Genomic DNA, 51404 nt, shown 5'->3' on the forward strand with positions numbered 1-51404 from the left:
CAGCGCCTCGTAGAAGGCCGCCGAACGCGCAAGGTCGGAAACACCGAGCGTAACGAGGGAAACGCGGGCATCGATCATTCCGCCGCCTCCTGGCTGGTGACGCCGGCCATGAGAAGGCCGAGCTCGTTCTCGCTCGTCTCCGGGCCACGCTCGCCGACGATGCGCCCGGCGAACATCACCAGGATGCGGTCGGAGAGGGAGCGGATTTCATCGAGCTCCACCGAGACGAGAAGGATCGCCTTGCCGGCATCGCGCATGGCGACAATCCGCCGGTGGATGAACTCGATGGCCCCGACGTCGACACCACGCGTCGGCTGGCCGATGAGCAGTACCTCCGGATCGCGCTCCATCTCGCGGGCGAGAACGATCTTCTGCTGATTGCCGCCGGAAAAGTTCGACGTCTTGAGGCGGCAGTCGGGTGGGCGGATATCGAAATCCTCGATCTCCCGCGCCGCGCGCCGGCGCACGGCGGCAGGATCGAGAAAGACGCCACGGCCGAGATCGGCGTCGCGATGATAGCCGAGGATGGCGTTCTCGCTCTCCGAAAACGGCAGCACGAGGCCCATATGGTGCCGATCCTCCGGCACGTGCGCCAGCCCCATGGCGCGAAGGGCGCCCGGGTCCGCACCCTTGATGGGATCGATCTCTCGGTCGAGCAGGCGAACGCTGCCGGCCTCCGCCCGGCGGATGCCGGACAATGCCTCGAGCAGCTCCGATTGGCCGTTGCCGGCGACGCCCGCGATGCCGACGATCTCGCCGGCCCTCACCTCGAAGGACACGTCGTCCACCATCTTGACGCGCCGCGCATCCCGCACGGACAGATGTTCGACCTTGAGCTTAACCGCGCCGGGCTCGGCCGGTCCTTTGTCGACATGCAGCAGCACACGGCGGCCGACCATCAGCTCGGCGAGCGCGCCGGCATTGGTTTCCGCCGTTTTCACCGTGGCGACGATCTCGCCACGCCGCATCACCGACACCGCGTCGGTGATCGCCATGATCTCCCGCAGCTTATGGGTGATGAGAATGATGGTTTTGCCCTCGGCGCGAAGCTGCTTCAACACCTCGAAGAGATGATCGGCCTCGGCCGGCGTCAAGACGCCGGTTGGCTCGTCGAGGATCAGGATGTCGGCCCCACGATACAGCGCCTTCAGGATCTCGACGCGCTGCTGAAGCCCGACAGGCAGCTCCTCGACCACCGCATCGGGATCGACCTCGAGATTGTGTTCGCGCTCCAGGCGCTTCAATTCGTCGCGCACCCGCTGGATGCCGGCGGCTAGCAGGGGCGACTGCTCGGCGCCCAGCATGACATTCTCAATGACGGTGAAGTTGTCCACCAGCATGAAATGCTGATGGACCATTCCGATGCCCGAGGAGATTGCAACGTTGGGGTCGGAAATGGAGACTTTCCTGCCCCCCACCCGGATTTCGCCGGCATCAGCCTGGTAGAAACCGTAGATGATCGACATCAGCGTCGATTTGCCAGCGCCGTTTTCGCCGACAATGCCGTGGATCGTGCCCTTGTCGACCCTGAGGTTGATGGACTTGTTGGCCCGAACGGCGCCGAAGCTCTTGTCGATGTTGATCAGTTCGATCGCCGGGTCCGCCATGGCACGCTCTGGACAAAGAGGAATGGTTTTTCGAAGACTGACCGCCCCACACCGACCCGGAGAGCGACGACCATGAGTGAAACGCCGATCGAACGCCTCGAAATGCAGATAGCCCACCAGGGCCGGACGATCGACGAACTGTCGGAGCAGCTGCTCAAGCAGTGGGCGGAGATCGACCGGCTGTCGAAGACCGTCGCGGCCCTCGTCGGCCGCCTGGTCGAGCTGGAAGACATGGCGGCACCTCGGCCCGAGGTCACCAAACCTCCCCATTGGTAGGCCGCCGCGAGACGATCCGCAAAGGCCCTCGCCGCATGGCGCGTCTCGCGGCGGTCATCGCGTAATCCGGGCCGCCAGAAGCAGCCCGGTCACGCTCAGTGCCTGCTCAGTAGGGGCACTTCGAATCGGTGGAGTAGTCGTGGACCTCCACCTTGCCGGCGATGATGTCCTGCTTGGCCTTTTCGGCCGCCGCCTTCATCTCGTCGGTGATCAGGTCCTTGTTGTTCTCGTCCAGGGCATAATCGACGCCGTTCTCCTTGAGGCCGAGATCCACCGTCCCGCCCTTCAGCTCGCCAGCAGCCGCCTCCTTGAAGACGTTGTAGACGGCCACGTCGACGCCCTTGACCATGGAGGTCAGGACATGGCCGGGGAAAAGGCCGTTCTGGTTGGAATCGACGCCGATGCCGTACTTGCCAGCATCCGCCGCAGCCTGAAGAACGCCGATGCCGGTGCCGCCGGCCGCGTGGAAGACGACGTCGGCGCCCTGGTCGATCTGGCTCTTGGTGAGTTCGCCGCCGCGAACCGGATCGTTCCAGGCCGCGCCCGTGGTGCCGGTCATGTTCTCCAGTACCTTCATGTCGGGCTTCACCGACTTCACGCCGCCGATATAGCCGCAAGAGAACTTATGGATCAGCGGGATATCCATTCCGCCGACGAAGCCGACAGTGCCCGTCTCGGACTTCATCGCCGCCAGAATGCCGACGAGATAGGAGCCCTCCTGCTCCTTGAAGACGATGGAGCGCACGTTCGGCGCATCGACCACCGCGTCGATGATGGCGAACTTGATATCGGGGAATTCCTTGGCGACCTTCTCCATCGCGGCGGCGGCCGAGAAGCCGGTTGCCACGATCGGGCTGTTGCCGCGCTGGGCGAAACGGCGCATCGCCTGTTCGCGCTGGGCTTCGTTCTGAATTTCGAACTCGCGATAGGACTGGCCGGTTTCCTTCTTGAACTTCTCGGCGCCGTGATAGGCGGCCTCGTTGAAGGATTTGTCGAACTTTCCGCCAAGATCGAAGATCAGCGCAGGCTCGGCCGCGCTCGCGCCCGATACCGAAAGAAGCGTTGCCGCGGCGAGCCCCACCAGGATTCGTTTCATGTTCATTCGTTCCCTGTTGACCAAAACCGCCGCCCTCGCCCACCGGACGGAGCGGCGGAACATGCATGCGAAACAGCACGTCCCAAGGACCTTGCATCCTTCGGCAGACTGGCACGACGGGAGCAGGAAATCACCCTGATTCTTCGTCTCATGCCGCCGAAATGCCCACCGGGCAGGAGACTCCGGTGCCGCCGAGGCCGCAATAGCCGTTCGGATTCTTGGCGAGATACTGCTGGTGATAGTCCTCGGCGAAGTAGAAGGTCGGGGCCGGAGCGATCTCGGTGGTGATCGCGGCTGGGTGGCCGGCGGCCGTCAGCGCCTCCTGATAGCGCGCCTTCGCCTCCTCGGCAGCGCGGCGCTGCGCCTCATCGAAGGCATAGATCGCCGAGCGGTATTGGGTCCCGACGTCGTTGCCCTGGCGCATCCCTTGCGTCGGATCATGGCTCTCGAAGAAGAGCTTGAGCAGGTCCTCGTAGGAGACGACGCGAGGATCGAACACCACGAGCACCACTTCGGCATGGCCTGTTCGGCCGGAGCAGACTTCCTCATAGGTGGGATTGGGCGTTTGCCCGCCGGCGTAGCCGACTGCCGTCACATACACCCCCTCGCGCTTCCAGAAGACGCGCTCTGCGCCCCAGAAGCAGCCGAGGCCGAACATCGCGCTTTCCATCCCCCCCGGATAAGGCCCCTTGAGAGCGTGGCCGGATACGAAATGGTTCGCGGCGGTCGGCAAGGGAGTGTCGCGCCCCGGCAGCGCCTCGCCGGCCTCCGGCATTTCGCTTTTCTTGGAAAAGAGATCGAAGAGGGTCATGTCGTCGGTCCTTCGGATGGGTCGGCGGCCAAGTCGCGACCTAGATCAGGAAAGTGCCCGTTCCGGTGGGCGGCGCCCAAGGCCGGCGAGCAACAGAAGCAGCAGGGAGAGGCCGAGAAAGACGCCCGAGGCCGGCCATGGCCCGACCACGGCGAGGAGGCTGGCTAGGCTCTCGGCGAATGCATCATCCGCCCCCGAGACCGGAGGAGCGGCCACCCCCACCAGCGCCAGAGCGTCGGACAAGGACATAAGGCGCGCGCTATTTTCGGCGATCGAGCGCGCGATGTCGCCGACCGCGAAGACGGCGGCGATCGCAAGGAAAATGAGACCTATCAAGCGCGCAAGAAATCTCAGCATCGCTTTCTCCCCATCCCGCCGAGGGCGGCCACCCGCGCCATTTCAGAACGAATCGCGAATACGCCGTCCGCTTTCGGTATGTGGGACGAGCAGGGGCAACAAGCAATCCCACGCACGTGCTGATCAGACCTCCAGGGTCCGCGATTAGGCGCGGAAGCGCCACCCTCCGCCCGCCAACAGTGCCTGGACGAGTGGTTGAGACCGACAGAAGGGCTTTCTCGCGATTCGACGCTTGAACGTCGCGCGGTTCTGGCTTAAGTGCGCGCCAGTCGGTTCGCGGTCGGCTGCTTCGCTTGACGAGCATCGCCACGGACCTGTCGGGGAAACCCGACCCGGAGAGATGGCCGAGCGGTCGAAGGCGCACGCCTGGAACGCGTGTATACGGGCAACCGTATCGAGGGTTCGAATCCCTCTCTCTCCGCCATGCCTAAGTCATTGATTTCCTGCGATCCGAACGCCTGATTCCCAGATCATCCTGTCACAGCGCCCTGTCACACTGTTTCGGGCGTTTGTTTCTTGCATGCTCTGCTCGCACCCTTCGTCACGAGGCGCGGACTCCTCTTCTGGTTCCGCAGGCCGGTTCCGGTGGACCTGGTCTCCTGCCTCGGCAAGTCGGATATCCGGCGTTCGCTGCGCACCAGCGACGCTCGGGCCGCCAGACGAAGGGCATGGACGCTGTTGCGCGCGGTCGAGGAAGCATTCGAGACGTTGAGGAGGGCCGGACTCAGTTCCGACGCCCGCTCGGCGTTCGGTGCGATCCTCGATCACGTCATCGACGAGTTCGATGGCGGCCAATCTCGCTGGGCTGAGAGGGCCAAATACCGATACCTGATCGAGCGACTGGTCGCCGACGAGCCGTTGATGCCCGCCTTCGATAGGGAAGCAGCGGAAGCGCCTCGGTCGACATATCCGAACATTCGCCCTCACCCGGAAGCGGGGCCGCGCGTCACCGCCGATGTCGCGATGCGAACGGCCGCCTCCCGCGGCGGCGCCATGGCCACAGTCCCATCTGCCGCGCAGCCCACCGCCGGGGCTTCGATGTCCGCGGCGGACATCGCGGCCATGATCGACAAGGGGATTGGTGCCGCTATCAAGCGCGCCATGGCCCGTCCGGGCTCGGACGATCTTCTCTCATCGCGTGTGCCCGCCTTCCTCCAAAGGAAGACCGAAGAGTTGGGCCCCAAGGCGAAGCACCTGGCGGACTATTCGGGCCGCATCGCGGTCTTCATTGCGATCGTTGGCGACAAGCCCATCGGCGCCTACACCATCGAGGACATGCACCGGTTCCGCGACATCCTCGACCAGATCCCCGTCAAAGGCCGGCAGCGCTTCAAGACGGCTGATCCGTTACTACAGATCAGGATGAATCGGGAACTTGCCATCCCCTTCCCCCCGATCGACCCGGTCACGGTCGATGCCAAATACCTCAGCCCGATCAAGACACTGTTCAGCCATCTCGAAGGCCTTGGCGTCATCGAGAAGAGTCCGCTCGACGGCATCACGTCGAAGCGCATGAAAGGCGAGGACGGCATCGCGATCGGCCCCTCCGAGGAACGTCTGCCCTTTGAACCGGACCATCTAGCGAAGCTTCGGAAGATTGCCGACCAAAAGCCACAGTCCTCACCCGATCGCTGGTGGATACGGGTGTTGCCGCGAACCGGCTTGCGTCTCGACGAGTTCGCGGTCTTGTCCGTGTTTGACATCCGTCAGATTCATGGACGCTGGTGCGTCGATCTCCTCCATCTCGACAATGGCGACCCCGCTCACCGGGAACGCCGCAAGGAGCTCGACGTCAAAACCTCCAACTCCCGCCGCGTTGTTCCAATCCACCGCGCACTGATCGAGGACGGGTTCCTCGACCTCGTCGAAGCGCGGAGGAAGCGGAGCGGCGAAAGGGCACCCCTATTTCCGCAGTGCAAGCCCGACCGATATGGTTGCTACTCCTCCGCGCTGTCGAAGCGCCTGACCCGACAGATCGACGAGGTGACACCTGACCGCCGACACGTCACCCACTCGACCCGGCATAACTTCGCGGCGGCATGTGACGCCGCCGGGGTGCCGGATTCGGTGAGAGAGCGCTTCCTGGGCCACGCCGTCGATGAGACTGCCGTCCAGGATGGCCGTGCTCGACCGCGAGGATCGCGCGCCAAGCTGAGACGCCGATACGGCTCGCCAATACCGTCGCGCGAGGAGATGGACTGGATTGATCGGTTGCAGGTCTAGCGGGCGAAGGATTAAGCGCCGCGGCTGGAGGTTTTAGCCGCAAGCATGTTCGCAACCGAGCCTGGTCTACAGAGAAGTTATTGGTCGAATTGCTTTGCTGCGGATTGAGCTTGAGCATCCGAAGGCTAATCGTTAACCAAAGAGACGGAGTTCCTGCCCGTTCAGCTGGATTCGACAGTCCTTCAGCTCCATGTTGTCCTTGCGAGCCCAGCTCGTGTTTCACCCGGTCGGGTGGTCCAATCGGCGTCTGTCTTGCAGGGCGGCCGCCGACGGAGTTGCAGCTCCGCGACGGCCTGACCATGACAGAGCTCTGGATTGGAGAGTCCATCATGGCTGACGCCATCTACGCCGCACATCTGTGCGGGTTCAAGCCCGTTTCCCATTCCACCATTCCGACGCCTCCCGTCACGATGGATGATTCCGTCGATCGCGTTGCCGTCACCCGCGAAGCCGACATCGCCGCCACCGCGGCCTCGATCCTCGCCGCGCTGCCCGAGGATGGGTCCCGCATGACGCTGGACGAGGTGGCGCAAAGTTTCTCGCTCGACGCGCCGGTGCTGTCGGCGATGATGTTGCTGGTCGACCGTGGGCTGATCGCAGCCGACTGCACCCTTCCCTTCTCGCGCGACCTTCCGCTTCGCCGACTCTGACAGACGGCAGGCCCTTGAATCCTCGCCCCTGTGCGCTGCAGGGGGACTTTATTCCATCGCGATGAAAAGGCGGTGCGCACGGTTTGCGCGACCGAGGGTGAACTATGTCCAAATTCAGTGAGAGACTGTTCGACCAGAAACAGCCCGCAGACGAGGCCGACAGTCGGCTCGACGCGGCCTTCACGCAACTCGCAGCTCGCGTGATCCGCGAAGCGGACGACCTTGCTCGGGGTCAGGACCCGGTGCTTCAGGAGTTTGCCGGGCTGACCAGCCTCGCTCACTCCATCGTGCTGCGACACGGGCAGGCCGCGGCAACCGCACTCGCCCGGATCATCGAGGTGTCGGGACCGCATTTCCAAGTGTTGACAGAGGAGAAGATCCCGCTGACGGCAGCGGCCGAAGCCGCCGTTATCGCTAATGCACCCCACCGACTGCACCAGGTTGATCTCCCACACGACCAGGGTGTCCGTGGTAGCTATCGATGCGATATCGTCCTGCTCTGCGAGAAGGTCGGCTATGGGGTGCTGATCGAAGTGAAACGCGGCGCCTCGAGCCGGTCGCACAAGGCAATGCTGCGCCGTCTCGAGATCGCCCGTCTCGCCGCCCGTTTTCATCTGCAGCAGAAGAGCCGGATCTCGCGCGTCGAGGCGGTCATCATCGATCTCCACGGCACGGAATCTGCGCCCGGCGTGATCCTGCGCGACCAGATCGACGATTTCTTTGGGCTGCCGATCACTCGTCAGCTCGACAGGTTCGACGCGATCTATCGAGCTCGGGCTCGCTCCGCCTTGGTCCGCCGGTACGAAAACCTCTCCCAGGCGCTCACCCCCGCCAGCGTGAACATCTCTGGGGACGGGCAGAGTCAGGCAGCGGCTTCAGCCGTCGGCGATGAAGACGCTGGCGACAACCCCATTGGGCCGGCGCGCATCCTCGCCGCCCGGCAAAGGCAATCCGGAGGTCTGCACGTCGTCGGAGGTGCCCAATGAGCCGGGATAGAACGTGCACGCGAGCGGATGGCAAGATGGATGACGGGAACCCCGATAACACCAATGCTCCCACGGTCGTCAAACTTCCGTCGTTCATCGCGATCGGCGCGCTGCTGCGGCTTCATCGAGCCGGAGCTGCCGCGCCACACGTCGAGGCGGAGGTTCGCCATCGGGCAGTTCAGGGCGATCCGGCGGCCCAACTCGTCGTGAGCTGGCTGGATCGACTCGTGGCGAAGCCGGTTGATCGGGCGGGCGTCGACAGGGGAGGCTGCGATGGCGCTCGCTGACCTACCGAAGACAGTCGATAGGGACTTCGACCTTGCTCTCGACGAGTTCGACGCTGCAGTCGGCGACGACGCCCCGCAATCTGCTGACCATCGGCACCGTCGGTTTGCCCGTCTCTTGCCTGCGGAGCGCCTGCTTGCCGACCGGATACGATGCGAGGTCTTTCCACTGCGCCGCAGGGTTGCGCGCGGCAGCAATCTGCTGATTCTGCTCCGGGTTCCATCCGCCGATTGGCTCCTATCGGCGGTCCCGGCCGCAGAAGCGGCAATGGCAGATCTTGCCGCGCGAGCAGGATGCGAGGAGAGACGATGCGGGCGGGTAATCTTCGAGCCCTCTTCTCGCCGGAAGTCGATCGACGTCGACGAGGTTCGAGGGCACCTTCTATCGGGGCATTGCATTCTCTCGATGCCGCAGGGGTGCAAGATGCCACCGGTGCTCGCCGCCTTGGCCGATCTCGACATGACGATCTCCCCGTTCGCGGTCGACGAGGTCACCAGGGCACTTCGTCGCAGCTATGCGGGATCTCGCATTCGCCTTGGGCACGAGGCAGGTCTCTCTGCCTTGACCCCAGTCGATCTCAACCTGGCTTGCAGAAAGTCCGGCAGGCCGCGCGAAGCCATCGGCCTTTTGGCCAAGCTCGCCGGTTCCTCAGCCACAAGCGGTGACAGTTCGGTTCCGGCGTTCGAGAAGCTGGAAGGCTATGGGGACGCCAAAGCCTGGGGCTTGCAGATGATCGCCGACAACGCCGCATACAGACGCGGTGAGATTGCGGGCAGCGACATCGGTCCGGGAGCGCTGCTGGTTGGTCCGCCTGGGACCGGCAAGACGCTGTTCGCAAATTCCCTCGCGAAAGCAGCCGGAACGGCCTTCTTTCCGGCCTCGTATTCGGCGTGGCAGGGCCAGCGGGAAGGGCATTTGGGCGATGTAACCAAATCAATCCAGCGCACGTTTTCTGATGCACGCGCGGCGTCTCCGGCAATTGTCTTCCTCGATGAACTCGATGCGATTCCGGCTCGGAATGCCGGAGCACGGCATGACGACTGGTGGGGTGCCATTGTGGCGACCCTGCTCGAAGAATTGGACGGTACGGACCGGCGCCAAGGAGTCGTCGTGGTCGGCGCTTGCAACGACGATCGCGGACTGGATCGAGCGCTCGTCCGCGCTGGTCGGCTTGACCGAATCATTCGGATAGACTTGCCGGACGAAGCCGCCCTAACGAAGATCCTGGCACATCATCTTCCCAACCTGCCACTCGATCAACTCGAGCCAATCGCCATTACCCACGCCGGGACGATGTCCGGCGCCGACGTAGCTCGCCTCGCGCGTGATGCCCGCGCAAGAGCGAGAAGTCGGGGAAGAGCAATGGAGCCCAGCGACGTGCTCGCCACAGCGTTGCCCGTCGATGAGCGTCCCGAATCCCTCCGCCGGCGGATCGCCATTCATGAAGCGGGGCACGCCGTTGTCGGTATGGTTCAAGGCGCCGTGCCTCGGTCAGTATCGATCGTCGGTGACCATAGCAGTGGCGGTCGAGTCATCACGCCGGCAGTGGGCGGCGAAGGCGTCCTTCCCGACATTGAAAAAACGGTCATCCGGACCTTGGCCGGGCGGGCGGCCGAGGAGATCATCCTCGGCAATGTCTCTGCCGGCGCCTCCAATGACCTTGAGCGAGCGACGACGCTCGTCGCCCAGGTCGAGGCCTATCTGGGGCTGGGGTCGCATCTCGCTGCCGTGACAGGTGCCGAGCACGCTCCGACGGAACGGCGTCTGCGACGGCTTTACGGCGAAGCGGCGATCCTCATCCTCACCCACAAGAGCGACGTGGTCGCCTTGGCCGATCGTCTCATGAAAGAGCGGGTCATGGGCCAGCAAGCACTGAAGGATTTTGCATGTGAAAGGTGTTGGCAGACTCTCACGATTCAGCCGGTCGAGAGACCGCCGGACTGACTGGCTGCGGCAAATTGCCGGGCGGCCCGGCGTGGTGCCGGGCCAGAAAGAATCGCTTCTCTCATGCTGCGAATCACTTTTTATTGTCGAGTAACGAAGGGAGTCGGGGCCGAGATTTATGATCGACTGTACAAGGACCGAGGTGACCAGGACGCCCGAGACACAACACCGCTATCGAAAGCGATGCCTTGATCTGAAGGACCAGGCATATCGGGAGACCAACCGCCCAATGCCAATCATGGACCTCATCCGGTGGTTCACAGGACAAGATCGGCGGTGGGCGCCATCAACCGTCAGGCAGTATCGGGCGGCGCTGACGTGCATGATCGAGGCGGCAGCGGCCGCACGTAGGATCTCCGCGGAGGGGCAGGAGACCTTGATCGCACATCTAAAATCCGGCCCTGCCCCGCGTGATCGTCATGAGGAGCCGCGACGGACCTCTGCCAAGAAGAGGAAATCCGTTCCCATCAAGGAATGGGGGCGCCTGATCGGAGCACTCATCAATGGTGACGAACGCGACAAGCTGGCCGCATCCTTCATTTCATGCAACCTGCCGCTCGGGCTGAGGCCCGTCGAGTATCAGGACGCCTGCTCGGACGGGCGGACGTTGAAAGTCATCAATGCGAAAGCGACAAACGGCCGAAGCTTCGGTATGACCCGAGACATCGATCTTGCTCCGGTAACAGATCAAAATCCGTCATTTCCGGCGTTTCTTCTCCGGTTCCTGCAACGCTTGCGAGAAGCTGCTGCGGAAGCCGGCGGTTGGGCGCGCCTCTGGAGCCGAATCGCCGCGCGAATAGCACGTGCGTGTAAACGATGCGCGATCCGCCGAGTCTCGCTCTACTCGACCCGCCATGCGGCGCTTGCGACTGCGAAACAGCTGCTTTCGATGGAAGAGGTCGCGGCGCTGGCGGGGCACAAGACGACGCGCACGGCGACGGTGCATTACGCCAAGCGTCGTTCTGGCCTCTCTGCTAGGCTTCGATGCGGGGCGCCAACGCCAGAAACGACTTCGCAAGTCAAACCATCTCGGAAGGCCGAACGACAGACAAACATCGAATACCATGAGGCTGCCGCAAGAACTCCGTCATCGATTAGAGCATTTCCGGCTTAATCCGGCTCATAGCCAGCGGCGGCGAAGTAGTTGGCGCACTCGTCAGGCTTGAAGAGTGGGAGGACCGCGCCGACGGCGTCCCAGAGGCCATCGACCGATCGCTCGGCTCTCGCCCGCAGCAGCGACTTGAGCTTGGAGAAGGCCATCTCGATCGGGTTGAAATCGGGACTGTAGGGCGGGAGGTAGTGCAACTCCGCGCCAGCCCCCTCGATCGCCGAGCGAACGCCTTCGGTCTTGTGCGCCGGTAGATTGTCCATGACCACGATGTCGCCTGGCGCGAGCGTCGGGACGAGCACCTGCTCGACATAGGCTCGGAAGGCGATGGCGTTCATCGCCCCGTCCAGCACCATTGGCGCGGTCATCCCCGTCAGTCGTAACGCGCCGGTGAAGGTTGTCGTCTTCCAGTGACCGTGAGGGACCCCTGAACCGCACCGGATTTGCCGGAGGCTCCCACTCCTGAGAGGATGGAGCCACGATGAGCAAGACGACGAACAAATTCTCGCCGGAAGTGCGCGAGCGAGCGGTGCGGATGGTGCTGGACCATGAAGGCGAGCACGTCTCGCGCTGGGCCGCCATTCTTTCGATTGCCCCGAAGATCGGCTGCGCGGCGCAGACGCTGAACGAATGGGTCAAGAAGGCCGAGGTCGACAGCGGCAAGCGGGCGGGCATCACCACCGAGATGGCCGAGAAGATGAAGGCGCTGGAGCGGGAGAACCGGGAGCTTCGTCAGGCCAATGAGATCCTGCGCAAGGCCTCGGCGTATTTTGCGATGGCGGAGCTCGACCGCCGGTCGAAGTCATGATCGCCTTCATCGACGATCATCGCGGGGAACACGGGGTCGAGCCGATCTGCCAGGTGCTGCCGATCGCCCCGTCGACCTATTACGACCATGTGGCCAAGCGCGCCGATCCCTCTCGCCTTCCACCTCGCACCAAACGCGATGCGGAACTGCGGCCCGAGATTGAGCGTGTCTTCGACGACAATTTCGGCGTCTATGGCGTGCGCAAGGTCTGGCGGCAGATGCGCCGGGAAGGGTTCGACATCGCCCGATGTACGGTGGCTCGCCTGATGAAGACAATGGGCATCAAAGGCGCGGTGCGCGGCAAGCGCGTGAAGACGACGATCAGCGACAAGGCAGTGCCGTGCCCGCTGGACCGGGTGAACCGCCAGTTCCAGGCCCCGGCGCCGAATGTCTTATGGGTGAGCGATTTCACCTATGTTGCGACCTGGCAGGGGTTCGTCTACGTCGCCTTCGTCATCGACGCCTATGCCCGCCGCATCGTCGGTTGGCGTGTCAGCCGCACGGCCCGTGCCGGGTTTGTTCTCGATGCCTTGGAGCAGGCAGTTCATCAACGCCGCCCCGCCAAAGGCATCGGGCTCGTGCACCATAGCGATCGAGGATCCCAATATCTGTCGATCAAATATACCGAGCGACTCGCCGAAGCGGGGATCGAGCCGTCCGTCGGCAGTGTCGGTGACAGCTATGAGAATGCCCTCGCCGAGACGATCAACGGGCTGTTCAAAGCCGAGGTCATTCATCGCCGAGGGCCATGGCGCCACGTCGAAGCCGTCGAATTCGCGACACTCGAATGGGTGGATTGGTTCAACAACCGCCGTCTGCTCGAGCCGATCAGCAACATTCCGCCCGCGGAAGCTGAAGCCAACTATTACGCCGCCCTGGACCAAACCGACATGGCCGCATAGCTAAGATCAATCAGCCTCCGGCAAATCCGGCGCGGTTCAAAGCCCTGTTTTGAAGCTATCAGAACAGAGTCGATTCCATATCTTAGCATACTGAATGGCTTGCTATGCGGCCCTCCGAGGAGCGGTCGTGCCCTAGCCAGAATGGGCAATTGATGCAGATATGTGAGGCGCCCGCCTTGCCAGATGTCGGATGTTCTTCATGCCGAAGAAGTACTCAGCAAACGTTGGAAGCAGTGGCAAGTTGACATGATCCCGAGGAAATCTGACGCAGATGTTGCAGCAGCCAGGCTCGACGCATTCCAGCGCCGCTTCGTCGAGGCGGAAGATACGAACGTGCGGCTGTTGGCGCCGGCAGGCAGTGGCAAGACGCACTCGCTGCTCTGGCGCTGCGCTGAGATCCTTCATCGGAGCGAAGGCCAAGCGCGTTTTCTCATCGTGACCTTCACCCGCGCCGCCCGCGACGAATTGCGGGCACGGCTGTTCACACCACAGTTCGGATCGCTGTCCACCAACGCTGACGTCGTCACTCTGAACGGCTGGGGACACCGCATCATTCGCGGCAACTTTCTCAATCCCCGGCTGATGACCAGCGAGAACGACCGGAACCTTCTGATCAGGAACACGCTGCAGGCGTCCTGGGCGGAGGAACCGGCGATTGCGGAAGCAATGAGGGACCATCCCTATCAGCTGCCCAAGATCCTCGCGGAGGTCCTCGACATCCTGAAGGCGCTGGGATTCGACCATGAAGACGGCTCCATGCGCCATGCCAACGCCCGGCTCGATGCGCTGGAGGATCTCGGCCTTTCGCGCCATATCGATCAGCTGATCGAGAAGCTCCAGGAGCACGGCGTGCTGGCCAACCGAAGGCTCGAGACCTTTGTCGAGACAGTGATGCCGTTCTGGGTCAAAGCGTGCGATCTCCAGGTGGCCCAGTCGACGTTCACGCTGGAAGACCAGAAATATGTCGCCTTTCTCGACACGCGCCGACGCGTCAGGGAGGGCAGCCGCCCCACCGCGGATGCTCGGACCACCCACATCCTCGTTGACGAGTTCCAGGACATCAATCCGCTCGATCTTGCCTTGGTGCGCGAGATCGCGGTGCTGAACGACGCCAAGATCACCATTGTCGGCGACGACGACCAGGCGATCTTCGAGTGGCGGGGCGCGACACCCGACTACATTCTGGAACCCCAGGCGCATTTCGGCCAGCCATTCGCCACTCATATCCTGGAACGCAACTACCGTTGTCCGCGAAACCTGGTCGAAAAGTCGGCCCGACTCATCGAACACAATCAGCACCGCGAGGCGAAGACGATGTCGCCGGTTCTGGAGCGGGATGCCGAAATCGAGCGGCTGGAGCATGCGAGCTTCGTCGCCGCGACCGACGCGGTGATGAAAGAGGTTCGCGCCTTCCTCGCCCGGGATGTTCCCGGCGAAAAGCTCGCGGTGCTGTCGCGGAAGCGGGCACAGTTGATCCCCTATCAGATCATCATGGCACGCGAGGGCCTCTCTTTTTGCGCGGCCGAGGATCTGCACGTCTTCCTATCGGAGACGTTCGACCGTCTGCTGCATGCGATTCGCACACGGGCAATGGCGACGCTCGGCGTGCGCCTGCCGACCATGGTCGAGGATGTCGTGACCCTCTGCAACTCGGTGCGACGTTTCCCGCTGAAACGGGCCGAGGCCGACGCGCTTGCCAGGCATCTGCGCAACGGCCGGCCCAAAAGCTACGATGAGGTGATCGATGCCCTTGAGGCCTATCGTGGACCGCTGAAGGGCAAGAACGAGGACGGCAAGATCAGCGCCGCCTTCGCCCAGGCGCTCCGCAAGCTCGTTCATGCGCCGACCGTGCGAGCGGCGATTGAGGCGATGCAGGACCTCTTCGGCGGCTTCCAGCAGGACTATGGCCGCGCTCAGGAAGACATCTTCCTGGTCGATCCTCCCTTCCTCTACCTGACCGAATTCGCCGAAGCCTACGGCGACGACTTTCAGCGCTTCCTCGACGATCTCGAGACGGCCAAGGACACGCTGGTGCGGCTGCCAGGAGAGGACAAGGAGGACGATGCCAACAGCCTTTGGCGCCGGCCGGTCCACTTGATGACCGCACTGCGGGCGAAGGGCAAGGAGTTCGACACCGTGGTCATGCTCGACGTCGTCGACGGAATCTGGCCGTTGCGCCGTGCCAAAAGCGAACGTGAGATCGAGGCTGAACGACGGTTGTTCTACGTGGCGATGACCCGAGCCAAGCGCCGCCTGATCCTGACGCTGTCTGGCCGGATCGGCGACCAAGTGGCGAGTGCATCGCCGTTCCTGGAGGAGGCCAAGCTGACATAGGCGCCATTCACGCGGCCAGCGGCTGCCCATCCACTGCGCTGCCGAACAGCGCGTCGATATCGCCATCCTCGACCGGCGGCATCAGCATGTGTTGCGAGAGGCGACGCTTCTTCTCCAGAAGCTTGTCGAGCGTGACATCGAACGTTGCCTCACGGAACGTGGGGTGCACCGCGATCGGCACGTGGATCGTCACCGGCTTGTCCTGCCCGATGCGATAGACGCGGTCGTTGCATTGATCCTCGACGGCAGGGTTCCACCAGCGCGACAGGTGGATGACGTGGTTGGCCGCGGTGATGGTCAGTCCGACGCCTGCCGCCTTGGGTGACAGGACGAGGATATCGAAGCCCGGTCCTCTCGCTTGAAAGCGGTCGACGATCTCCAGCCGCCTGTCGCCGGGGACAGAGCCATTGATGATCTCCGGCTCCGACGAAAGCCCAAGATGCGTTGCAATCGCGCTGGCGAAGGCCGATTGGACGGATCGATCCTCAAGGAAGACAAGGGCCTTTTCCTTGGCTGCGGCAATCGCCTCGAGGCAGCCGACGGCGTGCGTCATCCGTGCGGAGCGGGCGATCCAGGCAGCGACCGAACGCGGATTCAACGGGTCGAGCCCCTCCGATCCGTCAGGATGCAACGAAATGCCCCGAAAGGCATGGATCGCCCGCAGCATGTCGCTCTGTCGCCGCTGGCCGAGACGCGCGGCGGCCACGGCCTTGTCATAGGCCTCGGCCTGGGCCGGTGGCATCACGATGCGTTCGGTTTTGACCTCCTTCTTTGGCAGGCCCGTCAAGATATCCGCCTTCATCCGTCGCAGAAGAACGGCAGGAGTTTGCAGATCGGGTCGATCGAGACGTGCCTTGAGTTCCTCGAGTTCGGCCGGCCCGCCTTCCTCGTACATCTTGGCGAAAACCTTGAGCTCGCCGAGATAGCCCGGAACCACGCGATCCATGATGCACCAGAGATCGGTCAGTCGGTTCTCGATCGGCGTGCCCGTGAGCGCCAACACGAAGTCGGCGTTCATCGCCTTGGCCGACTGGGTGTTGATCGCACCGGGCGCCTTGATCTTCTGCGCCTCGTCGAAGACTGCGACCGAAAAGGCCACGCGGGCGAAGACGCGGTGATAGTTCGCCAGCGTTTCATAGGTGGTCAGCACCCAATCAGCCTCATGGATGCGCCTGATATCGAGGGCATCCTCGGGTGTGACGTCCACTCCCTTTTCGGCCTTCAAGCTGCGCAAACCGGAGCCGAAAGCATCGACGCGCGTTCCGAGCGCGCCCGGCAGGAGATGCCGCTCGCTCTCCTCCACCCAGTTGCGCAGCAGCGCGGTCGGCGCGACGATCAGGATCGGCTCTCGCGCAGCCCCCTGGTTTCGCCCGAGCCGCGCCCGGTTCTTGCGCACCCAGGTGAGGAAGGCGAGTGCCTGGAACGTCTTGCCGAGACCCATGTCGTCGGCAAGAAGAACGCCCGGCCAGCCAGCCTTCCATGCGTCGACCAGCCAGCCGAAGCCCTCTTCCTGATGCGGCTTCGGCTCCGTTCGCGCCAGTTCGCCGCGCGGAAACGTCTCGGCGATCGTTGCCGTGCGCTTCGGCCATGCGACCTCGTAGTCGACGCCTTCGAAGTTCTGCGCGATCAGCAGGACCTCGCGGTCGCTCGGTCGATCTGGCGCGGCTGGCTCGGCGGCGCCGTCGTCAGGGCCCGATTGCTCAACTGGGCCGTTTTCTGACGCCGCTTCGGGCTGGACAGGCTCGCCGCCCGGCAGCTGAAATTCGGCGAACGCTTCTTCGACGTGCAAGACTGGCGTCGGGACATTCTCGATCAGGATCTCGTCGCGATCCGCTGCCTTCGCCTCTGCAAGTTTCCTCGTAATCTCGTCGTAGCGGTCGCTGTTCATCTCGACGAGACGATCGCCGATCTTCAAGGGGAAGCTCTCCGGCAGCCACTGCCCGGCCTTGTTCTTCAGCCAAGGAAGCACGGGCGGCCGCCAGATTCCGAGGCCGAGGACCCGTTCGGAATACTGCGCCGTTTCGACGAACAGGACGGCCGCGGCAGCATCGCGCCCCTCGCCCAGAGCCTCGGCGATCGCCGGCCGCGGATTGCGGATGAAGGCGCGCCGCTCGGCCGTCGGCGCGCGGCGTTTCTCGCGCACCACATCCAGTGCCGTCTTCAGATCCTTGTCGACGACAAGAAAAGTGTTGCGAGCCAGAACATAGCCGTCGCGCGTCTGCGCTTCCCGCGAGAAGACGTCGGCGACGAAATGCGTCTGCAGGTCCGGCGGCAACAGCGCGTCCTCGACCTGATCCCGATGAACGCCGGGCACGGCATCATCGTCGCCCTCGCCGATCGGAGCATCGTCCGCCTCGAGAACCGCCTTTTCACGCCCCATGACGATCGGCACGAAATCCGGGCCGTCTGCGGTTTCGCGAATGTCCAAGGCGAACGATCCCGCCTGGTAGACCGTGAGGCTCTTCAAGTAGCCGTCGTCGGAACTGATCGTCTGGCCGGTGGTGCGCTTGAGCGCGTCCTGCACCGGTCCCCAGGCCGCAATCCGTGCCTCCGATGAGCTCCCGGCAGAGGCGTTATAGGCGTCGATCGCCTCCAGCAGTTCAAAGACGCTAGCGACGAGCCGAGCGCTGTTCTCACCCCAGGTCACGAAGCACCCGTGCCGCGCGACCCTGATCGTGGAGAAATTGTCGTCGTACCAGCGCACCCGGATGCGAGCATCACTATCCGTCATCTTGCCTTCGAAGGAGAGCGTCGCCGACAGGTTCGTCAGCGCAGGCAGTCCCAGCGCGTCGGCCACTGACGCCGCGAGCTGTGAAGCGACCGGAAAGGGCAACAGGATGCCATCGCCCTCAATCGCCGCCTCTCCCTCCGCGATCAGCCGGTGAAGCGTCTTGGCCGCATTGCCAAGCGGTGCGGGCAGAGCCATCCACTGGCCTGGCGGAACGAACCTACGGCTGAGCAAGCGCCGCTCTTTGGCCTGGAGATAGGCGCCGTCTGGTCGGAGGTCGTGGGAAAACTTGACCATCGGTCAGCGCGCACTGAGATGATATTCGGGCGGCTGAATACGCGCCCCCGTCATCCGATAGATCTTCTCGGCAACCACTCCTTGCCAAGAATAAGTCTCAGCGTGGTTGTGCGACTTCGTCAATTCGGGAGCATAGCCTTTGCCATCTTTCAGTTCGTAAGCATCATAGAATTGCTTGTACAGAGCTGGCGCTCCCGTTCGATCCCATTCGTTCCAGATACGGCAAGAACCGTTGTGGCTCCATTCTGCGACCACGCCCCTACCAACTCGCAGGAGCAAAACGGACTGTCCCGACTGGACGCCGCCGCCCTTGTGGAAGCGGCCGAACGAGACCTTGCTTCCAAAGCGCCGCTGAGCGGCTCTGACCCCGGCAGGATCGAAGACCACCCATGCCGTCTGAATGAGCTTTCGTTTGTAGACAGCCTCCCAGAATGCGCGTCGGTATCGCCACATGTGGGCGTCGGCCACTTCGCCGACCACGTCCAGGAACTGCCGCAACGCCTGCCGCGTGAGCCAGCGGCGGGCGATCTCGGCGGCCTCCGGCATGTTGACCCAGCGCCCCTCCTGCGTCCGGGGATCGCCGAAGAGACCGATCAGGACGTCGAGATATCGGTCGCAGATATCTTCCGGAGGCTGCATCTGTTCGAAGGGGAGCAGCAGGGCGTTGGCGACGTCTGGACCTTGTGCCGGGAAATAGAGTTGGCCCACTTCATCGACCGCGATTTCCTTAACGAAGGCGAGCCGATCCAGCGCATCTAGGCGCCGATCGCCGGCCAGAAGCCGCAGCGCCTCACGGGCACAGATCTCCGCAAAGCCGGCCCGGATCACCGATGCCGTTAGCCCCGCCTGCTGCAGGAGAGCGCTGGGGGCGATCCGGCGGTCATGCGCCCGCCTCGCCACCTTCTGGGGACCAATGGACGGATCGAAGATTGCGAACTCGCGATGCAGCGCGTCGAACGGCTTGCCGGCCGTCTCGGCCAGAGCCGAGAGCACGCGGGCGACGGCGGCAAGGCCCGGACGATCCGGTCTGAAGCTGAACAGGAAGGACAGCGCCAACGTGCGGGACGGCGACTTCCGGTCCGCCCGCCGGATCTGGTCGAGAAACGATGCAAGCGTCTCGTCGGCAGCGGCGAGGCGCGTCGTCGTTTCCCAAAGGCACCAGGCCGCATCGCGCAGCTCGTTGAGCGTGAGTTTCTGGCGGGCTGCCAGGCGCGGGCCGAGCCGTTCGGCAATGGCGTCGTAGTCCTTTTTCTTGGTCAACCCCCCGTCCACACCCTGAATCTGAGCCGCCGCAACCGCGATGGCCGCATCGCGCGGCGGCGGAGCTCGGCCGGAATGCCGAAGCGACATCTCCCGAATGGCTTCGCGAAACGTCGTCACAGGCGCGGCCCTCGTCCGGTGCTCGCTTCTGGTGGCGCAGACTGGAGAAGCTGATCGATCTGCGTCCGCATCTGGCCGAGCAGGTTCGTCACCGCTTCAAGCCGCTTGCGGCGTTCCGTTTCCATGACGAAGCGCAGATCGATGCGGCGATTGCGCTCGTAGCCCGCCGAATCCTGCTCGTCCGCGATGGGCCGGGTCGAGGAATAGCCGGACACGGAGAGAACCGCCCGCCCTTCGCTGTTCTTCATATCCTTGAGCGTCGGGGCCGTCTCGACCAGGCGGCGATAGGTGTTGACGGCGCGTTCGGTCGAGAGCTGCCAATTCCGATCGTCCGAACCGGTGACGTCGGTGTGGCCTTCGATGAACACCGTCTCAATGCTGAGCCCCAGCGCATTCGAACACGCGGCCACCAGCGGCGCCGAGCAGTCGCTGTAGGCCGGCAGCGTCGCGGACAGCGCCCGAGCGATCGCGTCGACATTGCTCGCTGCCTGGCTCGTCAGATCGGAGTGGTCGGACGCAAATCGAACGGCGTTTTCGTCGAGGCGCAGCACCCCGTTGCGCTGATCGATGGTCACCCGGATGTTCTCTTTTTCCAGCCGCTCACGGATGTCGGTCAGGAGCTGTGCCCGAACGCGTTCCGACTCGCTCAGCGCCTCGATGTCTTCATGGACCTCGGCCTGGAGATGGTCGATCTGCCGGGCGACCTGTTCGACGATCTCGATACGGCGCTTCTGGTCTTCGGTGATTTCGATCTGCTGGTCGGTCGTCTGCCGGTAGTTCAGGGCGAAGATCATCAGCATGATGATAAAAATGAACAGGATGCCGACCATCATGTCGGTCATCGAGATGAAGTAGTTCTCCTCGGCTTCCTCGGTGGCCGTGTGGGGAATGTCGGCGTCAACGATCATTGCGGCGAGCCCGGGCTATTGCGCGGCTTGGAGCGCATTGGCCGATTCCAGTCGGCTCATGCTGTCGGAGATGCTTTGGGCCGCGTCGTTGATCTCGGTCAGAAGCCCGTTCAGCTTGCCGACCGCCTGAGCGAGCCCGGAATCGACGCCCTGGACATGATGATCCAGGTTTTGCTGTTGTTTGAGTGTGGCCTCCGAGAGGGCGGTCACCGCCTTGCCGAGTTCCTCGTCGACGCCGCGGAACCTCTCGGCATAGCGCTCCCAGAAAAGCTTCACCTCGCCATGCGCGTCGCGCAGCGCGGCCGCCGTTTCGCTGGAAGCCTGCTGGGCGGATTGCAGCGCCCCGAGCGTCTCGGCCAGATTGGCGGCCATCGTGTCGGTGGCGTGCGCGAAGCGGTCGCCGACCTGGGCCAGTGGCTGCGAGGCGAGACGCACGCTGGCGGCGGTTTCGTGGAAGGCGTCGGCGGTCTTGCGCGTCTCCGACGTGGTGGCGGCGATGGCCGTGGATTGGCCCTGCAGGCTGCTTTCCAGGGTGCGGATGGTCTGCGTCAGTCGGTCGAACTCGGCCGAGATCGCGCCGACGATCCCTGAGGTGCCAGCCTTCAGGCTTTCCGACAGCTCTCTTGAGACCGCCGTCAACGAGTCCGCGGCCTCTTGGCGCGCCGTCGCCAACCGGGCGCCGGTCGCCTCGATGTCGCTGCGCATCTCGCTCTGATAGCGGCCGATGTCGTTGCTGATGGCGCCAACCTGCGCCTCGAGCTTCTCGAGCACCCGTCCCATGGCAGCTTCGAGCTTGTCCGAGGCGCCGCCGGCCGCTTGGCCCAGCGCGTGGGCGACCTGAGTGTTCGCCCGCTCCATCGTCTGCCGCAGCGTCTCGGCGACGTCGGCGAAGGCCGCGCGGCTCTGCTCCGAGCTCCGGCCGAAGTTCGATCCGGCCTCGGCAACCATCCGGTTGAGGTTCTCGGCGGCTTCTGCCATGCGCCGGCCGAAGTCCTCGCCGGTGCCGCGCAGGCCAGACTGCATTTCCGCCAGTCCTGCCTGCATCTGGGCCAGAGTTGCGGCCAGCTCGCGCATTTCGGATCCGGCGCTGCCTTGCACGGACCGCGAGAACTCGCCCACGAGCTGGGCGATGCCGTCGCTGCTGTTCGCCGCCAGCTTGCCCATGGCCGCGTCGATGCTGGTGCTGACCGGCATCAGGGCACCGCGGAACGACTCGTCGAGGCGCGGCGCGATCGCTTCGCCCATCCGGGCAAAGAAGTCGCCTTGCGTGATCTCCTTCAGCTGGTCGCGCTGCTCCTTCAGCGTGGCGTTCATCTCGACCGAGATCGACTGCGGCGCGGCATAGAGCAGACTGCTCTCCAGCTCGGCGCAGAGCTTATCAAAGCTGCCCTCGATCCAGATCGTGTAGATGCGGAAGACCAGCGAGAGGAGGATCGAGGCACCGAGGCCTGCAATCGAGGTGGAGAACTTGAACGTCGCGATCTGCAGCAGCTCGCCCATGGCGGCCTGCATCTCGGCGGCATCCGAGGCCTCCGCCGCCTCGCCCGCCTTGTGCAGGGCGAAGACGAGACCGATGAAGGTGAGCAGAAGACCGATGCCGACGAAATAGCCGGGCACGGCGTTCATCAGCTTCAGCCCCATCCGCTTCTCGCGCGCGATCCCGACATTCAGAAAGGAATGCGGGCGAACGGTGTTGATCATCACGTCCGGCCGGCGATCGTCGCGCACCAGCGTCTCGTCGAACTCCTGATAGGCATGGCCGATGAGCGGATGCTGGCAGAGGCGCTGGCGGACAGTTTCATAGTTCTGGCCGAAGGCGAGACGTCGACCCTGAAGGTCTTTGGTCTTGCCGCCGGCACTCCTGATGACCTTGCGCGCCCGCCGGAGCGAAAGACCGATCGAGAGGACGTGACAGACGAAATAGGCGACAGCCAAACCAATGGCTGCTGCGCCGATCAGCAGGGCCACGGAGAAGGCAAAGCTCTGCTTGCTGACGCCATCCGGGTCGGCGAATACATTTGCGATCGTGTGGCCGACAAGCCGTAGATCGAGCAATGGAATGAAAGAGGCGGCGGCCGCGACCACGCCGGCCGTCAGCACCCAGAAGACAAAAAAGCGCAACGCGCTCCACATTATCCGCATTGGCCGATCCAGAACCACAATGACAGGAGGCGAGCGTACAACCTTACCCTCCCCTTGGGTCAAGATTACGCGACCGAAGGTTTAGCGGATCGTAAGGGAGCAAGACATTGCCGATATGTCGCAGTCTGTGAGCATATTGCGGTGGTCCCGGCTCCCTGGCGCAATGGCGGCCCGACGCGTCAGCGCCCGCCGTCCCAGCCGGGAAAGAGCGCCTTCAGCCGGTCCACCGTGTGGCGCCATTTCGGCGTCTTGGGGGCGCAGACCGTGTTCTGATTGCCGAACATGCCGACCTCCTGCACCGCCTGTCCCAACGGAACCGAAGAGATCCACTCGACCGGCACAAAATATTCGGCGCGGTCGGGGTCGTCGATGAACTCGCGGTGATAGCGTGCGCCCGTCAACACCTCTGCAGCCGGCCGCATAGCGCCATCTTCTCCGGACAGCTCGAACTCGCCGAGCGGCACCGGCGCGCCCTTCACCGTGCCGACGCCGACGAAGCCGTGGCCCGGCACCTTGACCCAGATGCGGTCGCCGGGCGCGAGCAGGCGCAGCGTGCCGCTGTACCAGGTGCCGCCGCCGGCCGAGATGAAGCCGTGCGCCCGCGCCTCGTCCCAGGAGCGGCTCTCGCCATGGCCGAAGGAGACGTAGTATTCGCCGTTCCAGGGCTCGCGATCCGTCGCCTTGGTCTCCACGGCCGCGACCTGCGTCTCGACGGGATCGATCAGCCAGGCGCGGCTGAGGAGCTGCCCCGCGCCGGTCTCGAACACCTGGAAACAGAGCACGTTGATGGCGATGCCGCGCTGGGCGAGATAGCCGACGATGCGCTCGGAACTGGCATCGAGCGTGGCGGCGACGATCACCATCTGGTGGCTCTGGTTGAGGCTCGCCTCGTCCAACGGCGTGCCGAAGCGCTGGCGAAACGCCTCGGCGAGGTTGCCGCCGCCCGAGAACCGCTCGTAGATGCGGCCGAGGTCCTCCGCATCGAGCGCCTCCGCCCAGGTGGCATAGTCGATCGCCTGGGCGACCACCTCGCGCGGCGTCTTCGCCTTCTTCAGTTCGATCAGGATCAGCGTGCCGTCGGGCGCCAGCGCCAGAAGGTCGAGGATGCCCCCAGAAGCGGTCTTCTCCTGCCGGCCGACGATCATCCACTGGTCGGAGAGGATGTCGGGCGCGGCGACGATCATGGCCTCCAGCAGCTTTTCGCTCGCCAGCTTGCCCTCGCGCAGGGCCCCCGGCCTCTCGCCGATGGTCCAGATGCTGTTGCGGATCGGCATGGTTCAAACGCCTTTCTTCAGTGGGGGCGCGCGATCATCGGCCTCGGCGCCCAGGCAGCAAGATCGCCTCAGCTCGGGAAAGCCCGCGTACCATTCGGCGTGCGATCCGGCATGGTTATCCATGCCCGGCTTGGTCAGGCAGCCCTTGGGGGCGATGTAGCTGTCGATGCGCCGCAGCGGCCTTTCGTGCCAGGTGAGGTTGAAGGCGGCGAGCCTGGGGAAGAACTGGAGGCTCGAATAGGGCAGATGGTCGTGGATCCACCAGGCAAGCGCCCGCCAGTCGGCGCCTTGCGCATAGCGGTCGGCGAACCACGGCACGACGATGCAGGCGGTGGCGCCCATGCAGCCGTCGGCGTCGCGCCGGTCCCAGATGTGGCCGGCGTAATTCGCCTCGTTGCGGGCACAGGAAAGCCCGTTGCGGCTCCCGAAGTCGTTGACGGCCGGCGAACGATAGGCCGAGCGGATGGCGATGCGGCCGAAGGTGGCCTGCAACGGCTCCAGCAGCGCCTCGCAGAGCTGCCTGCCGGCGGCGATCGCCAGATCGGGATCGTCGGGAATGTTCGGGATGCCGTGGAAGTCGGCAATCTCCGAATGCAGAAAATCGCGCATGAAGAAGGTTTCGGACAGACGCACCCGCCCGAGCTCTTCCAGCGCCTTGACCGTCTGCGGCTTTCTCATGATGCAGCTCCGCTCGCCTCCCCTGCCCGCCGCCGCCCGCGTTTTTGCTTCGGCGCATTGGCGCGCTCGGCGCGGATGCGCTCCAGAAGCACGCTCGCCGGCTCGTCGTCCGGGTCCTGCGGCACCAACTCGCCACGGAACGCCCTGGCGAGGATGGCAGATTCCAGCCGGTCCAGCAGCTTTCGCGCCCGCGCGGCTTCGGCTTCCATGCGGTCGGCGCGGGCGAAGGCGGATTCCAATTGAGCGATTTGAGAAGCGCGGGTTTCGGAATTCGGATAGGGAAGCCGTATGCTTCTCAACGCGCTTTGGCTGAGATTTCGCATCGAAAGCTGGTTGCCGGTTGCAAGCTGTTCGATCTGCTTACGCCCTTCAGGGGAACGCAAGAACCACATCAACCACCGCTTGTCGTCGTCGTCCACATGGAGCCGCAGAACTTTGTCGCTGAGGAACAAGTTCTCGGGCGCGTGTTCTACAAGAGCGATAGCACCAACGAGCTCAATAGTGTTGGCCCGCGAAAACAGCAGGTCACCATTCCGTATCCGAGCTTTTTCGGGAGGCTGATAACCGGAGGGAAAGGTCTTCGCTTGCGTTGGATCGAAACGTCCCCAAGTGACGGCGCTGACCTTCACGACCCCCTTCTCATCCTCACGTGGCGGCCGCTCGTCACAGCGAAGGTTCTTTCCTGCCTCTATCCCGGTCAATATCCGGCCTACCGTGGTTGACGGGACGTCCGCTCTATCGAAACAATTCAGCAAAGCCCGGCGTCGGAAATTCCTCGCCAACACCGGCACCCGATCCAGCTCCGCCCTGGCGCGGGCGATGCGGGCGGTCAGCGCGTCCAGCTTCGCGACGATCCGGCGCTGTTCGGCAAGCGGGGGGAAAGTCATGGAGTGCCCCGTGAGATGCTCCCTCGACAGCCCCGGAATATCACCTCGTGCTTCCCGGATGATGATCGCTATGCGATGCTGTAGTGCACGATAGATGAAGCTTGGATCGAGACCTCCGTCCCCCTTGTACGCATAGATATCTCGTCCTATCGCGCACTCGATTCCAGGAAACAGCTTTCCTACGCCAGCGCCTTTGACGGTCACAAAGATACATCCCGCTGGCACCAACTTCTTCGGATGCTCAGTCCACTTGTCACGCCGAACTTCGCGGCCATCCCACTGATCCGGCCCCGTGACATAGGCAGGTCCCAATCCTGCAGAATTGACTTCGGAAGCAGATACGGATTGCCCTGAATAAAGGTCGCCTACGTCGCCCAATGTAGCCTCGGCCCACCCCCTCGGCAGCGTCATTCCGCCGCCTCCGACAGCGCGTCCGCGTCGGCCACCCCGTCGCCCAGTTCCTCCAGCAGCGCGCGGACTTCGGTCATGGCCGTCGTGAGATGTCCGTCGATGGCGGCCAGGATGTCTTCGGGCGTCTCCAGCCCGTCCTCGGCCTCGCCGCTGGTGTCCTTCAGCCAGGTGATGTCGAGATTGTCGGCGCGGGCGGCGATCTCGTCGCGCGTGAAGCGGCGGAAGCGGCCTTCCTCGCCCTGGTCGGTGCGCGGCGCGCGGCCGTTGGGATCGTCGCCGAAGGCTGTAACGAAATCCTCGAAGTCGCTGTGCTTCAGCGGGTTGGTCTTGCCGTAGGCCGGCGCGCCGGAGCGCATGTCGTAGATCCAGACCGCTTGCGTGGCGTCCTCCAGCGGCGCCTCGTCGGTCGAGCGGGTGAAGAAGAGGACGTTGGTCTTGACGCCTTGCGCGTAAAAAATGCCGGTGGGCAGGCGCAGGATGGTGTGGAGGTCGCACCAGTTCATCAGGCGCTGGCGCAGCGCCTTGCCGCGCCCGTCGTCGAAGAGCACGTTGTCGGGCACCACCACGGCGGCGCGTCCGCCGGGTTTTAGCGCGCGGATGCAGTGTTCCACGAAGGGGAGCTGGTAGGAGGAGACGCGGTCGGTGATCGACAGGTCGTCGCGCGTCGGCGGTCCGCCGGCCGGACCGAAGGGCGGATTGGTGAGGATCAGGTTCGCGTTCTTGAAGCGGCCGCCCGAGCCCGCCGGCGACAGCGTGTCGGCGAGGTCGAGATGGTCCGGGTCGATCGAATGCAGATGCAGGTTCATCTGCAGCAGGCGGAAGGTGTCGGGCACGTTTTCGAGGCCACGCAAGGCCTGAGAGAGCTGGAAGCTCTGCTGTTTCGGCGCCAGCTCGAAATAGTTGTCGGTGCGCTGTTTCATGTAGCGGTCGGCGGCGATGAGAAAGCCGCCAGTGCCGGCGGCGGGGTCCTGGATCACCTCGCCCGGCTCAGGCCGCATCAGCTCGACCATCACCTGGATCAGCACGCGCGGGGTAAAATACTGCCCGGCGCCGCGCTTGGTTTCCTCGGCCATCTTCTGGAGGAGGCCCTCATAGGCGTCGCCGAAGGCGTCGCGCTCGTCGGAAAACCAGTGCAGGCCGTCGATGGCGTCGATGAGCTTCTTGAGGTTCGCCGGCTCGCGCACGATGGTCGTGGCGTTCTGGAAGATGGCGACGACGGAGCGGTCGGCGATCTTTTCCCCGTTGCCGAGGTCGATCAGCGCCTGGCGATAGCGCGTCAGCACCTCGGTCTCGGGGGCGCTCTTCAGCGCGCCCCAGCGATAGGCGGCCGGGATGCGGCTTTCGTCCTTCTGCTCCGACGCCATCTTGAGAAAGAGGAGGTAGGTGAGCTCTGTGACATATTGCTGGTAGGTCACGCCGTCCTTGCGCAAGAGCGCGCAGAGCCGCCAGAGCTTGTTCACCAGATCGGCCGAAGGGTTCATCTCGTCTCTTTCGTCATGCGCTCAGGCGGCGCTCGGGCTATCCCATATCGCCGCGTTCAGATCCTTTAGGACCTCTCCTAGACCCGATTGGAACTCGCGGTCGATGACTTCGAAGCCACCGAACTGCGCAAACAGCGGCTCGGAGAGGATTTCCGGGTCGCCCACCGGCTCAGCCTTCAGCGCGCGGCCGATGCGGGTCAGCCATTGCCTCTGCTTGGGTGTCCAGGCGCGGCTCGCGAGCAGCCGGGCGAGGCCGTTCTCGACCCGCGTTTCGTAAGGGACGAGCGGATCGCCGACGGCTGCCTGGCGCACAAAGCCGATGATGTGGGCGGCGATGTCGGCGTTGCGCGCGGCGCCATAGGCGCGGCGGAGATTGGCTTCCGAAAAGCCCTTCTCGTCGAGGAGCAGGGCGAGCTCCTTCAGCTCCTTGCGGGTCAGCTCGCGCGGGCGCTGGGTGGCGGCGACCATGGCCGGCACGGCGTTCATGTTGGCGTGCACGAAGGCCTCGAAGCTCTCGATATAGTCGGCCGGGCTCGCCTTGTTGCCGAAGTCGTCCTCGACCGAGATCAGCGCGTCCTCATGCTCAGAGATATAGATCCCGTCGCGCTTCTTCGCCGGGTTGGCGGCATCGAGGATCGCGGCGAGCTGCGGGTGCTTGCTGAAGAGCTCGACGGTGTGCGACGGAGGCGCCGCCTTCAGCCCATCGGCGAGATCGCCGAGTGGGCCGAGCACGGCCTCCAGCGCCTCGCGCCGTTCGGCGTCGATATACTTCACCCGCTGGCGCAGCTTCACCACGATCTGGTCGCGCACGAAGGTGCGGTCCTCGTCCGTTTCGGCGCGGCCGAGATCGCCGAGGAGCGTTGCAAAGGAGAGGTTCGGATCAACGACCACCGGCCGCATGTCCGTGACCTCCTGGAGGTTGGCATAGATGTCGACGGCGTCGAAGATGCGAAAGAACTCCTTGCCGATGGCGTCGCAGCGGCGCGTCGCCCGGCCGATCATCTGGTCGTAGAGAATGCGGCTGTTGACCCGTCGCACGAAGACGAGGTTGACGATCGCCGGAACGTCGATGCCGGTGGTCAGCAGGTCCACCGTGACGACGTATTTCGGCCGGGGGTCGTTCTTGAACGCCTTGATGCGATCGAGCGGCCGATCCACCGAGCCGGTGATCTTCTCGACCAGATCGTGCGGCTGGGCCCCGTATTCGGCGGCGAGCGCGGCGCGCAATTCCTCCACCAGAATATCGGCATGGTCGTCGCGGGCGGCAAAGAGCAGCGTCTTGCCCGGCCCGTCGGGCGGGCACTCGGCCGCGATTGCCTCGGCCACTGCCCGATTGAAGGCGCGGGTGTAGACCTTCTTGTTGAACTCGGCGACCTCGAAATCGACCTGATCCTCCAGGTCGAAGAGGTCGATCTGGCCGGTGCGCGGGTCGAGGACGGTGACCTCCTCGCCCTTGTCGAAGCTGATGCCGGTCTGGCTCAAGGCGGTGGTGATGCGGCGCGGCGGCCGGTGATCGATCAGCCGGCCGTCGATCACCGCCTGACGGTAGCTGTAGTGAAAGACGGGAGGCCCGAATATCTCGCGGGTGTGGAGCGCCGGCGTCGCCGTCAGCGCCACCTTGGTCGCGTCGAAATAGTCGAGCACCCGGCGATAGGCGGAGAGATAGTCTTCCAGGTTGCGGAAGCCGAGATCGTCCTCGCGCAGCTCGGCGTCGAGCGTGTAGCCGCGGTGCGCCTCGTCGACGATGACGAGGTCATAGGTGCCGGGCGTCGGCCGCTCCGCGTCGGGATCGCCGAAGATGCGCCGGATCATGGATTGGACGGTCGCGACCTGCACCCGGTCCGTCGCCTCCGGGAACTTCTTGGCGAGATCGGCGACGGGGAAGACCTGATCGAACTTCAGAAACCCGCTGGTGTCCGTCGTGCTCATGGCGTCGAGCGTCTGGCGCCCCAGCGCGTTGCGGTCGACCAAAAAGAGGATGCGGCGGAAGCGCTTGGTGCGAAGGAGCTCGTACATCAGCGCGATGGCGAGGCGCGTCTTGCCGGTGCCGGTGGCCATGGCCAGCAGAATGTGGTCCTGGCCGCGCGCCACCGCCGCCTCGACGGCGGCGATCGCCTCCTGCTGGTGCGGCCACAGCCCGGTGACGCCGAGCTCGCGCTCGGCGAAGCCGGCATGGGCCTCGCCCAGCTCCTGCTCCAGGCGCTCGGAAATGTCGCGCGGCGACAGCCACTCGGCCAGCGCACGCGGCGCGTTGTCGCCGCGGCGCGCGTCCCAGAACCAGGTGCCCGACTTGGTGGCGAGCTGCTTGACGTAGGGTCGGCCGTTGGTGGCGAAGACGAAGGGCACGCGGTAGCTGTCGAGCCCGTCCTGCCATGGGCCGTCGAGCGGCACCTGCTCGGCCGATAGGATGATGTCGCGGGCATAACGCCGCGCCTGGCCGAGATGGCCGGGTACGTCCTTGATCCGCCGCTTCGCCTCGATCACGCCGACACAGCGGCCATCGACGAAGAGGGCATAGTCCACCGGCCCGCCCTGTGTCGGCCATTCGGCGATCGCCATCGCCCTGCCCGCCACGGGCCTCGCGCCGCCGGCGTGGCGCAGCGCCGTGCTGTCGGCCTCCCAGCCGGCGCTCCTCAGCTGCTCGTCGATCAGGACGCGCGTCGTCGCTTCGTCGACCTCAATGCGCTCTGCGCTCTCAGCGCCCAGATGGGTAAGGACCGCCAGATCTTGCGGCGGGGCAGCCTCGGCGGCGCGTTGCGTTGCGGCGAGCGTCGCTTCGGCCGTCCGCAACGCGGCCTCCGTCTCGCTCGCATAGCTCTCCCAAAAGGCGCGTTGTTCCGCCTCCTGGCCGGCCTCTTCGGCGAGCTTGAGCCGCGCCTCCTCGGCCTCCTGGGCGGCGAGCCGCGCCTTGGCCTCGGCATCAGCGCTGGCGGCGACCGCCTGCCGCAGCTCGGCAAGCTCCGAGCGAAGGCTCGCCGTGGCATCCTCGGGCGGCGCCGGGGGAACGAACGGGCCGGGCTTGAAGCCGGGATCATTCGCGTAGGTGCGGTGAAACCAGATGCCGATCGCCCAGGCAACCTTCAGCGAAGTCAGGGCATCGCCGGCCGAGCCCTTGTCCTCATGCGCGGCGGCGTTGCCTGCCCGTTTCAGGTGGTAGAAGTACTCCGCCAGCTGGCGCGGCATGACCGAGCGGGCCTGGAGCAAGCGCAGCAGCTCGTCGAAGGCGACCGAACGCGGCGGCAGCAATGCGTGCCGGGCGGCGACCGCCTTGGTGGTGAACTCGCCGAACTGCCGCAGCTTGATGAGCGCGGCCGGCGGATCGCTCCTGAAATAGCTCTCGGCCAGCGTCCCCAGCCTGGCGAGCTGAGGACTGTGCCCCTTCAGGAACTCGAAGTTGCTGGCACCGTCCCCCATCACCGCCCGCACATGCTCCCCAACGTTCCAGTGGTAGCACGCTGGGGTAGAGGATCAAGGCCGCGGATGTCCGGGCTAGTCTCGGCTCGCCGGGCCGCCTGTTACGACTGTGCCCGCAAATCGTCTCCGAGCGGGTTATGCCGGCGCAAGGCGGGCCGGCAGCCTATGTCAATCCGGCAGACGCTCCTGGCCGTTGCGCCGGCCAACGGCCAACGGCGTAGCAGAAGAGGACGAGGCTCTAATCGCCGCTGGATGAAGGATCGGTGGCTGGTCAGCTGATACTCGTCCGACATAAGGCTGTCCTCAAGGATGTCCTTGAGCCTTTCCGCTTATGCCGGGTGTCCGACTAAATGGGGCGCAGTGCAGCAACCCGGGATCGAGAGAGGACACGTCCTCCGTAGAAAGCAGCCCGGCGCGCCGGGCGATCGCGGATCCGCCTGCCGCGAGAGTCGCAGCCGCCGGCGGCGCTCTGCGTCGCGCTCCCCGTTACCGCCTTGCAAGGATCCGGCTCCGATGCGGCGACGCCCAAGGGGGGAAGCAGTCTTCGGAAAGAGGCGAGCCGAAACCGATGGTTTCGAACGCACGGCGGTCCGAGAGGCGAAGCTGGAGCCGGATGAAGCCGCGGCCGTCAGCTCACCGCCTCCGGCCACCGGTCGTTCGGAGCAGCAAGCGTGCTCCGGTCGGCTCCCGCCGCGTGGCAAGGGCGCTAGCCAAGGCGGCAGGCGCGCACGTCGATCTTGATCACCACCTTGCGGACGGGCTCGGCCGCCGCGGCAAAACACTGCGGCCGATGAATGTCCCATGGGAAGAACACGGCGAAGCCGCCCGCCCAGACGGTGATGTCGGTCTCCTCGGATATCTCCTCGACGAAGGCCACGTCGCGCGTCGCAAGATGATCCTCAACAATCCGGACGTCGCCGGAGCGCGGGGCCACGCCGATGACCTCGCGACCGGCGACGATATACTGGATGTCGATGTGGCGCTCGTGGAACTCTGGCCGCCGCGTCGCCTTCGGCGCGGTCGTGTAGTCCTGCACCACGGCAAACATCGCGTCGTCGATCTCGATCCGCCCCGCCGGCAGACTGGCCAGATCGTGCGTTTGCAGAAACCGCAGTCCGTCTCTGATCTTCTCCGGCAGGACGGCCTCTTCCCGTCGGAGATTGGCAAGGCGACCCAGGATCATGGCTTCACCGTATTCTGAGGGGGAAAACGTTGGAGTTCGGTGGTTCGCCACCGGGTGCCGCTCATGACGCCAGGATGGCGAGCGGCAGATGCTCGAGCATCGCGAACAGCTCCCCGCGGGTCGCTGGATCCAGGGGAACGTTTGGATTGCGCACCCGCGCCGTCGCGAAGACGCCGGACCTGAAAAGCACTTCCTTGTGGACGGCAACGTTGATGCCGGGCTGCGTGCCGTAGCGGAAGAATGGCAGGTAGCGGTAGAACAGTGCGCGCGCCTCCTCCCTATCGCCACCGGCATGGGCGCGCAGGATGGCGTTGACCACGTCGGGGAATTCGCAGGCGGGCATGACGCCGGTCACGCCGCGCTCCAGCTCCTCGAACATGTAGACGCCGTTCAGCCCACCGAATATCTCGGCGGCGCCGTGCAGCTGCGCCTGCAAGGCCGATATCTTCAGGGCGGTGGGCGGCGATTCGACCTTCACGTAACGGATGGCGTCGTTTTCGCTGCACAGCCGGGCGAGCAGCTTGACCGACATGGACACGCCGCTGACGCCCGGCGCATCCTGAAGCATGATCGGGACGCTGACACGGCGGGCCAGCTCGCCGTAGAACTCCAGCAGCCGCGTCTCGTCCGGCTTGACCACGCTCGGCGGCATCACCATCAGCGCGTCCGCGCCCTCGCCGCAGGCCCACAGCGCATTTTCCACGGCGACCTCGATGCCGGCGCCGCCGGCCCCGACCACCAGCGGAATGGCGCCCGCCGTCTGTTCACGCACTCGCTCGAGGATGGCGCGCTTTTCAGCGGCCGTGAGGGCATAGCCTTCGCTGGCGTTGCCGAACAGCGCCAAGCCGTCGATCTTCTGCTCCAGAAGGAAGGAAACAAGCCTCGATATGCTGTCGAGATCCACCGTCCCGTCGTCGGCGAAGGCGGTTGCCAGAATCGGGACGTTTCCCTGCAAGCGAGTTCCATTCATGATTTGCGTCCCAACTCTCTGATCTGGTTTTCGTCGATTTCGATCCCCAGCCCCGGTGCTCGGGGGATCTCGTAGTGGCCCTGCCGGCAGACGAGGGGGTCGCGAAGCAGGGTGTTGGCGATGTCGAAGACCGGGGGCTGGTATTCGAGCATGAACGTGTTGGGCAGCGCCGCCGCGACATGGATCGAGGCGGCGATGCACGGGCCGAGGCCGACGCTCAGGTGCGGCGCGATCGCCAGGTTGCGCGTCTCGGCCTGGAACCCGATCCGCATGGTCTCGGTGATGCCGACGCGGCCGACGTCGGGCTGGACGATGTCGACGCCGTCGGCGTCGAGGAACGCGGCGAACTGGAAGCGCGTGCGCTCGGTCTCGCCCAGGGCGATCGGGATCGTCGTCTTCGCCCGCAGGGCGGCATGGCCGCGCACGTCCTCCGGCAACAGCGGCGCCTCCAGGAAGCCGAGACCGAGCGGCTCCAGCCGTTTCGCCAGCTCGCTGGCCTCGGCGACGCTGTAGTTCCAGTGGGCGTCGAGAAACAGCGCGACTTCCGGCCCGAGGCGCTCGCGCAGCCGGCGGATATTGTCCACGTCCTCGTCCACACCATAGCCGAGCGCCGCCTTGATGGCGTGGAATCCCTTGGCCTTCCAGTCGCTGGCGAGATCTAGGCGCTCGTCCAAGGTGGGCAGTGGCAGCCCCGAGACATAGGCCGGCTGCCGCGACCGGTAGGCGCCGCCGAGCAGCGCCGCGACCGGCAGCCCGGCAGCCTTGCCCTTGAGGTCCCACAGGGCGATGTCGCACGCCGCCAATGCATCGAGCATGAAGCCCGTGACATGGCCGCGATCACGCATCGCATCGTACATGCGCGACCACAGGACATTGCTGTCGAACGGCGAGGCACCGATCAGCAGCGGGGCCAGCAACTCCTCGATCAGAATGGCAGGAACTTGCGGAACGACGGGCGCCAGCGCCTCGCCCCAGCCGTGCAGACCGGTGTCGGTCGTCACCTTGACCAGGCAGGTCTCCATCTTGCGCGAATAGACGCAGCGATATTCGTCGCGATAGTAGTAGTCGGGCACGCCGGTTTCGCCACCATCGCCGCCGAGATAGATCTGCTTCGGCGCGATCTTGAGCGGAAAGCATTCCACGGCGTCAATTTTCATGGGGAGACCCTTTCAGTTCGGCGAGGGCTCGGCTGCGGGTGCGAAGCATCTGGAAGGCCGCCACGCCCGCCACCGCCAGCAGGGCGGCCAGCGTCAGCGGTGTGCTGGTGCTGAGCAGCAGGCCGAGCGAGCCGGCGAGCATCAGCAGTCGCTCGACGATGCTGAGCCGGCAGGAGAAGAAGCCGGTCGCCGCCGACGAGAACGCGATGACGCCGGGGATCGCCAGGGCGATGACCCAGAGGACGTCGACCAGCGATCCCTCCAGCAGCATCTCCGGGTGGGCGACGAAGGCGTAGGGGATGATGAAGGCCGGGATCGAGAGCTGAAACGCCTTGACCCCGGTCGTCATGGGGTTGGCCTTGGCCAGCCCGGCGGCGGCATAGGCGGTGATCGCCACCGGCGGCGTGACGGCGGAGAACACGCCGAAGTAGAGCGCGAAGAGATGGGCGGAGAGCGGGAAAATGCCGGCGTCGATCATGCCCGGAATGGCGATCGCCGCGACCATGATGTAGGCCGCCGAGGTGGGCAGTCCCATGCCCAGGATCAACGACGCGATCATGATGAGGACGAGCAGGAGATAGAGGTTGCCGGCCGCTAGGCTGACGACCATCGAGGCGAAGCGGACGCCGATCCCGGTCTCGCTGGCAACGCCGATCACGATGCCCGCGGCCGCGGTCGTCACGGTGATGAGAACGGCATCCTTGGCGCCGTCGGCAAGCGTTGCGACGATGTCCTTGAAGCTCATCCGGGTGGCGGCCAGGATCGAGCTCACCACCAGCACCGAGCCGATGGCGATGACCGCCGACATGTAGGGCGTGTAGCCCTGGAACATGATGATGACGACGACGAACAGCGGCACGATCAGATGGGCGCGCTTGAGCAGCGTCCGGCCGTTCGGAATGTCGATCTCGCTCGGCGTGAGCAGGCCGAGACGGACCGTCTCGAAGTGCACCGAGGCGCCGACGCTAAGGAAGAACAGGATGGCAGGAACGGCCGCCGCCACGATCAGCGAGGTGTAGGGAATGCCGATGAACTCGGCCATCAGGAAGGACGCCGCGCCCATGATCGGCGGCAGCAGCTGGCCGCCGGTCGAGGCGGCGGCTTCGACCGCGCCGGCGAATTCGGGCGGGTATTTCGCCTTTCGCATCAGCGGGATCGTGTAGGCGCCGGTGGAGGCCACGTTGGCGGTGGCGCTGCCGGAGATGGAGCCGATGAAGCCGCTGGCGAGGACGGCGACCTTGGCCGGTCCGCCGCGCGTCCGGCCGGCCAGCGCATAGGACAGATCCATGAAGAAGGCGCCGGCGCCGGAGCGCTCCAGAAACTTTCCGAACAGGATGAAGAGAAAGATGAACGTCGCCGATGCCGCCAGCGGAATGCCGAACACGCCCTCGGTCGTGAACACCAGCTGGTCGAGCACTTCCTTGAAGGAACTGCCGGAATAGGCGAAGGGGCGCGGCACGAGATGGCCGAACAGGGCGTAGCCGATGGCGACGACGCAGACCCACACCATGCTCCAGCCGACGATTCGCCGGGTCGCCTCCAGGACGGTGACGAGAAGCAGGACGCCGACGATCACCTGCGTCGTCGTCAGCTCGTCGATCTGCGGAATCCGCGCGATGATCGTGTCGTAGTCGAGCCAGCCCAGGAAGAACGTCGTTCCCAGTGCCGAGAAGAAGAAAAATGCGTCGAACAACGCATAGACCCGGGATCGCCCCTTCCTGTAGACTGGATTGATCAGGAAGGCGATCGGCAGGAGTAGCATCAAGTGCGTCGTGCGCAGCTTGAATGCCTCCGGGAGGCCGAAATAGACCATCGAAAGATGGTACAGCGAAGCGATAAGCGCGAGTATCCACGAAATTCGGTAGAGATACTCGATGCGGAAATTTCGGAGCATTGAAGCTCACCCCCCCCCACTGAAGCCAGGATCGCGCCAACGAGCGCCGGCGGCTCTGCGGCCGGGGGAGCCCATGGTCATGGGCTCCCCGTCGTCTTGGGCGATCCGGTGTGCCGAAAGCGTCGTCAGTCCTGAATGCCGGCTTCTTGATAGAAGCGGGCCGCGCCCTCATGCAGCGGGATCGGCAGGCCGGCCCGGCCCGCCGCGGGGCCGGTCAGGTAGTCGCGGATGCCCCCCGACAGCGCGCCGAGCGACTTGATGCCTTCCGGCGAATTGATCCATTTGGTCGCCTGGTAGATCACCTCGGCGTCGGCATCCTTGTTGGCGACGAGGATCACGCCGCCGCCGATGGTGCCGATCGCCTGGTCCTGGCCGTCGTAGCTGCCCGGCTGGATCGTGGCGTCGACGTAACCATAGTCAGCATCGAGCTGCTTGCGCACGTCGTCGTTCAGCGCGAGGAAGCGCAGCGGCCGCGCCGAGGTGATCTCGGTGATGGGACCGTAGGGGATGCCCGAGAGCATCGTCACGGCGTCGATATGGCCGTCGCGCAGCAGCGAGCTGGCGTCGCCGATATTGACGAACTCGATCCGCCCGCCCCAGTCCTCGATCATGTCGTAGGTGATGCCATAGGCTTCCAGCACGCGCCGGGAGAGCAGCTCGTTTTCCCGCCCCTTCGGCCCGACCGCCAGCTTCAGCGGATAGTGCTGCTGCTTGATCTCCTCGAAGGATTTGACCGGAGCGCTGTCCAGGATGGCGAACTGGAAGATCGAATCCATGAACTTGGCCATGCCGCGGATGTTCTCGGCCTTGTCCTTGAAGGGCTCCAGGCCCTGATAGGCGGAGAACGCCAGGCCGGAGCTCGTATGGCCGAAGGTGGCCCGCCCCTTGTCGACGAGGAGCACGTTTCCGAGGGCTCCGCCGGATTTCACGTCGACCGAGATGGAGGGGAACTTGTCCCTCAGGATCTCGCTGACCTGAATGCCCAGGGCGTAGGTCGAGCCGGAGATCGAGCCCATGGCGATGACCACGTCGTCTGCCGCGCGAGCGACGGACGGCAAGGCGAAGGCCGCCGCGGCGGCGAGCGCCAAAAGCGATTTGCGCATAATTCCTCCCATTTGATCCGAGGTGAATCGAAGCTAAAATGATGCTATAGTAGCTACAAACGTCTGTCAAGATACGTTGCTATAATAGCGACTCTTTGGTATCGAGAGCGGGAGGGGCCGCCGCACCGGCGATCGGCTCAAGGGCAGCGACGGCGGCAAGGGCGCCGGCCGGCTTCGGCGTGCCGGCCACGAGATCGAGGGGTGTTCGGGTGCAGCGAGGCGAGATCGAAAATGTGAATTCGGCGCAGCCGAACCAGAGTGTAATCGACGGCTTCCGCTGCCTGCAGTACATCGCCTCGAGCGAGCAGCCCGTCGGGGGGCGCGAACTGGCCAGGGCGCTGGGTCTCGACCCTTCGCGCGTCAATCGCCTGCTGCTGACGATGGCGCACATGGGCCTGACGCAGAAGACGGCGAAGCGGAAATACGTCACCGGCCACGGCATCCACGTTCTGGCTGCCCAATCGATCCGCCGATCAGGGCTGTTCCGGGCGACCGCCGAGGCGCTGGAGAAGCTGGCCCACCCGGATTTCACCACGGCGCTCGGGTCGCTCTGGGAAGGGCACGTCGTCTACCTCTACCATGCCAGGGCCGGCGACTCGCTGTCGCAGGCGCTGGGCGGCTACCGGATCCAGCACCCGTGCGAATCCGTCATCGGCCTGTGCCTGCTCTCCCAGCGCGGCGACGACGAGATCGCCGCCATGGTCGGCGACGAGCGGTTCGGCGCGGCACGGGCGGTCATCGAGGCGGCGCGCCGCCGCGGCTTCGTCATCTGGCGCCTGGCGGACGGCGAAGTCCGTCTGGCGACCACGGTGGCCGGCACGGACTCGGCCTTGGCCTTCTCCAGGCTCTACGGCTATGCCGACGAGGCCGCCCTGCAGGAGAAGTGCGATCTCCTGTTCGAAAAGGCGCGTGAGATCTCCGAACAGGTCGGGAACGAGGACCGATAGCGTTCGCGGCCGCAGGGCGGGCCACGCCGTGACCATCCGTCCGGAGCGCCAGGGGCGCCCAAAATGCAGCGACGGCATGATCGCCCGAGACATTGGCGATCAATCGGCATCCAGACATTCCGCTCTCCGAAGCGGGCGCCTCGGGCCGGACTGGACTTGCATCGGGAAAGTGGAGAGGGATTTTGGATTTCTACGCTGCCAGCCTTTCGAACTGAAGGAGGCTGACGAAGTCGAGTGCCGAATGGCGCCAGACAGGGTTTGTAGAAAGCGTCGATATATCGGCCGATGGCGGCCGTGGCCTCGGCGCGGCTTTGGAAGACGGTGCGCCAGACCAGCTGACGTTGCCCCCAAGTTTTGTCCAGCCGCGGGTTCGTTTCCGGCGGTTGGGTTGCCCGGATGGGCGGGGAGATCGACGGGCAGCGGCGCGGAGCCAACCACGGAGCGCAACGCCAGAGCCCGTCGCGGTTTCAGGGTTGCGGCAAACTCGGCCGGAGTGCTCCAGTCGAGCTGCGAGTGTGGACGCGCCGTGTTGTAGTCGGCGCGCCAGAGCGCCAGCGCCGTCCGGGCATGAGGGAGAGACGAGAACAGCGTTTCGCCCCGAAGCTCGTCGCGCAGACGGCCGTTGAAGTTCTCGATGGTGAGCAGCGCAGCGCCACCGGTTCGAGCAAGCTGCGAACGTTCTGCATGGGCTTTCCCGGTGCGATGTAGTGCCACTCGACCCTGGCCCGGTCGGCCCAACTCAGGATGGCGTTCGAGGTGAACTCGCTGCCGATCATCTTGGGCTTCCCGTGCTCGGCTATCAGCCGATCCAGTTCGCGGGCGACGCGGACGCCGGACAGCGAGGTGTCGGCAATCAGCGCCAGGTTCTCGCGGGTGCAGTCGTCGACGATGGTGAGGATTCGGAAACGACGCCCGTCATCGAGCTGGTCGGCGACGAAGTCCAGTGACCAGCGCTCGCCCGGTGCCAGCGGCACCAGCATCGACGCTCGCGTGCCGATCGCCCGCTTGCGGCTGCCGCGGCGGCGCACCGCCAGCCGTTCCTCGCGGTAGAGCCGGAACAGCTTCTTGTGATTGACCGTGTGGCCCTCGCGCCTGAGCAGGACGTGCAGGCGCCGATAGCCGAAGCGGCGGCGCTCCCGGGCAAGAGAGATCATCCGCGCCCGCAGATCCCGTCATCGGAGCGGATGGAGCGATGACGGAACGTCATGCGGCAGCAGCCGATGGCTTTGCACGCCCGCCGTTCGCTCATCTCGTGGCGCTCCATGAGGTGGGCGACAGCTTTTCGTCTGGCAGCGGGCGTCACCACTTCTTTCCCAAGAGGTCCTTCAGTGCGACATTGTCCAGCATGGCGTCGGCGAGCATGCGCTTCAGCTTGGCGTTCTCGTCTTCCAGCGACCGCAGCCGCTTGGCCTCCGAGACCTCCATGCCGCCGAACTTCGCCTTCCACTTGTAGATGCTGGCGTCGCTGACACCATGCTTGCGGCAGAGTTCGGCGACCGGAACCCCGGCCTCGTGCTTCAGGATGCCGATGATCTGCTTCTGTATTCGGTGTCCTCCAGTCAAGCGCCACGTCCGATGCAGGTTCTTTGCTTCTGTTCGCGGTCGGCACCTGGCCGCCGGCATGATGGTGTTCGGAGGTCCGTTCGGTTCAAAGCTCTTCGACGTGCTCGGGGGCCGGCAACGACAGATCATGCAAACTCGCTCGGACCGCGCCCTGCATCGAGCGCTGGCCATTCCCTGGAATGGCCTGCCTAGGCGGCCGTCCAGCGGAAGTCCTGTTCGTCAATCCACATGCGATGAAGCGTGACCGCCATCCTCCGAGCAAGCGCCACCTTGGCGCGTCGAACTCCCTGACGGTCGGCAATCTTCATAGCCCAGGCCTTCATACTCGACCACCGGGTCGTCGGGGGAAGGATAACATTGGCCGCCTCGAACAAAGCGGTTCGCGTTTCACCGTCGCCGACCTTTGTGATGCGACCGACCCTGTCGACTTCTCCAGACTGGTATCGTCGCGGAGTGAGGCCGAGATAGGCACCCACGGACCTGGATCGCCGGAAGCGCGTGGGGTCGTCGATTGTCGCCCTGTAGGTGAGTGCCGTCACGGGTCCAACGCCAGGCATGGTCATAAGGCGACGACAGATTGGCTCCGCACGAACTACCTTGAGGACCAGGCGGTGCAGATCTGCCAGGGTCTCGCGCAGGCTCTTATGCAACTGCAAGAGCGGCTCGAAGATTGCCAGTAATCCGGGATCTAGCCCAATCAGTTGACGGATCCTGACCTCGAACCGAACGCGCGTCACCGCGCCGATCTTCAGTCCCAACGGCCGCAATAGACCCCGGATGACCTGCTCGTTGCCCGTCAGTGCTCTCACGGCGGCCTTGCACGCCGCCGTCAGCGTACGCAGCCGCTGGCCGGCTGCGGACTTCAGATAGACGGGTTTGAACCAACCTGTGCGGACGATTTGCGCGATGCCCTGCGCGTCGTTCCGGTCCGTCTTCAACGTCATCGCGCTCAGCGCCGCTTTGACATGCCGGCTCTCCAGACACACGACGGGGAAGCCCTCGTCGACAAGATGCCCGCCGATCCATTCCGAGGTCGCGCCCCGAACCTCGCCGATCCGGGGATCGACGATGGCGATCTTCTTGCCGGAATAGTCGACGAAGACCTTGTCGCCCGCCACGTGCTCCTGGCGCATGGTCGGCGAAAGCCGGTGCTTGAAGCTTCGGAACAGTTCGCAGAAACGGCTGTAGCCGTAGCCGCCGGGATGAACGGCGCGATATTCGTCCCAAAGAATCTGCAGGGTGACACTGGGCTTCTTCAACTCGACCGCGATATCGGCCCAGTTGGGTTCCGGCCGCCGTCGCATGCCTTGCTTGACGCCGGCACGGTCGAACAGCCTGTTCTCGAGCGCATCGTCGGTCATCTCGCCGGGCAGCGGCCAGCTCAGCCCCGCCGCCGCGGCGCGCTTCAGATTGTCCTGGATGGTGCTCTTCGCCACGCCGAGCATCACGGCGATCTCCCGGGCGCTGACGCTGTCCCGGGTGAGCCGAAGCATCTGTCGCAATTGTCTCATGGTCAGCCTTCTCTTTGCCGGCATCGCGCTCTCCTCATTGGACAGGGAGCTTGATGCCCGAGTTGCTGACCCAGGGTCTTCAGACGCCGGAAGGTGGCCGGTGATTGATCGGAAATGCTGGCCGGCTTCATCCCGGAATGGTGGCCGACATCAAATCAGAATACCCGGCCGGTTTGAATCGGAATCCGCAGTCGAGGCCATCGCGGCGATCTGCGAGGAATTCGAACATTACGGCTGGCGCCGCGTTCGGGCGGCTCTTCGCCACCAGGGCATGGTGGTCAATCACAAGAAGATCCGGCGTCTGATGCGCGCGCACGACTTGCAGCCGAAGATGCGCCGCTGTTTCAAAGCGACAACGGACAGCGACCATGACGAGCCGATCTTTCCCAATCTGGCCAAGGGCATGAAGCCCGACGGACCGAACCAGCTCTGGATCGCCGATATCACCTTCGTGGCGATCATGACGGGCTTCGTCTACCTGGCCGTGGTCATCGATGCGTGGTCGCGCAGGGTCGTTGGATACGCCATCTCCCGCTTGATCGATGGGCGCCTGACAAGCGCGGCCTTGCTCGCCTCCATCGAGCGCCGCACGCCACCGCCGGGCTGCGTTCACCATTCGGACTGCGGTTCACAATATGCCGCCAAGGCCTACCGCAAGCTGCTTGCCGACCACGGCCTCGTCGGGTCGATGGGTCGGCGCGGCAATCCCTACGACAATGCCAAGGCCGAAAGCTTCATGAAGACGTTGAAGGTCGAGGCGGTCTATTCGATGGAGTTCGAAACGTTCGACGATGTCGCTGGCAACCTTCCCCGCTTCATCGACGAGGTCTACAACACGCGGCGGCTGCATTCCGCACTCGGTTACCTCAGCCCCGCCCAATTCGAGGATCAACAATCCCGGCCGCCGGTCAAAACTGCCGCGTGACCTTGTCCGCCCCGAGGGGCCCCACTCCATCTCCTGGCCGGGTTTTGCTCCGTCGTTGACAGACAAACGATCGCTGGATCGTTTTCTGGTCCTCCTCACTCTGCAGCGAGGCGCCCGAAAGGGCGATGGCGCCTTTCGACCAGCCGATGATCTTCAACACCCATCGACCGTCCGGTAGGATGGCGCGGATCCGAGCTTCCGGCTCATCCGAAGTCCAGGTTTTCGGAACAACGGGCGCAGACCATCGATATCGTTCGAGGTGGTGCCGCCTTCGGCAGGCGACGCGGAACCATGCCCTCAATAGCTGTACGACTGTGGCAGGCTCCCGTAACAGAACTCGCCGACGACCGTCGCCACCCAATCCGAAAGCGCTTCATAAAGCTTGTCGCCCATCTCCGCAGAGGCGACCGTCGGGAAGCCCAGGATGCCCTGATAGTCGGGATGCTCATTGGTCGTCTTTCGCGGCGCGTAGACGCCTCCGCCGGAAACGACCGGCGACACGAACGGCGCGGCCGGAGGAGCCATCTCCAGGACATAATCCTTCATCCGCTCGGTGACGACGAGCTCCGGATTCTGCCAAAGCTGCCGGGCGGTCTCGCCCATGCCGCCATGGCCGTCGCGAGCGTTCTTCGGGATGTTTCGCGTCAACTCCGGCGGGAGCGACGCGAGGATCGTCGGCAGGATCTGCACGACCAGCGGCAGCCAGTTCAGCACGATGACCTTGAGGTCGTCGTCGGTCTCGTGCGCCAGTTCCCGCGCCGCAACCATCAGCGCGCCGAGGCTCATGTCATGGCCCATCACCAGCGCAATGTTGCGGACGCCATCACGGTAGAGGTTGAGGCAGACCTCCTTCACGAGCAGGATCAGCGTGCTCGGCTTCAGGTCGATGCTGCCGGGAAAGCGCAGATTGGCGATCGGGCCGTAGGGGATCGTCGGTCCGAAGATCGCCTTCCGGCCCGCCTCCTCCAGCTTGAGCACCGCCCGCCGGACGATCTCCTCGATCTGAAAATTGTCCTGACCGAGCGGCAGATGCCCGGCGTGCTGCTCGATCGCACCGACGGGGACGAGCGTCACGTCGGTCTCGGCAAGCCGTTCGGCCAGTTCTTGCGAGGTCATCGTGGTCCACGATTTGGGACCGCGGACCGAATAGAGGATATCGCTCATCTGCTCACTTTCCCTGAATGGACATCCGGCCGATCGCACGGTGGGACCGTATCGTCGACGGTGCGTCGGTGGCGGGCCTTCAGCCGGCCAGCGGCGTGGGCTGAATGATCTCGATCCAATAACCGTCAGGATCGCGGACGAAGGCAATGCCCTTCATGCGACCGTCGGTCAGGCGTTTCTGGAAGGTCACGCCCAGCGCCTCGAACCGCTCACAGGCGGCCACCACGTCAGGCACAGAAAGACAGATGTGGCCAAAGCCGCGCGGTTCGGCGTTGCCGTCGTGGTAGCGAAATTCCGCCTGCTCTTCCGTGCCGTGATTGTGGGTGAGCTCGAGAACGCCGGGGATCGACTTCCGCCACCGGCTGCGCTCGGCTTCGTCGGCGGGCATCGCCTCGACATCCACGCCCAACGCGAGAAAATACAGGCTGAATCCCGCCTCGGAAAAATCCTGGTGCTCGATGAGCGCAAAACCGAGGATGCGGGTGTAGAAATCGAGCGACGCACGGGCGTCGCAAACCCGGATCATCGTGTGATTGAAGACAAAATCGCGCGTGGCGGGGTCTGCGGCCATTGTTCCTGTCCTGCTGGTGGTTGTCGAGGGGAGTCCCTGGGACGTGGCGGCGACCGGCATCAGCGGCCGGACATTCGGCCGAGAACGAGCTGTTCCAGCCATTCCAGAACCTGATAGAGAATGATCGAAAAGGTCGTCACCAACGCCACCCGGCTCCACAGGCCGGTGTAGTCGGAGACGGTCCCGGCCGTCACCAGCGCGTAGCCCAGCCCTTTGCCGGTCGCGAGCCAGGCGGCCATCATGGCGCCGGTCGTGGCCAGCGGCGCGGCGATGCGCAGCGAGGTGAACAGGGCCGGCAGGGCGCTCGGTATCTGCACCTTCCAGAGCTGGTGCCAGCGCGTTCCCCCATAGACATGCACCAGGTCCGTCGCCTGGCGCGACGCCTGGGCGAGCGCCAGCGTCACGTTCACCAGCGTGGGAAAAAACGTGATCACGCCGCCGATCACGGTGATGGTGACCAGGTTGCGGCCAAAGACCAGCACGATGATCGGCGTCATCGCCACCAACGGAATGGCACGCAACGCGATCGCCAAGCCCAGAAAAGCCCGCTGCAGCGTCGGCCATAGATTGAAGAGGATGGAAACAACGAGCGCCGCCAGGGTCCCCGACACCAGACCCAGCGAGGCGTCGCGCAACAGGATCAGCGATTCCGTCCAGAGCAGCGCCCACCGCTGCGCGAAGGAGACGGGATCGGTCAAATAGACCCAGACGTCTGCCGGCCCCTTGCCGATGAACTTGGGTACGCCGAGAAGCCAGAGCGTCGCCTGCCAGACCGCCAGGATGCAGCCGATGGAGAAGGTGAGGCGCGCGAGAGCAAGGAGAGCGGTCCGCGTCGGGCCGCGCCGCTTGCGCGGCGGGCCCGTGACGGCGAGGTCGGTGCGCACGTCGCGTGCCCATGGCGTCAAGATGGCGGCGGCGAGCGACGCCAGCCCGTAGCCGACCCCCGCCAAGGCCGTGGCCGCGAGAGCGACGGCCCACGTCCGGTTCACCTCCATCGCCTGCTGGGCGTTGATGATGGCGACGCCGAGACCGTACTCGGCTCCCATGTATTCGGCGACGATGGCGCCCAGCACGGCCGCCGGAGCCGCGATGCGCAGCGCCGCAAACAGGCTCGGCAGGGCCGAATGGATGCGAACCTTGAGAAGCGCAGCCAGGCTGTCCCCCCCGAACGCATGCACCAGATCCAGCGCCGTGCGGTCGCTACTGCGCAGGCCGGCGACGGCGCCGAGCAGCGTGGTGAAAAACACGGATAGGGCCGCAAGCACGACCTTCGGTTCGGAACCCGACAGCACCACCACCAGCACCGGGCCGATGGCGACGATTGGCATGCAGTAGGAGACGACGCCGATCAGAAGGATCGTGTTCTGCAGCGCCGGGACCAGGACGACCACCATCGCGAGCAGGATGGCGAACCCATTGCCCCACAAATAGCCTTGGACGGCGGAGCGGAACGTCTCCATGGAGAGCGAAAGATAAAACCACAGGCCGTCATCGAGGATCTGTGCCACGATCCCGCTCGGCGTCGGAATGGTGCCATTTCCCGTAAACAGGCCGCCAGCGACGATCTGCCATCCCCCGATGAAGGCGAAGACCCCCACCGCACTCGTCAATGCCGACCGCCATCGATGGGCCGTGCGCGCGGACATCCGGATCGCAAGCGCCGTCACATGTCCCCCTCTGCCGGCGTATCGCCCTGGCCGAACAGAATTTCGCTGAAACGATCGCACAAGGCATGAAACGCGCTCGTGCGCATCATCTCGGGTCGTCGCGGTCGCGGCAGATCGATGGCCAGGGTCTCTACGATGCGGCCCGGCCTGGCGCTCATCACCGCCACGGTGTCGGACAGGAAGACGGCCTCCTCGATCGAGTGCGTCACCAGCAACGTTGTCGTCGGACGTTCCATCCAGATGGCCTGAAGCCCAAGGTTCAGCCTCTGGCGCATCATGTCGTCAAGCGCGCCGAATGGCTCGTCCAGCAGCAGCGTCTTCGGCTCGGTGATCAGCGCGCGTGCGATGGCGGCGCGTTGGCGCATGCCCCCCGAGAGCTGGGCCGGCCGAGCGTTCTCGAAGCCCGACAGGCCAACCAGCTTGATCAGATCGGCAATCTCGCCGGCCGAGGCTCGCCGCCCCGCAAGCTCGGTGGGCAGACGGATGTTGTCCGCCACCGAACGCCAGGGCAGCAGCGCCGCATCCTGAAAGGCGATACCGGTCTCGTGACGGCGGCGTGCCACCGCCGGCGTCCGATTGTGCACCAGCGCCCGTCCGGCCGAAGGCTCCTCGAGGTCGGCAAGGATGCGCAGGATCGTCGATTTGCCGCAACCGGATGGCCCTAGCAGAGACAGGAACGATCCTGCCGGCGAGTTCAGATGCACGTTGTCGAGTGCCGCCACGGTCCCGGCGCGGCTGGTGAACTCCTTGTTCACGCCCCAGAGCATGATACCGGTCTCCGGCGAGGCCGCCGGAGCACCGGGATGATCGGATGCAGAAGAAGGTCCGTCGGCGGCCATGGTGCAGCTTCCCGTGTCAGCCCTTTGCGGCCTGGGCCTTGTCATGCTGAGCGCGAAGATAGGCGCCGTACTTGGTCGGAAGCCCCTCGATCTGGTTGTCGAGCTGGGCGCCGCCCTGGCTCCACCAATGCTCGGCGTCGCGGCCCATCGCATCGCCGCGGCTGGTGTGATAGTCGACCATCCAGTCCTGCACCTCGACGGTGCGTTCGCCGCTCTCGGTCACGCCACGCGCCCACATGGCGAGTTCCATGCTGGTGCGATCCTTTTTGGCCTCCGTCAGCAGGCGGACCGCATGCGCCGAGAAGATCCAGCGATCGCCGCGATCATCCATCCGCTGCCGCTGCTGGTTGATCGCCTCGATGACGGCCGGCGCATCGCGCATGCCGTAGCCGACGTCCTCGGTCGCGATGATCTCCAGCCGTCGCCACAGCAGCTCCTCGGTCTCCGGCCCGTTGTCATAGAGTTCGTAGGCTGCCAGGATCGCGCTTTCCAGCCAGCCCCTGCGAATGGACTTCTGCAGCACGGAGCGAAGCTCGTCGACGGCAAACCCCCTTCGCGTCTTCGTCCGGCTCCACACGTCGAAACTCTGTACATTCGCAGCCATTGTCTGTTCCTTCATTCAAGAGGCGCCGAACCTCGCGCGCCGGGATGTCGGCGGGTCCGAGAGGATGCTCGGCCCGCAATAGGGCGACACGCCGGCGCTGCATCGCCGGCACGCCTTCGCCATCTCGGACCAAGGGCCCGCTGGATTCAAAGCTGGGTCTTGCCGTCCAAGGCTTCGGCAAGGATTTCGTTGGTGAAGAGATCGGGCGTGGCCGTCACATCGGCAGCCGACAGCGTCGCAATCGTCTCCTGAACGGCTTCGTCGGTCATCCAGAACAGGCCGTGCTCCTTGGTCGCTTCGTTGACCATCAGCTCGTTCGTGGCGGCGGCAGACTGCTTCTGCGCCTCCTCGTTCAGCCCGTTCCCCTTGCCGTAGACCTCGACCGTCAGCTTGGCCGCCAGCGCGGGATCCTCGATGGCATCCTGCCAGCCCTTGATTGCGGCCCTCATGAAGGCAGCGATATGGGCGCGCTGCTCGGGATCGGCCAGCGACTCCTCGCGCACGGTGTAGGTGGCGGTGAAGAGCTTGTAGCCGTGGTCGGCAAAAAGGAAGTAGTGAACGTCGTTTCCCTTCGCCCGCAGTTGAATGACGTCGTCGTTCGAATAGCCGAAGAACCCGTCGAGTTCGCCCGAAACCAGCGGCGTGAAGTCATGCTGGGCCGGAACGACGTTGATCGATGTGGGATCGATCCCATTCAGCGCGAGGAAGGCATTCCAAAGCACGAGATTGTTGGCCTGGATGCCGATCTTCTTGCCGATCATGTCCTGCGGGCCTTGCAGGGGTCGGTCTGCCCGGGAGATCATGGCATAGGGGCTCTTTTGGTAGTTCGCCCCGATGATCTTGAGATTGGCCCCCTGACTATTGGCGTTGGCCGTGAAATCCGGCGCGCTCTGCGCAATCAGCGCCTTGCCGGATGCCACCACCGGATCCATCGCGATGTTCGGACCGCCGGCCAGCAGATCCACGTCAAGGCCGTTGTCGCGGAAATAGCCCTTGTGATCGGCGATATATTCGCCCGCGAACTGGAAGTTCTTCACCCAGCTCAGCTGATAGGCGATCTTGGCGAGGCTTTCCTGAGCGGATGCCGAGCGGAACGGCATGGCAAAGGCCGGTACCAGCGCCGCCCCGCCAAGGGCTCCCATGGACTTCAAAAGCGTGCGTCGACGCATGTTCTCTCCTGGTGGAGCCCATGGCCCCTCTCTGGTCAATGAATGGACGAACGGATGGGAAGGATTCCAAGGCTGCCCGTCATTGTTAACGTTAACATTAGCGGTAATCGATGAAACGTTCCTAAGGGGCCGATCGAGCGAACCTTCTTCTGATGAGCGTTGGCGACGGCCTCACCCTACCGATGTGCATATAAATATCAATAGCCGTAGTTGAATAAAAAATAGGCATCATCACCAGAGGAGCCGGACCCGGCGACCGGCCGGCGGACTGGCGGAGGTGGAGGCGGACTGACGCTGGCGCGCTCAAACGCTGGGTGGGGTCCGGCAGCGTCCTGAGCTGCCCCTGATGATCAGCTCGACCGGAACCTCGACATGATGCCCGTCGGCGTTCGGCTTATGAATTTGGCCCAGCAGCAAGGAAAACCCCTTCTCGATCACGCTTCGGAAGTTGAGGCGGACCGTATCGATCGGCGGATCGGTGAATGCCGACATTGACATGTTCTCGAAACCACAGATGCTGAGATCGTCCGGCACCGACAGCCCCGCCTCTTTCGCCGCCTTGATCGCACCGAGAGCCAGATCGTCATTGGACGCGAGGATGCCGCTGAAATATCGCTCCGACCTCTGTTCGAGCAGCCGCTGCATCGCCTCGTAGCCACTGCGAGCCGTCCAGTCGGTCTTGACCATGAGATCGCTGCTCAGGCCGCTCTCGCGCATTGCCGCCTGCCAACCGGCGTACCGCTGCTGGCTTGCCGACCAGCCATCGGGTCCGGCGATATAGGCCACATGGCGATGCCCGAGGCGAATCAGATGGAGGGCCATCGCCCGCATGCCTTCGGCATGCTCCGACATGATGGTGGTGCAGGACTGCGATCCTGCCATGTCCATAAACACCGCCGGCAAACCAAGAAGGTGCCTTCGCAGCACGGCGAGATCCAGGGCGATCGAGACGTTGAAGACCAATCCCGCGACGCCGTGGGCCCGCAGATCGTGAACGGCCGTGCTGATGGTCTCGAGGTCGAGGCTCGAAAGACTGGCCAGGATGACGCGATAGCCGTTCTCGCGCGCGGTCTGGTCGATCATCACCAGGGTCGTCGCCGGGACCGAATGCTCGGTCGCATAGGCGATCAGGCCGATCGTCTTGGAGCGGTTGCTGACGAGCTGTCGGGCCGTTTCATTGGGCTGATAGCCCAGCTCTCGCACGATGGACCAAACCAGATCCCGCGTTGCCTCTGCGACGCCCGGCTTGTCGTTGACGACCCGCGAAACGGTCTGATGAGACACGCCCGCGTGCGCGGCGACATCGAAGAGCGTAACCATTCGTCTGGTCACAACGACACAACCTCCGAACACGCGCCAGCGCTGGGGCCCCGCGTTACGAGCGTCTCGGTGCCGGTGATGCCACGCTGGTGACTGTATGCAATAGACCAATGGATAAGCACAGTACCACGGTCGGCATCGCCAAAAGATCCTGTGGGTTCGTTCTTCTGAGGTTTTCGGATGCCTCCCGGCGTGGAGCCCCTTCACGCAGGGAGACTGCCGGCTTTGAAGCGCTGATCAACTCGGGGCGGACCGGTGATTGCTCGCGACGAGCTGAAACCGAGCGCACGATCCGGCGACAAGGTCCAGGGGAGCCAGGGAAGTCAGCGTGACCGTTCGGTCGAACGTGGTCGATTCCCGCGGGTGCGGGGGAGCCGACCCGAAGTCGTCGGAAAGCTTCTATCCCTACTCTGACGTCGAGATAGCCGGGCACAAGTTGCCGCAGCTCGCATGCCGACAGCCGCACCTTTCGTCCGCAGCCGCCGCACTCGATGACGACGTATAGGCGAAATCGGGCGGCGTCGTTGAGATCGCGAACGGTCCTCGTCATCACCGGATGATAGTGAGAACAAAAGAGGAACAAAAGACTCCGCGGCGATGCCCATTCGTGCGATTCTAGCCGCGGGACTCAGGAGGCGGACATGGCAGACGCGGCGGCAAGGCGGGACGACGGCGACGAGATCGAGCGGGCGGTCGACGAGGTGCTCGAGGCTGCCGGCGGGGACGTGAGGCGGGCGATCTCGGGGCTGATCCGGGGGCAGCAGGAGATTGCAGCCGAGGTCGCCAAGGCCGTCTCGGCGGGGTATGTGCGGCGGAGGCTGGGCTAGCGGGAGGCCTCCTATTTCTGGTCAGCCTTCGCATACGCCTCGGCCACGATCGAAACCGCCTGCCGGATCTCGTCGCCGTCCCGCAGATATCGGTTGAAGTTCCGATGGCCAATGCCTTTGCCCGACGCATACAGGCCGTCCTGGACGAATACGCCCACTACCTTGTCGATGCCGAAGGTCTCGGAGCCCGCCGCCGAGGAACGCGCCCTCGGCGTCGCGCGCGCCATGGCCCAGGCCTTGGCCATCCGCCCGTGCAGATCGATGTCGATGACGTGCATGTCGATGGGGAGGCCCTCGCCATCAGCAAATTCCAGATGCGCGGACGCTTCGCAATGCGGCTCGCCGACTACAAGGACGAGGATGGCGCCGTCGCCCGGCTCGGAGGCGTGCGCGATGCGTTCAACTCGCCGTTCCGGCCGTTCGTTCTCGCCACCAAGTCGGTCGGCCAGGAGGGGCTGGATTTCCATCCCTATTGCTATCGCGTCTATCACTGGAACCTGCCGGGTAACCCGGTGGACCTCGAACAGCGCAAAGGCCGAGTTCACCGCTTCAAGGGCCACGCCGTGCGCCTCAACCTGACCGACCGCCAGGCCGGCGTCGTCAGGGGCAAAGGGCAGGCGCCTAACGATCCATGGAAACTAGAGCGGGATGAAGTTCGGCAGAATCGGAAGAGGATTCCATCGGAGGCGCCAATCTGATTCAACATGCTGGCTGGAGACGGAGGCCAGCATGGATGGGTCGACCTTATTCGATGGATCTGCGCGAGCGGGTGGTTGCGGCGGTGCTTGAGGGCGGGCTGTCGCGCCATCAGGCGGCGGAGCGCTTCGGGGTTGCGGTGAGCACGGCGGTCAAATGGCTGCAGCGCCACCATGAGACGGGCAGTGTGGCGCCCGGCCAGATGGGTGGGCACAAGCCGAAGAAGATCGCCGGCGCGCATGCCGAGTGGCTGCGCCGGCGCTGCACGGAGAAGCCCTTCACGCTGCGCGGCCTGGTGCGGGAATTC

Annotated in this window: 42 protein-coding genes, 1 tRNA gene, 3 pseudogenes and 1 other annotated feature (1 of these 47 only partly in view); of the genes and pseudogenes, 15 read left to right on the top strand and 31 right to left on the bottom strand. The window is 64.5% G+C overall.

The genetic code is table 11. From position 1 onward, the window contains the following. Together B5D38_RS13220 and B5D38_RS13225 are read right to left on the bottom strand one after the other, a co-directional pair. Nucleotides 1–78 carry the 5' end (the start) of a VOC family protein gene (locus tag B5D38_RS13220; RefSeq protein ID WP_078708892.1) on the bottom strand. 372 nt of this gene lie to the left of the window's left edge, so the window shows 78 of its 450 coding nt (coding positions 1–78); the start codon lies at nt 76–78; its stop codon lies beyond the left edge, outside the window. Continuing rightward, the gene (locus B5D38_RS13225) at nt 75–1607 is read right to left on the bottom strand and encodes an ABC transporter ATP-binding protein (RefSeq protein WP_078708893.1); all 1533 of its coding nucleotides are present in this window, start codon (nt 1605–1607) and stop codon (nt 75–77) included. Before B5D38_RS13225 ends, B5D38_RS13220 begins: the two co-directional genes overlap by 4 nt. 72 nt (nt 1608–1679) lie before the next feature. Here B5D38_RS13225 and B5D38_RS13230 point away from each other — a divergent pair, with 72 nt between their 5' ends. Further along, nucleotides 1680–1883 (top strand): SlyX family protein, encoded by a 204-nt coding sequence (locus tag B5D38_RS13230; RefSeq protein WP_078708894.1) that lies wholly within the window; start codon nt 1680–1682, stop codon nt 1881–1883. Between the two features lie 106 nt (nt 1884–1989). On the opposite strand, the gene B5D38_RS13235 is transcribed toward B5D38_RS13230, so the two are convergent. The 3 genes from B5D38_RS13235 to B5D38_RS13245 form a co-directional block, all read right to left on the bottom strand. Then, on the bottom strand, nt 1990–2979 hold the full coding sequence (locus B5D38_RS13235; RefSeq protein ID WP_078708953.1) for a BMP family lipoprotein: 990 nt from the start codon (nt 2977–2979) through the stop codon (nt 1990–1992). A gap of 148 nt (nt 2980–3127) precedes the next feature. Further along, a complete protein-coding gene (gene msrA / locus B5D38_RS13240) occupies nt 3128–3790 on the bottom strand; it encodes a peptide-methionine (S)-S-oxide reductase MsrA (RefSeq protein ID WP_078708895.1) in 663 nt (220 codons plus the stop codon). Between the two features lie 45 nt (nt 3791–3835). After that, nucleotides 3836–4147 carry a hypothetical protein gene (locus B5D38_RS13245; protein WP_078708896.1) on the bottom strand — a complete coding sequence of 104 codons (312 nt, stop codon included), beginning with the start codon at nt 4145–4147 and terminating at the stop codon, nt 3836–3838. 334 nt (nt 4148–4481) lie between these two features. Between B5D38_RS13245 and B5D38_RS13250 the strand changes: the two genes are divergently transcribed. The 7 genes from B5D38_RS13250 (at nt 4482) to B5D38_RS13280 (ending at nt 11349) form a co-directional block, all read left to right on the top strand. Then, nucleotides 4482–4571: transfer RNA gene (locus tag B5D38_RS13250), tRNA-Ser, on the top strand. Nucleotides 4572–4663: 92 nt separating this feature from the next. Next, entirely contained in the window at nt 4664–6370 is a 1707-nt protein-coding gene (locus B5D38_RS13255; protein WP_131829919.1) for a site-specific integrase, read from the top strand. Between the two features lie 329 nt (nt 6371–6699). Continuing rightward, nucleotides 6700–7020 carry a hypothetical protein gene (locus B5D38_RS13260; RefSeq protein ID WP_131829920.1) on the top strand — a complete coding sequence of 107 codons (321 nt, stop codon included), beginning with the start codon at nt 6700–6702 and terminating at the stop codon, nt 7018–7020. A gap of 200 nt (nt 7021–7220) precedes the next feature. Beyond that, nucleotides 7221–8006: a hypothetical protein gene (locus tag B5D38_RS13265; RefSeq protein WP_131829921.1), complete on the top strand. Its 786-nt coding sequence runs from the start codon at nt 7221–7223 to the stop codon at nt 8004–8006. Between the two features lie 35 nt (nt 8007–8041). Next, entirely contained in the window at nt 8042–8293 is a 252-nt protein-coding gene (locus B5D38_RS13270) for a hypothetical protein (protein WP_078708900.1), read from the top strand. Then, nucleotides 8280–10235 (top strand): AAA family ATPase, encoded by a 1956-nt coding sequence (locus B5D38_RS13275; RefSeq protein ID WP_078708901.1) that lies wholly within the window; start codon nt 8280–8282, stop codon nt 10233–10235. The genes B5D38_RS13270 and B5D38_RS13275 overlap by 14 nt, the downstream gene beginning before the upstream one ends. 376 nt (nt 10236–10611) lie before the next feature. Then, a complete protein-coding gene (locus tag B5D38_RS13280) occupies nt 10612–11349 on the top strand; it encodes a site-specific integrase (protein ID WP_131829922.1) in 738 nt (245 codons plus the stop codon). On the opposite strand, the pseudogene B5D38_RS13285 reads toward B5D38_RS13280, so the two are convergent. Beyond that, nucleotides 11346–11783 (bottom strand): annotated as a pseudogene (locus B5D38_RS13285) (IS630 family transposase); the annotation flags it as partial. The gene B5D38_RS13280 and the pseudogene B5D38_RS13285 overlap by 4 nt on opposite strands. A gap of 41 nt (nt 11784–11824) precedes the next feature. Here B5D38_RS13285 and B5D38_RS13290 point away from each other — a divergent pair. Then, nucleotides 11825–13053 (top strand): IS3 family transposase gene (locus B5D38_RS13290; RefSeq protein ID WP_116002711.1). Its coding sequence is split into 2 segments (ribosomal slippage): nt 11825–12113 and nt 12113–13053, totalling 1230 coding nucleotides; the frame shifts between segments, so codons are not numbered across the junction. Further along, nucleotides 12106–12222: a sequence feature (AL1L pseudoknot), on the top strand. Its footprint overlaps the gene before it by 117 nt. Before the next feature lie 246 nt (nt 13054–13299). After that, nucleotides 13300–15387 (top strand): UvrD-helicase domain-containing protein, encoded by a 2088-nt coding sequence (locus B5D38_RS13295; protein WP_165690857.1) that lies wholly within the window; start codon nt 13300–13302, stop codon nt 15385–15387. Nucleotides 15388–15394: 7 nt separating this feature from the next. Here the strand turns inward: B5D38_RS13295 and B5D38_RS13300 are convergent, their stop codons facing one another. The 14 genes from B5D38_RS13300 to B5D38_RS13365 all read right to left on the bottom strand — a co-directional run bounded on the left by B5D38_RS13300 (nt 15395) and on the right by B5D38_RS13365 (nt 37294). Further along, nucleotides 15395–18313, bottom strand: a complete 2919-nt coding sequence (locus B5D38_RS13300) for a DEAD/DEAH box helicase (RefSeq protein WP_165690858.1) — start codon at nt 18311–18313, stop codon at nt 15395–15397. Nucleotides 18314–18415: 102 nt separating this feature from the next. After that, nucleotides 18416–19762 (bottom strand): EH signature domain-containing protein, encoded by a 1347-nt coding sequence (locus B5D38_RS13305; RefSeq protein WP_280949391.1) that lies wholly within the window; start codon nt 19760–19762, stop codon nt 18416–18418. A 26-nt stretch (nt 19763–19788) separates the two neighbouring features. Further along, complete coding sequence (locus B5D38_RS13310) at nt 19789–20700, bottom strand: OmpA family protein (RefSeq protein WP_078708906.1); 912 nt, start codon at nt 20698–20700, stop codon at nt 19789–19791. A gap of 15 nt (nt 20701–20715) precedes the next feature. Next, nucleotides 20716–22821 carry an anti-phage ZorAB system protein ZorA gene (gene zorA, locus B5D38_RS13315; protein ID WP_131829923.1) on the bottom strand — a complete coding sequence of 702 codons (2106 nt, stop codon included), beginning with the start codon at nt 22819–22821 and terminating at the stop codon, nt 20716–20718. A gap of 200 nt (nt 22822–23021) precedes the next feature. Further along, nucleotides 23022–24116, bottom strand: a complete 1095-nt coding sequence (locus tag B5D38_RS13320; RefSeq protein ID WP_078708908.1) for a PDDEXK family nuclease — start codon at nt 24114–24116, stop codon at nt 23022–23024. Between the two features lie 3 nt (nt 24117–24119). Continuing rightward, nucleotides 24120–24794 carry a hypothetical protein gene (locus tag B5D38_RS13325; RefSeq protein WP_078708909.1) on the bottom strand — a complete coding sequence of 225 codons (675 nt, stop codon included), beginning with the start codon at nt 24792–24794 and terminating at the stop codon, nt 24120–24122. After that, nucleotides 24791–26092, bottom strand: a complete 1302-nt coding sequence (locus B5D38_RS13330; RefSeq protein WP_078708910.1) for a restriction endonuclease subunit S — start codon at nt 26090–26092, stop codon at nt 24791–24793. Before B5D38_RS13330 ends, B5D38_RS13325 begins: the two co-directional genes overlap by 4 nt. Further along, entirely contained in the window at nt 26089–27573 is a 1485-nt protein-coding gene (locus tag B5D38_RS13335) for a class I SAM-dependent DNA methyltransferase (protein WP_078708911.1), read from the bottom strand. Before B5D38_RS13335 ends, B5D38_RS13330 begins: the two co-directional genes overlap by 4 nt. A 21-nt stretch (nt 27574–27594) precedes the next feature. Then, a complete protein-coding gene (hsdR, locus tag B5D38_RS13340; RefSeq protein ID WP_078708912.1) occupies nt 27595–30987 on the bottom strand; it encodes a type I restriction-modification system endonuclease in 3393 nt (1130 codons plus the stop codon). Nucleotides 30988–31693: 706 nt separating this feature from the next. Next, nucleotides 31694–32170, bottom strand: coding sequence for a NanQ anomerase/TabA/YiaL family protein (locus B5D38_RS13345; protein ID WP_078708913.1), 477 nt, complete (start codon nt 32168–32170; stop codon nt 31694–31696). Nucleotides 32171–32231: 61 nt separating this feature from the next. Continuing rightward, nucleotides 32232–33140, bottom strand: coding sequence for a dihydrodipicolinate synthase family protein (locus B5D38_RS13350; protein WP_078708914.1), 909 nt, complete (start codon nt 33138–33140; stop codon nt 32232–32234). Continuing rightward, entirely contained in the window at nt 33137–34297 is a 1161-nt protein-coding gene (locus tag B5D38_RS13355) for a mandelate racemase/muconate lactonizing enzyme family protein (RefSeq protein ID WP_078708915.1), read from the bottom strand. Before B5D38_RS13355 ends, B5D38_RS13350 begins: the two co-directional genes overlap by 4 nt. Next, nucleotides 34287–36191, bottom strand: a complete 1905-nt coding sequence (locus B5D38_RS13360) for a TRAP transporter permease (protein ID WP_078708916.1) — start codon at nt 36189–36191, stop codon at nt 34287–34289. Before B5D38_RS13360 ends, B5D38_RS13355 begins: the two co-directional genes overlap by 11 nt. 125 nt (nt 36192–36316) lie before the next feature. Continuing rightward, nucleotides 36317–37294, bottom strand: coding sequence for a TAXI family TRAP transporter solute-binding subunit (locus tag B5D38_RS13365; protein ID WP_165690859.1), 978 nt, complete (start codon nt 37292–37294; stop codon nt 36317–36319). A 233-nt stretch (nt 37295–37527) separates the two neighbouring features. On the opposite strand from B5D38_RS13365, the gene B5D38_RS13370 reads away from it, so the two are divergent. After that, nucleotides 37528–38241: a helix-turn-helix domain-containing protein gene (locus B5D38_RS13370; RefSeq protein ID WP_165690860.1), complete on the top strand. Its 714-nt coding sequence runs from the start codon at nt 37528–37530 to the stop codon at nt 38239–38241. 190 nt (nt 38242–38431) lie between these two features. On the opposite strand, the pseudogene B5D38_RS22560 reads toward B5D38_RS13370, so the two are convergent. The 3 genes and pseudogenes from B5D38_RS22560 to B5D38_RS13380 all read right to left on the bottom strand — a co-directional run. After that, nucleotides 38432–38579: pseudogene (locus tag B5D38_RS22560) on the bottom strand (IS3 family transposase); the annotation flags it as partial. A gap of 19 nt (nt 38580–38598) precedes the next feature. Then, nucleotides 38599–39804 (bottom strand): annotated as a pseudogene (locus tag B5D38_RS13375) (IS3 family transposase); the annotation flags it as partial. A gap of 188 nt (nt 39805–39992) precedes the next feature. Beyond that, the gene (locus B5D38_RS13380; protein ID WP_425349334.1) at nt 39993–41165 is read right to left on the bottom strand and encodes an IS110 family RNA-guided transposase; all 1173 of its coding nucleotides are present in this window, start codon (nt 41163–41165) and stop codon (nt 39993–39995) included. A 148-nt stretch (nt 41166–41313) separates the two neighbouring features. Here B5D38_RS13380 and B5D38_RS21850 point away from each other — a divergent pair, with 148 nt between their 5' ends. After that, a complete protein-coding gene (locus B5D38_RS21850; protein ID WP_245319207.1) occupies nt 41314–42240 on the top strand; it encodes an IS3 family transposase in 927 nt (308 codons plus the stop codon). A 297-nt stretch (nt 42241–42537) separates the two neighbouring features. Here the strand turns inward: B5D38_RS21850 and B5D38_RS13395 are convergent, their stop codons facing one another. The 7 genes from B5D38_RS13395 to B5D38_RS13425 all read right to left on the bottom strand — a co-directional run bounded on the left by B5D38_RS13395 (nt 42538) and on the right by B5D38_RS13425 (nt 49586). Next, nucleotides 42538–43404 carry a creatininase family protein gene (locus B5D38_RS13395; protein ID WP_078708921.1) on the bottom strand — a complete coding sequence of 289 codons (867 nt, stop codon included), beginning with the start codon at nt 43402–43404 and terminating at the stop codon, nt 42538–42540. A 79-nt stretch (nt 43405–43483) separates the two neighbouring features. Beyond that, nucleotides 43484–43975 (bottom strand): lactoylglutathione lyase, encoded by a 492-nt coding sequence (gene gloA, locus B5D38_RS13400; RefSeq protein ID WP_078708922.1) that lies wholly within the window; start codon nt 43973–43975, stop codon nt 43484–43486. A 59-nt stretch (nt 43976–44034) separates the two neighbouring features. Then, complete coding sequence (locus B5D38_RS13405; RefSeq protein ID WP_165690862.1) at nt 44035–45585, bottom strand: ABC transporter permease; 1551 nt, start codon at nt 45583–45585, stop codon at nt 44035–44037. A 53-nt stretch (nt 45586–45638) separates the two neighbouring features. Beyond that, complete coding sequence (locus tag B5D38_RS13410) at nt 45639–46481, bottom strand: ABC transporter ATP-binding protein (protein WP_078708924.1); 843 nt, start codon at nt 46479–46481, stop codon at nt 45639–45641. A gap of 16 nt (nt 46482–46497) precedes the next feature. Beyond that, on the bottom strand, nt 46498–47085 hold the full coding sequence (locus B5D38_RS13415; protein ID WP_078708925.1) for an AAA family ATPase: 588 nt from the start codon (nt 47083–47085) through the stop codon (nt 46498–46500). Between the two features lie 146 nt (nt 47086–47231). Beyond that, on the bottom strand, nt 47232–48254 hold the full coding sequence (locus B5D38_RS13420; RefSeq protein WP_078708926.1) for an ABC transporter substrate-binding protein: 1023 nt from the start codon (nt 48252–48254) through the stop codon (nt 47232–47234). A gap of 303 nt (nt 48255–48557) precedes the next feature. Further along, a complete protein-coding gene (locus tag B5D38_RS13425) occupies nt 48558–49586 on the bottom strand; it encodes a LacI family DNA-binding transcriptional regulator (RefSeq protein ID WP_131829925.1) in 1029 nt (342 codons plus the stop codon). Between the two features lie 629 nt (nt 49587–50215). Here B5D38_RS13425 and B5D38_RS13430 point away from each other — a divergent pair. After that, nucleotides 50216–50401: a hypothetical protein gene (locus tag B5D38_RS13430; protein WP_078708928.1), complete on the top strand. Its 186-nt coding sequence runs from the start codon at nt 50216–50218 to the stop codon at nt 50399–50401. 11 nt (nt 50402–50412) lie between these two features. On the opposite strand, the gene B5D38_RS22395 is transcribed toward B5D38_RS13430, so the two are convergent. Beyond that, nucleotides 50413–50679 carry a hypothetical protein gene (locus tag B5D38_RS22395; RefSeq protein ID WP_207552948.1) on the bottom strand — a complete coding sequence of 89 codons (267 nt, stop codon included), beginning with the start codon at nt 50677–50679 and terminating at the stop codon, nt 50413–50415. Here B5D38_RS22395 and B5D38_RS13435 point away from each other — a divergent pair. Further along, a complete protein-coding gene (locus B5D38_RS13435) occupies nt 50674–51099 on the top strand; it encodes a helicase C-terminal domain-containing protein (protein ID WP_207552949.1) in 426 nt (141 codons plus the stop codon). The genes B5D38_RS22395 and B5D38_RS13435 overlap by 6 nt on opposite strands. 35 nt (nt 51100–51134) lie before the next feature. After that, the coding region (locus B5D38_RS13440; protein WP_131829926.1) for a helix-turn-helix domain-containing protein at nt 51135–51404 on the top strand (270 nt) is incomplete at its 3' end.

Source organism: Consotaella salsifontis (assembly GCF_900167365.1).
Classification (GTDB): domain Bacteria; phylum Pseudomonadota; class Alphaproteobacteria; order Rhizobiales; family Rhizobiaceae; genus Consotaella; species Consotaella salsifontis.

Excerpts from the sequence above, each read along its gene's own strand:
- B5D38_RS13395 (WP_078708921.1), bottom strand. The coding sequence starts at position 43,404 with ATGAGCGATATCCTCTATTCGGTCCGCGGTCCCAAATCGTGGACCACG.
- B5D38_RS13410 (WP_078708924.1), bottom strand. The coding sequence starts at position 46,481 with ATGGCCGCCGACGGACCTTCTTCTGCATCCGATCATCCCGGTGCTCCG.
- B5D38_RS13310 (WP_078708906.1), bottom strand. The coding sequence starts at position 20,700 with ATGATCGTTGACGCCGACATTCCCCACACGGCCACCGAGGAAGCCGAG.
- B5D38_RS13350 (WP_078708914.1), bottom strand. The coding sequence starts at position 33,140 with ATGAATGGAACTCGCTTGCAGGGAAACGTCCCGATTCTGGCAACCGCC.
- B5D38_RS13430 (WP_078708928.1), top strand. The coding sequence starts at position 50,216 with ATGGCAGACGCGGCGGCAAGGCGGGACGACGGCGACGAGATCGAGCGG.
- gloA (WP_078708922.1), bottom strand. The coding sequence starts at position 43,975 with ATGGCCGCAGACCCCGCCACGCGCGATTTTGTCTTCAATCACACGATG.
- B5D38_RS13335 (WP_078708911.1), bottom strand. The coding sequence starts at position 27,573 with ATGAACCCTTCGGCCGATCTGGTGAACAAGCTCTGGCGGCTCTGCGCG.
- B5D38_RS13260 (WP_131829920.1), top strand. The coding sequence starts at position 6,700 with ATGGCTGACGCCATCTACGCCGCACATCTGTGCGGGTTCAAGCCCGTT.
- B5D38_RS13325 (WP_078708909.1), bottom strand. The coding sequence starts at position 24,794 with ATGAGAAAGCCGCAGACGGTCAAGGCGCTGGAAGAGCTCGGGCGGGTG.
- B5D38_RS13365 (WP_165690859.1), bottom strand. The coding sequence starts at position 37,294 with ATGCGCAAATCGCTTTTGGCGCTCGCCGCCGCGGCGGCCTTCGCCTTG.
- B5D38_RS13420 (WP_078708926.1), bottom strand. The coding sequence starts at position 48,254 with ATGCGTCGACGCACGCTTTTGAAGTCCATGGGAGCCCTTGGCGGGGCG.
- B5D38_RS13270 (WP_078708900.1), top strand. The coding sequence starts at position 8,042 with ATGGATGACGGGAACCCCGATAACACCAATGCTCCCACGGTCGTCAAA.
- B5D38_RS13275 (WP_078708901.1), top strand. The coding sequence starts at position 8,280 with ATGGCGCTCGCTGACCTACCGAAGACAGTCGATAGGGACTTCGACCTT.
- B5D38_RS13415 (WP_078708925.1), bottom strand. The coding sequence starts at position 47,085 with ATGGCTGCGAATGTACAGAGTTTCGACGTGTGGAGCCGGACGAAGACG.
- B5D38_RS13345 (WP_078708913.1), bottom strand. The coding sequence starts at position 32,170 with ATGATCCTGGGTCGCCTTGCCAATCTCCGACGGGAAGAGGCCGTCCTG.
- B5D38_RS13330 (WP_078708910.1), bottom strand. The coding sequence starts at position 26,092 with ATGACGCTGCCGAGGGGGTGGGCCGAGGCTACATTGGGCGACGTAGGC.
- B5D38_RS13380 (WP_425349334.1), bottom strand. The coding sequence starts at position 41,165 with ATGACCGACGATGCGCTCGAGAACAGGCTGTTCGACCGTGCCGGCGTC.
- msrA (WP_078708895.1), bottom strand. The coding sequence starts at position 3,790 with ATGACCCTCTTCGATCTCTTTTCCAAGAAAAGCGAAATGCCGGAGGCC.
- B5D38_RS13245 (WP_078708896.1), bottom strand. The coding sequence starts at position 4,147 with ATGCTGAGATTTCTTGCGCGCTTGATAGGTCTCATTTTCCTTGCGATC.
- B5D38_RS13355 (WP_078708915.1), bottom strand. The coding sequence starts at position 34,297 with ATGAAAATTGACGCCGTGGAATGCTTTCCGCTCAAGATCGCGCCGAAG.
- B5D38_RS13360 (WP_078708916.1), bottom strand. The coding sequence starts at position 36,191 with ATGCTCCGAAATTTCCGCATCGAGTATCTCTACCGAATTTCGTGGATA.
- hsdR (WP_078708912.1), bottom strand. The coding sequence starts at position 30,987 with ATGGGGGACGGTGCCAGCAACTTCGAGTTCCTGAAGGGGCACAGTCCT.
- B5D38_RS13320 (WP_078708908.1), bottom strand. The coding sequence starts at position 24,116 with ATGCCGATCCGCAACAGCATCTGGACCATCGGCGAGAGGCCGGGGGCC.
- B5D38_RS13305 (WP_280949391.1), bottom strand. The coding sequence starts at position 19,762 with ATGTCGCTTCGGCATTCCGGCCGAGCTCCGCCGCCGCGCGATGCGGCC.
- B5D38_RS13230 (WP_078708894.1), top strand. The coding sequence starts at position 1,680 with ATGAGTGAAACGCCGATCGAACGCCTCGAAATGCAGATAGCCCACCAG.
- B5D38_RS13300 (WP_165690858.1), bottom strand. The coding sequence starts at position 18,313 with ATGGCTCTGCCCGCACCGCTTGGCAATGCGGCCAAGACGCTTCACCGG.
- B5D38_RS13225 (WP_078708893.1), bottom strand. The coding sequence starts at position 1,607 with ATGGCGGACCCGGCGATCGAACTGATCAACATCGACAAGAGCTTCGGC.
- B5D38_RS13235 (WP_078708953.1), bottom strand. The coding sequence starts at position 2,979 with ATGAAACGAATCCTGGTGGGGCTCGCCGCGGCAACGCTTCTTTCGGTA.
- B5D38_RS22395 (WP_207552948.1), bottom strand. The coding sequence starts at position 50,679 with ATGCACGTCATCGACATCGATCTGCACGGGCGGATGGCCAAGGCCTGG.
- B5D38_RS13295 (WP_165690857.1), top strand. The coding sequence starts at position 13,300 with ATGATCCCGAGGAAATCTGACGCAGATGTTGCAGCAGCCAGGCTCGAC.
- B5D38_RS21850 (WP_245319207.1), top strand. The coding sequence starts at position 41,314 with ATGGTCAGCCTTCTCTTTGCCGGCATCGCGCTCTCCTCATTGGACAGG.